Genomic DNA, 56878 nt, shown 5'->3' with positions numbered 1-56878 from the left:
CGCCATCAACCCCCAGCAGCATCCAAGGCAGTAGACCCCGTGCTGCAGCCCCATGACAAGCGCACCGCCCAAGCCGTCGCGCCAGTTCTGCGACAGAAAGGCGATCGGACTTCGACAGTGTTCCAGGCAAGCCTTCTTCAGAGGGGTCATTTGGTAGAGCCCAGCAAGAACGAGGATGCTGCCTGCAAACAGGGCATTCGTACTGTTGAGCATCATCGGAGAAAGGATTCCCAAGGCTTCAAATGCGCGCTGAAGAGCCACCGCGACGATGCTGAACGCCGCCCAGCAAAGCAGATAGCCAAGAGTGAATGCGGCGGTGTTCCAGTGTGCAGTCGACACATTGATCCCCGCAGAGGGACTGCGGGCAATCTTGGCGAAGAGCAGGACCATCGGTGCAGCGCTTGGCAGCATCATGGCAATCATCATGATCCACCACATGAAGAACATGAGTATCGCGTAACCCCCGGTCCAAGCGACGGGCATCGCCATTCGAGACATGGCGTTGCTCATCGCCACGATCTCACCGCCTGTGCCGCTCTTCGAAGGATCTGACCGACCCAGCGCCATATCGACCGATGACATCGCAAACGCCGACATATCCATGCCCGCGCCCGTTAGAACATAAATCCAACTGGCAAGAAGGACTAATGCCAAGGCCGCCGCAACAATCGCACGATCCCGGTTCAGGGCACGCTCAAGCGCCGTCTCTTTCATGTCGCGCCTTCGATGCACCGATCAGGAGGCGAGTTTGAACTTCCGACGGCTTTCATCAAGATCGTAGGTCAGTCCGTTGGGACCCCAAGCGATATATGCCATCGAGCTGTGCGTGCCTTTGAGGTCAAACTTGAGATCCGACATGCTCTTAGTTGTGCCCGAGACATTCTCTGCTTCGTGGAAAACCCAACCGTCGGGCAATACTGTTAGCATCCGGTGCTCTGTGTCTGTCACCGGGTTCCGGATCGGTTCGCTGCTTGCCCGCAAGCTGTCAGGAACATCGATATTGGCAGTCCGTGCATGTACATCGATGTTGAAATCCAGATCAGTCATGATCGGATCATGTAGGGTTTCCACGATCACGCTAAAGATCTGAAACATGGTTCCGATCTTTTGATCCGCGCCCGAAAGAATGTAGAATACCGCATCGCGCTGCTCGTCAGAAAGCGAGCTCGGCAGAATAGGTTGCATATGCCCTCCGCCATGATGGATCGCTCGTGGGAAATAGAAGGTGGCGATAACTTTCACGCCGTCCAGCGACACGCCGTCACAATGTCCCTTATCGATAATGAAGCCCACAGCGCCGGTGCAATACTCCTCAGTCGGTTGTCCCATAGCTTCACATGGGCACCCAAAATCACAGCTGCAATACTCGACATAACGCCCTTCAATTGACCAGTCTTTCGACATCTTCAATTCCCCCTGCTAAAATTTAAAAATATAAAATGTAGCGATCTGATACACGAAAACCGCAATAAAGTCGAGGTTTTCGCCCAAACCATATGGCCAAGGTGCCTTTGGAAAGTCTTTTCAAGATCCAAAGTTCGATGCTCGTGCACTTGCAACTGCGAGCAAGGCAAAGACATCAATGTGCCCAATCTGACCACCATTGCGCCGATTGAAACTACTTTGTGATCACCTGATGGAAGCCAGCGTCTAAAAGAATAACGCGTCGAATTCGCACGCGAAGCGACCTTCAGCTTTCAACCGTTATCGGCAAAATGTGGACGCCGCAGCAGAATGGGCAAATGGACTCAAACACCGTCATTCATCTCATCTGGTAACAATAGCTTCTCTTCGGTCAAAGCGCCCAAAGGGGGTTTATTGGCAATAGGCTGCTGACCGTGCCGAACAGCATTCAACAGATACAGATTCAAATAAGGTGCCGCACCGTTCAGGTCTTATATTGTGAGAAGCTCTTTTTGTTCTGCCCTGAAATATGCTGACCTGCAGTCACCGGTTCGTATTTACTAGTCAGCTTTGAAACGCCGAGATCCAAAGGATCAATTACCGTATCCGTATGCGGGTCAAAAAACACCGGGATAGAATAACGCGCATTTTCTGATCGATTGATCACTCTGTGCAACGTTGAGGAGAAACGATTGTTGCTCCATCTTGCGAGAAGATCGCCAATGTTGCAAACAAGCGCCCCTGCAATAGGCGGTGCCTCGATCCATTCACCCGACTTACTTTGCACCTGTAAACCGCCGCTGTCGTCTTGAAGCAATAGCGTTAAAACACCGAAATCAGTATGCGGGGCAACGCCGAACCTCTGCTCAGCCTCGTCTTCTGCAGTCGACGACGGATAATAAACCAGCTGCCCACGTGCCAATGGCTTTTCATAGCACGCGTCAAAAAAGTCAGCCTTTTGATCGAGACTGACGGCAATTGCAGCCATAACATGACGAGCCACGTTGCAAACCGCATTGTAGTAAGGAAGCAGCTCTTTTTGAAGTCGCGGAAAAGTATCTGAAGGCCACTGATTCACCGCGACCATTGGTTTTCTTGCTTGCACATCCGGATCGTCAGCGTCGGTTTCGGCACCCCAAAAAAACACCTCTTTCAGGTCGTGTGTCGCCGCCCCTGAAAGATGTGACATACCTTGTGCCATCCACCCCCTTTGATGCGTATCAACTGCAACCGTTTGTTTGCTAGCTGCTGGAAGTGCAAAGAAATCCTTGGATACCGCGAAGGCCTGTTCAAAGATATTTTGCGGTATCCCATGACCGGAAATATAAAAGAATCCATGATCTGTCGCAGCCATGTAGATCGCATTGGCGACGCTCTGGATATCAGTGCCGCTCACAGCGCCAGAAACATCAATAACAGGGATCATTGAAGCATCAGTGGACTTAGCGTTCGCGAATTCTGATTGAGTCATTTCGATTGCCCTCACTAAATCGACGTTGGAACAGAGTGAAACGCAGAGATGTCGCTGGTACAAGAAAAATTACGAGTACCAGCAAAAACTCATCGATTGGATCAAAGCGGACACCGCGCCCAACCCCAACATTTAGACCTTCGGGCTCAATGCGGTCACTCACTGGACCTAGGATCATGGCTCACTTTTCTCTCTGCGCCCCGTGATACCCGCTGACGCATACAGAGGTGCCACCGTTCTCAGGAGGTTTCGCATTGCACGGCCCATGGAATGCAACCGAAGGCGGAAGGTAACAGACGATGTTTGATCGTGCGCCTGAACGAGAGGCCGCAAACCCGTGGAATTTTGCAAGTTATCAGCAAGAGCCGCGACCACAAAAAGCCGGTTTTCGAAGCAATTCACGATAATGCACCACGCCTTTTACTTATCTGTCCATGGCAAATGAGAAATGGGCACAAATCACTATTCCAGCACATGAAGGCTTCTTTGCAAAATACGGCACGCTTCTAGGCAACTTCCGATTTACGATACCAAGTCAGCATTTTTCCGATCGACTGCGGAGCGAAGGGCTACCCATCTAGAGGAAAGTGCCAATGACCAACTTTATCAAAACCGCGAGGTCAATCGTGTAGCGATGGCTGGGAAATATAGTACGCGCAGCTTGCCTGTCGTGCTCCTGATTAGTTGCGGAAGAAGGAGTTGGGCTTATCCAAGGGTTTGCAGCGCAAGCGATGATCGCTGTTCGAAAGGTCTAGCTGGCTGCTCTGCCTAAGCAGTCCGAGCGCTAAATACTGGCCAAGAAGAGCGAGTTGAAGCCAGGTCTGAGACATTGAACGGATCGGCCGGCTCAAGCACTTCTTCTCACCACAAGTTACCAGTGCGATTGTCTCGGTCGGGAATGATCAAATTTTGAATAATCACCGTGACCTACAGGGCGTTCCATTCTGCGAAATACGAGGTTTCACCGCATTTTGTGAAACAGCGGATCCTGGGGAAACCATCGAAGTCTTGCAATCATATCAAACGGCGATGAATTGCGTATCGAACCATACGACGCCGGCGTAGTTACGCGTGTAGGTAACGGCATTCTGCGCCCGTTCAATGATCCATCAACTTGTAATGGTCCAGCAGGTAACGCCTTACGTATGAGAAAAGCGATGCGGTCGCGAGCGTAGGTGCTTGGTAAGAGCTGGAGACGACTTAGCCCTTCAAATCGTCATATATCTGCATGGTAAACCTCACTAGGATCACTCGACAGATGATGGTTTATCTCCCGCAGAGCTGGTCATTTTCGGTGAAAATAACTTGTTTTGTTCGAATTTTTATCCAATTATTAGTCACTACCCATTAATTCGAGGAGAAATAGATTGAAAAAAATTGTATCAATAGCCTTAGTTACTTTAGCACTTACTGCCTGTCAGGCGACCACAGATAGCGCAGCCGTACCGCAGGGAGGGTCTAAACAAATCGCGACACAAAGTGATATGAATGCTCTTGTCGGCCGCACGATCTCGCTTGATCAAGGGCAGTCATTTATAATTTCTGAAAATGGAACTTTGGACGGTTCTTGGGATGGAAAGCCTCTCGTCGGCACATACGAAATGCGTGATGGCTTTTTCTGTAGAACACTAAGTCAGGGACCAAGAGGCCCTTCACCAGAAGATTGCCAACTTCTTGTACTGGACGGGAATAGCCTGACGGGGTCTCGTGATCGCGGAAATGGCGACTCCTTCACTTATACCGTTTCCTAAATTTTGCATAATTGGCCTACTTAACGCACCCAAATGCTGCGTTTAGTAGGCTCTTTTTTCGGCATTGATCGGTCTGTGCAGCCAAGACTTGGCTGTGCTCGGAGCTCTGCGTGCTGGCGCAAGACCTAAATCTGATTGCATAGTTGTTCGTCCGCACGCTCTAGTTCCCTGCGCCCATTCCTCATCCTCCGCATTGGATCCTTGGCAAATTTTTGTTTTGGAATTATGGCTCAGTCACCCGGAGTAGAAATATATGCACAGCTTGCCCAAGCTAACCGCGCGCCATACTGATCCAGGAACCTACCCTCCCGGCATCGCCTTTATGGACGGTCAGTATCTGCCAATTAGCGAGGCGAAAATATCGGTTTTAGACAACGGTTTTCTTCACTCCGATGCGACCTATGATGTTGCGCATGTTTGGAAGGGGGCGTTCTTCAGGCTTGATGACCATCTCAACCGTTTTTTCAGCGGCATGGAAAAACTACACATGTCGATCCCCTTCGATCAAGCACAAGTTACTGAAATACTGCACAATTGCGTGGCGCTCTCTGGATTGCAGAATGCATATGTTGAATTCATCTGCACCCGCGGCACATCGCCAACATTCAGCCGCGATCCGCGCGATGCCGTTAACCGCTTTATCGCTTTTGCCATTCCATTCGGATCGGTCGCCAATCCTGAACAGATGCGGCGTGGCCTACATTTGGCCCTCACCGATCTTATCCGCATCCCACCCAGTTCGGTTGATCCAACAGTGAAAAACTATCACTGGCTGGATTTAGTCAAAGGTCTCTATGCCGCCTACGAGCAAGGAGCAGAGACTGGCATTCTTTTGGATGCGCATGGGAATATCGCGGAAGGGCCGGGTTTCAACATCTTCGCCATTAAAGATGGCAAAATCTCAACCCCAGCATTCGGCGTGTTGATGGGCATAACCCGCCAAACGATCTTTGACCTTGCTGGTGAAATGCAAATCGACTGCGGAGCTGGCGACATCCCTCCCGGTGATCTAAAGGCTGCTGACGAAGTGTTTGTGACTTCAACGGCAGGGGGTGTCATGCCGGTCACCAAGATCGATGGAGCACCAATTGGGTTAGGTGATGTTGGACCGGTTACCCATCAAATTACCAAAGCATATTGGCGCATGCACGAGGATGGCCGGTTTCGGACACCAATTGCCTACCCTTAGCTATGGGCCCTGAAAGGCAGCTTTGTATGGTGTTTGCCAAAGGCAAAATTGGCTCCACAACCTCCGAAGTCATAATATCACAACAAATCAGCAGCACTCTGGGGGTATGGATGAGTAAAAGTTCGATAAATTCAAGTATCGAGCTTTAGAATCGCTCTAAAAGTTGAAATTTTTAATCAAATTCCCTGCCGGACCCAGTTACACATTATCTAACAAATCAAACAGTTACCGACCCAAGCTCATGTACCTCAGTTAGACTGCCCGCGCAGGTATTCCATCACAGCACCGCGCACAGATTGCTCGCCACGGGCGCGCGCATCGTCGATAACCAAGCGGACTTCATCAATGTTCGTGCGGCGGATCAGGTTCTTGACCGGCCCAATGGATGCCGGCCGCATCGATAGCGTTCGAAAACCAATCGCAGCAAAGCAGAGCGCTTCAACCGGTCGCCCAGCATCTTCACCACAAAACGAAAGCGGTGTCGAAGTTTCGGCACAACGCTCTACCACGTTCTGTAAATAGCTCAGAAAGCTCACGTTCAACGTGTCATAGCGCCGACGTACCCGCTCATTCTCGCGGTCGGCCGCAAAGAAGAACTGCTTTAGATCATTGCCCCCTACCGACAGAAAATCGACCTCCTCAAAGAACTGACGCGGCGCAAATCCAAGGCTTGGCGTCTCAAGCATTGCCCCGACTTCAATGCTTGAAGGCAGGACATGGCCCAGCCGTTCCTCTCGCGCCAACGTCTTGTCGACCTCTTTGCGAGCGGCACGGTATTCTTCAAACTGCGCCACAAATGGGAACATCACCGTCAAAGGCCGCCCATTGGCCGCCCGAAAGAGCGCCTGCAACTGCATCCGCATGATGCCGGGCTTGTCCAAACCCACCCGGATCGCACGCCAGCCCAGCGCCGGGTTCGGCTCATCGTTCGGCTTCATATAAGGCAGCACCTTGTCTGACCCGATATCAAGCGTCCGGAACACAACCCGCTTGCCCTGCGACGCATCCAGCACCCGAGCATAGAGTGCCGCCAATTCTGTCCGTTTCGGCATCTGGTTGCGCACTAGAAATTGCAACTCTGTGCGGAACAGCCCGACACCTTCAGCCCCAGAATTCACCAAGGACGGCAAATCCGCCATCAAACCAGCGTTCATCTGCAATGAAATCGTAACGCCCGACGTATCCGTTGCCGGCTTTTCGCGGATCGATGCGTAGCGTTCTTGCGCCGCTGCCTGCATCGCGATCTTATCACGAAATGCGCTGGCTACGCTGTCTTCGGGCCGCAGGTGCACGACACCTTGTTCACCATCAACCATGATGTGATCGCCATTTAGCGCCTCATTCGTGATCCGCCCAGTATGCACCAGCAATGGTATCGCAAGCGCCCGCGCGACAATCGCCGCGTGGCTGCCAACCGATCCGTTTTCCAGAACGATCCCGCGGAGGCCCCGCCCGTATTCCAACAGCTCAGCTGGGCCAATGTTGCGCGCCACTAAAATCGGATCAGACGGCATCTCGGCACCTGTATCACTGCCCTGCCCAGTCAAAATACGCAGCAGACGGTTCGACAGATCATCTAGATCACTGAGCCGCTCGCGCAGATATGCGTCTGCTGCTTGGCCCATACGGGCCCGCGCCAGCGATTGTTCTTTCTCCACCGCCGCTTCTGCCGATAAGCCGCGCGAGATGTCTTCTTGCATCCGCCGCATCCAGCCTTTGGAGTTCGCAAACATCCGGTAGGCTTCAAACACCTGCTGCTGGTCCTTGTCACCAGCGGCCATCGACAACATCTGATCGACACCGACACGTAAATGATCGACCGCCTCTTCAAGGCGCACTGCCTCGCGCACCGGATCGTCTGCAACAAGGTTGGACACAACAACGCGCGGTTCATGCAGCCAAACATGGCCTTCTGCCACGCCTTCTTGCCCAACCGTTCCGCGCAGCAAAACAGGTTGGGAATGGCGCGCCGACATCGCGGCCCCTTCGCCAACAAATGCCCCTAGTTCGGTCATTTCAGCCAGCACCATCGCCACGACTTCGATCGCATAAACCTCATCGGCGGTAAATTCGCGCACGGCCTTGGACTGCACAACCAGCACGCCCAGCGCTTCGCCCAAACGCTGCACCGGAATGCCAAGGAAGCTGGAAAAGCTCTCTTCTCCGGTTTCAGGCATATAGCGGAAGCCTGCCGCCTGCGGCGCATTGGGCGTGTTTATTACCTGACGCCGTTTGGCCACACGGCCCACAAGACCTTCGCCCATTTTCATGCGCGTTTGGTGAACTGAATCCTTGTTCAGGCCCTCAGTTGCACACAGCTCCAGCGTCTCGTCATCGCGGAATAGATAGATTGAGCAAACTTCGCAAGCCATTGAAGTTGCGATTAAATGTGTAATTTTATCAAGCCGCGTCTGGCCGGGATCATCGCCAGCCATCGTGTCACGTAACCGTCCGAGCAGCTTTCGGCTTTCTGTCTCTGAACTATCGGTCATGCTGGTCGTCCCTACCGTTTCAAATCCCGGTATAGCGCAGCAAACCCAGAGGCGCGACTGCCCAATTCACGCAGCGCGCGAAAGCCCTCAAGCTGCTTTGTGCAGCTCAAACGCATCATGTAGCGCCTGTACGGCCAACTCCATGTATTTGCGGTCGATCAAGACTGAGATCTTGATCTCAGACGTTGTGATCACCTTGATGTTGATGCCTTCGTCCGACAGCACCTTAAACATCTTGGCAGCAACGCCCGTGTGGCTGCGCATGCCAATACCCACAACACTGATTTTGGCCACATCCGTGTCAGCAATCAGTTCCTGGTAGTTGATGACATCATCCGCATCGGCCTTTTCCATCGCCTTTTGCGCACGCTCGACCTGATCCACAGGACATGACCAGGTCATATCGGTGCGGCCCTCTTCGGCGATGTTCTGAACGATCATGTCAACGTTCACGCCGCCCTCACTGAGCGCGCCAAAGATCGTTGCGGCAATGCCCGGACGGTCCGCAACCGACACCAGCGTCATCTTCGCCTCATCGCGGCTAAACGCGACCCCTGCGACTACATTGCTTTCCATGATTTCCTCCTCATCACAAACGAGCGTTCCGGCATCGTCTGATTGTTCCTCGAAACTCGACAGCACCCGCAACTTGACCTTATAGCGCATCGCCAGCTCAACCGAGCGTGTTTGCAGCACTTTGGCACCCAGTGACGCCAGTTCCAACATTTCTTCAAACGCGATCCGGTCCAACTTGCGCGCCCGCGCCTCAACGCGAGGATCAGTGGTATAAACCCCGTCCACATCCGTGTAGATATCGCAACGCTCAGCTTTGAATGCAGCGGCAAATGCGACCGCCGTGGTGTCTGAACCGCCGCGCCCAAGCGTGGTGATGCGGCCTTCAGGGCTGACGCCTTGGAACCCTGCGACCACAGCCACCTTCATGCCATCCGCAAACTTCGCGGTGATATTTTCTGGCGGAATTTCTTCGATCCGGGCTGATGAATGTGCGCTGGTGGTTTTGACCGGCACTTGCCAGCCTTGCCAGCTGCGCGCAGGCACATCCATCTCTTGCAACGTTAACGCCATCAGCCCTGCTGTGACATTCTCGCCCGATGACACAACCGCATCATATTCACGCGCGTCATGCAGGGGCGACGTCTCATTAACCCAACCGACTAACTCGTTGGTTTTACCCGACATTGCAGAGACGATGACGATCACGTCATAGCCTTTTGCCACCTCGACCCCCACGCGCTTTGCAGCGCGCCGGATCCGGTCCAACGTGGCCACAGACGTGCCACCAAATTTCATCACCAGAACAGGCATAATTTCCTCGCCCCATGGGTTCGGGCGCGGTTTACGCCAGCACCCCGCTCTGTGCAAGACCAAGGGAAGTCTTCATCACCCCGGACAGACAGTTTCAGGTCGGGTCACCTTCGCGCATCACTCCAACGACAAAACCTCAATAGGCATGCGGGCGGCCGTCCCAAGTCTCGAAACACCCGGTCGTTTCCATGCCTAGCGCATCAAACCGGGCGGCCAACCCGCCAACGGCCTCATCCACACTGATATCGGCCGCATCACTGCCCATATCCGTACGCACCCAACCGGGATGGTAAATCCCCACAGCGATACCCTCACCGCGTAAATCAGCCGCCAAATTGCGCCCAAGGTTCAATGCCGCCGCTTTGGACGCCCGATAGATATAGCTGCCCCCCGGCGCACGCTCACTTGATGCCATCTGAGACGAGATGATCGCGATTTTACCCGCCCTGGCGCGCCGCAGATGCGGCAGAAGCGATTGAACAGTCAAGAACACACCTGTCACGTTGGTGGCAAAGCTCTGCGCCCACATCTCCTCAGGGTACCCCCCGTCCAGGTTTTCGCCCTTATCAAAGTAAACGCCAGCGTTGCAGACCAACAAGTCAATCGCGCGATCGCCCAAGGTTTCCGCCATCGCGGCATGGCTGTTGGGGTCCGTCACATCCAGTTGAAAGGGTGCCGCATCAGATCGCCCCGTCCCAATAACGTCTTGGCCTAGCGCTTCGTAATGCGCCGCAAGCCCTGCTCCAATGCCCCGGCTTGCGCCCGTGATCACCACTGTCATGTCATGTCCTTACTGTAGCTTGCGTTTGGGCCGGAATGGCAACGGGGCCACCGGCACACCGTCCTCGATTAACTTGCGGGCCTCATCGCCGCGCACCTCGCCGTAAATTGCACGCTCTGGCAGCTCACCCTCGTGCATCGCGCGCGCATCACTTGCAAAGCTATCTCCAACATAGTCCGCATTCGCCTCAATTTTGCTGCGCAACGCGGCCAGCGCTTCTGCTGTTCTGCCTTCAGGTATGCTGAGACTCGGATCGGGCGTATCAGCTGTGCGCTCTGCATTCACCCGCGGTGCCATCAGCGATTTTTGCACCCCGCTTGCTCCACAAACCGCACAGCTCAGATGCCCTGAGGCCTCCAACAAATCAAAAGCTGCCGCTGACTTGAACCAGCTCTCAAACCGGTGCCCTTCGCCACATTGAAGCGTAAAACTGATCATGGCTTCTTGAGCTTCTTTGCGCCGACAACCGGCGGACTAAAATCTAGAATCAGCCGCGCCAATTCGCGTTCCTGGACCACCCGCGCCGCTTTCTTGCGCGACATCCACATCCGACGGCGTTGACGTTTTTCAGGGAAATTCTTGGACAGTGATTTCACCTGCATCGGATAAAGCATCGCCAGACAGGGCGTCATCTCTCCATCGGCCACCTCTTTGGCGTAGGAATAGACCCCCAAGCAACTATCTGATGCGCGCCCCGTGACGCCCGCCTCTTCCCAAGCTTCTTGCTGAGCCGACGCAGCAGGCGTTTTGCCTTCCATGGGCCAGCCTTTGGGCACAATCCAGCGCCCGCGCCGGCGCGACGTTACCAACAACACCTGCAGTTTGCCTTTGCGCATGCGGTAGCACAGCGCCGCAAATTGCGTACGCGCCTGTCCCTTAGCGCCGCCATGCAGCGAAATCGGCAGTTGTTTAACCATTTCATGTCCCTAAAAAGGATCTTACCTCAACATAGGCTGCTCTTGCCGCCTTTTCCAGATCACACCTGACCTTGTACCGACGCGTTGCTTGACGGATACTCTGCCACGATGAAACGCCTGCTCATACCCCAAGCTTTGATGCTATTGACCGCCCTGCCCGCAGGCGCGCAAGGCATCACTGTTTTTGCCGCCGCCAGCCTGCGTGGCGCTTTGGAAGAAATCGCGACGAATTATGCTTCTGACGTCACCCTATCCTTTGGCGGATCAGGTACTATTGCCCGTCAAATTGCCGCCGGAGCCCCCGCAGATGCCGTCATCCTAGCCAGCGCCGAATGGGCCGATTGGCTGGAGGCCAACGCTCTGCTGCGCGCGGATACACGCCGTGATGTGGCCGGAAATACCCTCGTCGTTATTGGCCCTGCAGGAACAGCATCCGCCACAGCACAATCTGCCCTCGCCCAGCGCCCTATCGCAATGGGCCAACGCGATGCCGTGCCCGCAGGCAGCTACGCCCGCGAATGGCTGCAAACCATAGATCTTTGGACCACGATCGAGCCACATCTGGCCGAAACTGACAATGTTCGCGCGGCCCTCGCCCTTGTGGCCCAAGGGGCAGCACCCGTTGGCATCGTCTATGCCTCAGACGCAGTCGCAGAACCGCGCGTCGCCGTTACCTATTCAGTCCCGCTAGATCAGCACGCCCCAATCCGCTATCCGGCTGCGTCCCTAACCCCCGTTGGCGACGCCTTTGCCGCATATCTCGCCGGCCCCGAAGCCACTGCTGTATTTACAGCACATGGCTTTGTTGGTGCCGCTCCATGACCCTCGACGCCGCCGCTTGGGAGGCTTTGCGCCTGTCGCTATGGGTCGCGGTTTGGGCCACTAGCCTCGCGGTGCCGTTGGCACTTGGGGTGGCTTGGATCCTCGCGCGGCTCACCTTCCCCGGCAAATCGCTTTTGAATGCCGCCGTCCACTTGCCGCTGGTCTTGCCTCCAGTGGTCACAGGCTATGTCTTGTTGCTCATTTTCAGCCCTTCAGCCCCCTTGGGACGTATGCTTGAGGCGACGGTCGGCCTCACCTTCGCCTTTCGCTGGACCGGCGCGGTGCTCGCCGCTGTTGTAATGGGTTTTCCACTGATGGTGCGCGCCATGCGCCTTGCTATTGAGGCCGTCGATCCCAAATTAGAAGACGCCGCCTCCACGCTTGGGGCGTCCCGCATTGCCGTCTTTACCCGGGTGACGCTGCCCTTGATCGCACCGGGAATCCTCGCTGGGGCCGTCATGGGTTTTGCCAAGGCGATGGGTGAATTCGGCGCAACCATCACCTTTGTCGCCAACATACCCGGCCAGACCCAAACCTTGCCGCTTGCCATCTGGACCGCGCTTCAGATCCCCGGCGGTGAAGGATCTGCCGCGGCTATGGCTGGCCTCGCCTGCATTGTCGCATTGGGCGCTGTGCTGCTGTCAGAATGGCTCGCCCGCCGTGTCGCCGCCCGGATTTCTGGCGTATGAGCCTTCAGCTTTCCCTCTCGCACAATTTCGCAGGCTTTTCGCTTGATATCGCGCTGGAAGCCGGCCCTGGCATCACCGCCCTTTTTGGCCGCTCGGGTGCGGGGAAAACTACTGTCATCAACGCCGTCGCGGGCCTGCTCCGCCCGGATGTGGGCCGCATATCATTTGATGATACGATCTTATTGGACACGCAAAACTCCATAAACGTCCCGCCGCATCGGCGCCGCTTTGGCACCGTGTTCCAAGATGCGCGGCTCTTTCCACATCTCACCGTGGCGCAGAACCTCGATTTTGGCACGCGGTATGCGCCTAAAGGGGAAAATGTCCCCCGCGACGATATTGTCAATCTGTTGGGCCTCGCGCCGCTGCTGTCGCGCGCGCCCATGACCCTTTCGGGCGGTGAACGCCAACGCGTGGCCTTGGGCCGTGCGCTGCTCAGCCGGCCGCGCATGCTTCTGATGGACGAACCCCTCGCAAGCCTTGATGGTCCGCGCAAACAAGACATCTTGCCCTATCTGGAACAACTTCGCGATGGTCCCTTAGGGCTGCCGATCCTCTACGTTAGCCACGCGGTCGATGAAATCGCGCGCCTCGCGGATACGCTGGTGTTGCTCCAAGACGGCCGTGTCGCGGCACAAGGGCCGCTGATGCAAGTCATGGCCGACCCCGCCGCAGTACCACTCCTGGGCGTGCGCGAAGCGGGTGCTGTGATCGAGGCCCAAGTCACCGCCCATGCCGAGGACGGCCTCAGCACTCTAACCCTAAGCGCCGGCCAGCTTGAATTGCCCGGCGTGCAGGCCCCCATCGGCACGCGGGTGCGCCTGCGCGTGTTGGCCCAAGATGTGATTTTGTCGCTGACCCGTCCCGAAGGCTTAAGTTCCGTGAACATTCTGCCCGTTGAGATTGAGGCTGTTCACCCCGGCGGCGGCCCCGGTGCGGCAATCGTGCTCAAGGCTGGAAATGATCGTCTTTTGGCCCGTGTCACAGCGCGTGCAGTCACAGAAATGCAGCTCAAAGCGGGCAAGCCCTGTTACGCGATTCTCAAAGCCACCACCGTGGCCCCCGGCAGTATCGGACGCTGATCTCAGCTCACGAACTTTGGACCCATCTTTATGCGCAACCGCTCTGTTAGCTCTTCTGAAGTTACGTCCGAATCTATCGCAAGCTTACGCATCCCGAAATGCACATGCGCCATGTCCTCATAATAGCTGGTATAGGCGTAATTTGTCGCGGCCCCCGCAACAGCCCCCAGCACAGGCACCGCCTGCGCCGCCAGCTTTTGGCCCAACACGACCGCGAGGCGAGGTGCCACTTTGGCGATTACTGCCTGCATCGCCCGGCCCGACAACGCCATGCGCGCCGACAGAAACCCCAGATCAGCCCCATCATCACCTGACAAAGGCCCTGCGGCAGAAAACACCTGAATACAGTCGAATTGCACGTTTTCAGCATCCGCATCGAACCCATGCTCGACCGCGACACCCTGAATAACCCGCAACAGCAAGGTTGTTGTCACCGGCAGCTCTGCCAGTGCCGTTGGAAGTCCGCCTGCACCTCCCGCAGCCCCCATGGCGGCGCTCACCGCCGTGTTCAGCCATGACGCCTGATCTGGCACAACACCGCGGCTGGTATGCGCCGCCTTCATCGCTTGGGTCAGCGCCTTGACCGTCGCGACTTCCAAATTGCGCCGTACCGGGCCGGGCAGCCTGTCCAGCAAACCATCCGCTTGGCCCCCAATGACATTAAGCACATTGATCCCAACACCCCCGGCTTCTCTATAACGCTTAGCGATAGCGTTCAGGCGCGCCTCGACATCGACCGTTGCGGGCAGGTTTGTCTCAAGTTTCATGTCTTTAGGCTTCATGCACCGCGCTCCTTGGTTCATCTTTATGTGGGCAGGCCCGCGAAAAATTCAATGCGCAACCGGGCGCACATCCCCTGCAACCGCGTCCCATGCGCCGCTGATCAGTGCCCGGCCTAGCACCCGCTCGGGGTTCGTTGGGGGTGGCATTACGACCGCCTGCAACGGCATAAACCCAAAGCGCGCATAATAAGGTGCATCGCCCACCAGCATGACCCGTTCCCAGCCCAAATGGACTGCCTGCTCCAACGACCCTTCGATCAAGAGCCCGCCCAGACCTTCGCCCTGATGCGTCGGGTGCACGGCAACCGGACCTAACAATAACGCCTGCACTGATCCGACCTGAACCGGCCAATAGCGGATCGCACCGCCAATCAGCCCGCTTGCGTCAACCGCCACATGGCTGAGCCCTACAACCGGCGGCGCACCGTCACGCAACCGATAAGACGACAACGCAGTACGTCCCGGCGCAAAGCAGGTGTCATACAGCGCCTCGACCTCCCAATGGTCGTCTGTCGTTTCTGATCGTAGACTATACAAAAGGCGCGGCCCAACTTGCAAACGCGTGTGGTTTCTGGTGGCAAACGCCCTAACATGCCGCTAGGTCCATGGGCAAACGAGATCGGAGTGCTCATCCATGTTTTACCGCCCCACCGACGGCCACGGCTTGCCGCATAATCCCTTCAATGCTGTCGTGACACCGCGCCCGATCGGCTGGATCTCCACCCGCGACGGACAAGGTCGCGACAACCTCGCGCCCTATTCATTCTTCAACGGCGTGGCTTACGTCCCGCCGCAGGTTATGTTCGCCTCAACCGGCACAAAAGACGACGTCGACGGCACCAAAGACAGCGTTACTAACATCCGTGAAACCGGGGTTTTCTGCGTAAACATCGTGGAATACGTGGCCCGCGATGCCATGAATGCCTCCTCTGCATCTCTGCCCCACGGTACGGATGAATTTGCCCATGCTGGCGTTGAAAAAGCCGAATGCGAGGCAATTGCTTGCTCCCGCGTCGGCGGCGGGCCTGCGTCCCTTGAATGCCGCATGACCCAGATTGTAAAAATTGAAGGCGAGGCGAATTTTGTGGTCTTTGGCGAGGTTATCGGCGTCCATCTTCGCGATGATTGCATCGTTGAGGGCCGCTTTGACGTGACCCGCTACTCCCCGCTCAGCCGGCTTGGTTACCGTGATTACGCCGCTGTCCGCGACGTATTCGAACTGATCCGGCCGGACGACTAGAACGGATTGCGCGCTCCACCGCCGCCCAAGTTGCGAGAATTGTGTTACGCTGACACAACCCAGCCGCGACAAGAGGTACGTTATGGCCCAGTTCAACCACTCCATCATCCGCGCCGCTGTCTGGAATTTAGCCGGCTTTACGCTCCCCGGCCAACGCGTCGGCATTTCGCAACGATCGGTAAAAGCGACAAGTCAGGCGCGAGGGCTGGCGCTTTTGGATGCGGAATTTGTCACATTGGTCGAAGTGTCACCGCTCAGCCATATTGACACGCTGATCGAAAAGCTCCGCGGCTTTGGCGTCGAATACGAAAAAACCATCCTTCCGCAGCCCCATGGCAATATCCATATTGGGTTTCTGCATAAGCCCGGCATTGAGGTGTCCAATCCCCGCTTCATCCCTGGTTCTGAGGGCGATTATGCCCGCGGTCGCCAGGCCATTGCAGTGGATATGAAGGTGGGGAAGTTGGCTGCCACTGTGATCGGCGTGCACTTCAAATCGGGCCGCGACCGGGCAGAACAAAAAATGCGCGACAGCCAGTGTCGTGTCATTGGTGAGTATATCACGACGCTCCAACAGACACCTGGCCACAAACGCCGAGGCGTGTTCTTGATGGGGGACTTCAACATGATCCCCGGCCAAGACGTATCGAATTTTCACCTGCTGGGCGGCGATGACGTAATGGATTTTGTTTCGAGCTGGGATTTACAGGACCGGTTCTCGCATATCCTCAAGAAAGGCCGCGCCAACTTGCTTGACGGTTTCGCAGTCAGTCGCACGTTTTCAAACGACTATATCAAGGGCAGTTTACGCCTGTTTCCAATGCATTGGACGATGGACATGGGCCGCGAAGAATTTCGCCGCTCAGTCTCAGATCATTTGCCCTTCGTCGCCAGCTTTCGCATCTTCTAACGCATCAGCACAGCGGCCCTAGTGTCCACCTAAAATGCCGGTGCGCACCTGATAGTTAACTGCCAGCTCGTAATCAGGGTCGTCATCGCTATCGACCACAAGGTGCCCTGCCCGCGTCAGCAAAGCGTGACAGTCAGGGCTGAGGTGACGCAGTTGCAACCGCTTGCCCGCATCCTCATATTTTCCAGCAATCGCTTCGATCGCCTGCAACGCAGATTGATCTACCACCCGGCTGTCAGCAAAATCTACGATCACTTCTGCGGGGTCCCCCTGCACATCAAACAGTTCAGCAAATCCTTCGGAGGATCCGAAAAACAGCGGCCCTTGTACCTGATACACCCGCGCGCCTTCTGGCGTGCTGTATATCTTGGCGTGAATGCGTCGCGCGTTGTTCCACGCATAGGCCAGCGCAGAGACGATCACGCCGACAACCACTGCCACAGCGAGGTCTTCGTATACCGTCACAACAGTAACAAGCAGGATCACAAACGCATCGGTCAGCGGCACTTTGCGCAAGATCGTAAGCGAGTTCCACGCGAACGTACCGATCACCACCATGAACATCACACCGACGAGCGCAGCCAGTGGAATAAGCTCGATCAGGCTTGATCCAACAACAATGAACAGCAGCAAGAATACGGCTGCCGCAATGCCGGCAACCCGCGTACGACCGCCCGATTTCACGTTGATCATCGACTGACCAATCATCGCACAACCGCCCATACCGGCGAAGAACCCTGTAACCGTGTTAGCCACGCCTTGCGCGATACATTCTTGGCTCGCACCGCCGCGCTTGTTGGTCATGTCACCCACAAGGTTCAACGTCAGTAAGCTTTCGATCAGGCCAATCGCGGCAAGGATCACAGCATAAGGCGCGATAATATAAAGGGTCTCAAGAGTGAACGGAGCCAGCGCCGTTCCATAGAGCCCAACACCATCCCCAAAAGGATTGTGCGGCATAGGAAAGCCACCTTGGATTGACGCCAGATCACCGACCCGTGGCACATCCATGCCCGTAACAATCACCACCAAAGCCACGATACCAATACCGGCAAGCGGTGCCGGAATGGTCCTGGTCAGACGCGGCATCACCCAGATGATCGCCATTGTCGCGGCCACCAGCGCCAGCATCATAATCAGCGGCATGCCCGACAACCATTCACCACCCGACATGCCATGGCCCGTATCCACCATGGTACCCGGCACCTTGAATTGGGTCATTTGCGCTAGGAAAATAACAATCGCCAGCCCGTTCACAAACCCAAGCATCACCGGATGCGGCACAAGGCGGATAAACTTGCCCCATTGCATCACGCCCGCAAATATCTGGATGAACCCCATCAAAACCACGGTGGCAAAGAGGTATTCAACGCCGTGCTGCGCAACCAAGGCGACCATCACCACCGCCAGAGCACCCGTGGCACCCGAGATCATGCCCGGACGTCCACCGATCAGCGCCGTAATAAGCCCGACAATGAATGCCGCATAAAGTCCGACCAGCGGATGCACCCCGGCCACAAAGGCAAAAGCCACCGCTTCGGGTACCAGCGCCAATGCAACCGTCAGGCCCGACAGCAACTCGATCCGCACCCGCGCCACGCTGAACCCATCCTCATGCATCCACCGCAGATCGGTGATGTCCATGTTCTTGGAAGTCAGGTTCTGGGTAAAGCTATGAAATATGCTGCGCACCATGGGGCTTCTTTCGGGTCAATTTTGTGAGGATGTAGCCGGCTCCTTACCTCGGATGACTAGGGATGGAAAGGCACCGGCCTGCTCGCCTAACCTGGGTGCTCTGGGCGCAACGCCGCGTTGTTGCTGTGCACAGGACGGTGCACACTCGGTGTACGCGCTGTGCACGGGGTGTGCCGCTGTGTCGCTGGGCCCTTTCCCCTCTTGGCCTCGCCGCTAGGATCGCTAATCTGCACCCAAATAAACCAAAGGCTTTCCCCCATGACCCACACAAAAATTGCCGTCATCGGCGGCTCCGGCATCTATGACATTGATGGACTAGAAGACGCGACATGGACGACCGTGGACAGCCCTTGGGGGGCGCCGTCTGACGCCATTTTAACCGGCACGCTGGACGGTGTCGCAATGGCGTTTTTGCCCCGCCACGGGCGCGGTCATATCCACTCTCCAACCACGGTACCCTACCGCGCCAACATCGATGCGCTCAAGCGTTTGGGGTGTACAGATGTTATCTCAATCTCCGCATGCGGATCCTTCCGAGATGAAATGGCACCGGGTGATTTTGTCATTGTAGATCAGTTCATTGACCGAACTTTTGCACGTGAAAAATCCTTCTTTGGGACCGGCTGCGTCGCCCACGTGAGCGTCGCTCACCCCACCTGCCCTCGGCTCGGCGCGGCCTGCCTTTCCGCGGCCACAGACGCAGGCATAACTGTGCACAAGGGCGGGACGTATCTAGCCATGGAAGGGCCGCAATTTAGCACCCTCGCAGAGAGCCGAATGTACCGCGAAGTCTGGGGTGCGGATGTGATCGGCATGACCAACATGCCCGAGGCCAAACTCGCCCGCGAGGCCGAGCTTTGCTATGCATCTGTGGCGATGATCACCGATTACGACAGCTGGCATCCCGATCACGGCGAAGTGGATGTGACTGGAATCATTAAAACTTTGACCGGAAACGCCGACAAAGGCCGCGATCTGGTTCGCCGCCTGCCTGCCTTGCTAGGAGCGGATCGCACACCTTGCGAACATGGATGTGACCGCGCATTGGAATACGCGATCCTCACCCAACCCGGCGCACGCGACCCTGCCCTAATGGCCAAGCTCGACGCGGTCGCTGGTCGATTGCTTTAACTCGAACAACCCGACCAATTTAATCGTTGCGCTACGCAGGTGCTGCAACCCGATCAATCAACTCAAGCCATCGCCGGACTTTCGCAGACAAGGGCAAAGGACTTCCTTCGCAAGGTTGGCCATTGGCGATTTGTGCTTGTTCGTTATAGTCAATATTGCCCTTCACAAATGTACTCTCGCCAACGAAATTGGAATGCTCGGCAAAAGCAACCGCCACGGTCCGGATCCGAATGGTTCCGTCATTTCCCAATACCGCTTTATTCAGCGATTTTCGAACAGTGCACACCTTGTATCCGTTACTCAGATGCCAAGCCATCCGGGTTTCGCAATCAGGTTCTGCGAATTGATTGGCTTCCGCGAGGTTTTTGATGACCAATTCGCTGCCACGGAACTCCCGGCCACTTGCTGGCAGTTGGTTGGGGGCAAACGACAATTGAGGCGTCGTGCTTTCCTGCCCAGTATCACCAAAGGCCCAAGCCACAAACTTTATGGATTTAACATATGACGGGAAGTCCTCTCGCAAAACGTTATAGTAAAGTGACGTATGGACACCATTCTCAACTAACCCACCGGCTTTGAGCGAGCATATTTCACTGATATTACCTTTCGGCGAAACAGCCGCTATGCTCCCAGGGGCCATCTGCCGGTCCCCCGTCTCATAATCTGCACGATGATAGGCATAGATATCTCTGTCCGATATCCCAGTCAGCCAAACGTAAATAAATAAACCAAAGCTCAACAAAACAGCTGTTGCGACAATTCTTTTATTGTAGGGCATGATATCGCTCCTCAGCGTGAACAGCAGCTATCTTCGCCACAAGGATAGTGCGTGTCCGGGCAAAGCGGTCTGTTGGAAGTGTTCTCAACGGCCCCAGCGCTTTGTGCCAACACCAGAAATACGGCGTACATTACGATGCGTTGCATGATATTTCTCCTAAAATTTCGAATCAAATAAAAATGGTATAATTCAACCACAATACCACAATAGCGGGAATTTTTGGAGTCCCCGCGCCACAAAGCATCGCCTTGCAGTTTGTGCTGACCTTTGAGATTACTAGGCGCGGTTCGAAGGCAACCGCCGAAATTCAAGGCTTTAGGGGCATCTCTGCCCTTTACGCAAACCCTCCCTCAAACGGGCCCAAAACCAAAACCCAGCCCTCAAAGAAAGCCCCCATGAAACAGATCCAGGACTACATCCGCACCATCGTCGACTTCCCTCACGAGGGGATCATGTTCCGCGATGTGACCACGCTTTTTGCTGACCCCCGCGGTTTTCGCATGGCAATCGACCAGATGCTGCATCCCTATGCGGGCATCAACATCGACAAGGTCGTTGGATTGGAAGCGCGGGGGTTTATCCTTGGCGGCGCGATTGCTCACCAGCTGAGCGTTGGATTTGTACCGATCCGAAAAAAGGGCAAGTTGCCCGGTCGGACAATCAGTCAGGACTACACGCTGGAATATGGTGAGGCGATTGTAGAAATCCACGACGACGCGATCCAACCGGGTGAGAAAATCCTTGTGGTTGATGATCTGTTGGCCACTGGCGGCACGGCGGAGGCAGGTATCAAATTGATCGAGCGTCTGGGCGGAGAGATCGTCTCAACGGCCTTTATCATAGACCTGCCAGAACTTGGTGGGCGGGCAAAGCTCGAGGCCATGGGGATGGAAGTCAACGCGCTGTGTGCCTTTGACGGACTCTGACACCCGTCCCATATCCGCGGAAAATCAGGGGCTGCGAGGAGGCATAGCGCCTCCTCCGCGCTTATCCCCGCAAAACTGCGCCGGGGTTCATGATACCCGCAGGGTCCAGCGCCGCTTTAATCGCGCGCATCGCTGACATCTTGGCCAGGTCGCCGTATTTCTCGAGATCATCGACCTTAAGCCGTCCTATCCCATGCTCAGCGCTGATTGATCCGCCCATGCTGTGGACAAGATCGTGTACCAGCGCCTTGATCGCGGCGCGCTGGTTGGTGTGATCGTCACGGCTTTGCCCCGGCATTGGGAACACGTTGTAATGCAGGTTTCCATCCCCGACATGACCAAAACAATTGATCCGGAACGTGCCCATTAGCGCCAGTTGCGCACCTGCTTCTTCAATGAATGCCGGGATTGCACTGAGGGGCACCGAAATATCGTGGCTAGATATCGACCCTACCCGCCGGTTGGCCTCAGGTATACTCTCGCGAATGGCCCAAAGCGCCTCCGCCTGTGCCGCACTTTGGGCAATCACCCCGTCTGACACCAGCCCAGCCTCATCGCCGGAGGTAAACACCTGCTCTAGCGCAGTCTGTGGGTCCAAATCACCCGACAGGCCGAGCTCTATCAGCACGCACCATTCGGGTGCTGCCTCAAAAGGCATGCGAACATCGGGCCCCACCTCGGCCAGAAAATCAAACCCCTGCCGGTGGATCAACTCAAAGGCGCTGATCATTTCGCCCAACTGACCGCGTGCGAGGCTCAACAGTGACAAGGCCGCAGCGGGGTTTTCCACCACCAACATCGCCGTCCCAGTTTGGGCAGGCCGTGCAAACAGCTTTAGCGCGGCTGCCGTGATCACACCCAACGTCCCTTCGGCCCCAATCAAAAGATGGCGCAAGTCATAGCCCGTATTGTTCTTGCGCAGCCGCGTCAGCCCGTTCCAGATTTGACCGTCCGGCAGCACGGCCTCCAGCCCTAAACATAGATCACGGGCATTGCCGTAGCGCAGCACCCCTGTGCCGCCCGCGTTCGTTGCAAGGTTTCCGCCAATCCGCGCTGACCCCTGCGCCGCAAGCGTCAGCGGGAACAAACGGTCCACATTCTGGGCTGCGGTCTGCACATCGGCCAGCACAGCACCGGCTTCAGCCACCAACACATTCTCGTCTGCATAAACGTCGCGGATCGCGGTCATCCGTTCTAGCGACAAAATCAGGGGCGTAGGGCCGTCTGGCGCAACCTGCCCGCCAACCAATCCTGTTCCACCGCCATAAGGCACAACACCCACGCGCGCAGCACCAGCAAGACGGATCAATGTCGCGACCTCTTCGACGTTTCGTGGCAAAGCAACCAAGCCCGCCTGCCCTGCGTAGCGCCCGCGTGGTTCAGTCAAATATCGATCTGTCACCTCGCGCACGGTGTCATCGGGAAGTGCTGCACGCAAGGTTTCAGCGAAAGTGGTGTCGGCGGGATTCAAGGATATGGCCATAGGGCTTGATCAAACGCGCACGCGCAGGATGCAACCCTATTGCGCATCAAGAAGCCACTCAGGGCGCAGCACCATAACCTGCGGGCGCGAGGATAGCCGATCAAGCGACATAACAAGCGACGGACCACCGACCTCAATCACGGTGAATTCATCCGCCATGCCGCGCAAGAAATCCCTTAGGGCCACTTCGGAAAACCAATGCATCGGGATCACAACGCTGGATTTCAACCGTTTGAGCACGCGGATCATCGTCGGTAAATCCAATGTCAGCCCGCCATCAACCGGGGCCATCACCACATCAAGCCGACCAAGAACTGCATATTGCTCTGCGTCTGGCTCGTGGTGCAGATGCCCCAGATGACCAATACAAAGCCCAGCCGCCTCAAAGACAAAGATCGAATTACCATTGATCTCGATGCCACTGAATTGCGATCGGATATCGGTCGACACATTGCGGATCAGCACTTCACCCAGATCAAGCTTGTGCTCTACCCCTTCGCCAAATTTTCCCCAGCCTTGCAGCACATGTGCAATGGCCGGATCAGGGAACGCAGTCCAATGGCTGTCGTGGGCATGGTTCATCGTCACTACATCGGGGATCATACCAGTGGTTCCAATAAAGCCGGTGAAGTCCGTCACGCTTTGGATGCGCCCAGTGTCGATCAAGAACGATGCATGACCGATGTAATGCAGGCCCACGCTGTCAGGAGGCAGGTCTTCAAAGGCGACGTAATGCAGCGCGGGATCAGCCTGCGCCAGCGCGATACAATGGCTTGGTACCCGATCTTGGGCAACTGCAGTGCCTGCAAGGCAGAGGAATGAAAATGCGTATCGCCACATCATATCCCAAGGTTAGCATAAGGATTTAGTTTCTTGGCACAGTTTTTGGATTAAGTGGCGACAGGTCAGCCAGCGTCAGTTTTGCCACGTCTGTCGTTGCGCAGGCTGGCATACAGCACATGAGTCCGCCAGCGTCCGCAAATCTGAAGATAGCTTTGTGCGACACCCTCGTACTTAAATCCTGACTTTTCCAAAAGCCCACGCGACGCCGCGTTCTCAGGCAAGCAGGCCGCCTCAAGTCGGCTCAGGTCAAGTTGGGTGCGGGCATAATGCACCACCGTCGCAATCGCCTCGGCCATATATCCGCGGCGCGAAAACTGCTCGCCAGTCCAATAGCCCAGCGTGCCTGCCTGCGCAGGACCGCGCCGGATATTGTCGAGCGTGATCGCCCCCAAAAGCGCTTGGTCTTCACGTCGGATCAAAAAAAGCGGCAGCGCAGTGCCGCCCGTGACAGAGCGTTGCGCCCAATAGACCCGGTTCGAGAACGATTTGCGCGACAAGTGATCTTCTGCCCAAGACGGTTCCCACGGCGTCAGAAAATCCATGCTGGCCACGCGCAGGGCGGTCCAGTTGCGGAAATCCGAATGCACCGGAGGGCGCAGGGTCAACCGCTCCGTCTCAATCCTTAATTTACGCCTAAGCAGCATCAGGCCGCGCGACGTCCCTGTAATTCTTCTAGGCTGGGTGCCCCGTCAACCGGGCCATAAAGCGCCAATGCAGCAGGGGCCGCCGCTGCCATGGTTTCCGCAAACGCGCGCACGTCGCCGGTTGTGACGGCATCAATCTGCGCAATGGTTTCCTCCAATGGCGGAATGCGGTCCCAAATTTGGATCAGCCGCGCCAAACGTTCTGCGCGGTTCGAAGGGCTCTCTAGTCCCATCAGCAAGCCTGCTTTCATCTGCGCACGTGCCCGCGCAACTTCGGCGGGGGTCATGTCGCTGGCAGCGCGCTTCATCTCGTCGATGGTGATATGGGCGAGCTCGGGCAACTGCTCTCCGGAAGTGCCTGCGTAAACGGTCATCATCCCGGTGTCGGCATAGGCTCCGGCCTGCGCAAAAATCGTATAGCACAGCCCCCGATTTTCGCGGATTTCTTGGAACAGACGGCTAGACATGCCACCCCCCAAAGCAGAGGCATAGATTTGCGCCACATAGATATTGTCCGCGCGGTAGCCGGGGCTCTCAAACCCCAGCGCAAAATGCGCCTGCTCCAGCGGCTTGGCCTGACGGAACTCACCACCAACAAATTTGGCCGCGTTCACATCGAACATCGGCTTGGGTTCCATATCGCCAAACAGCTTTTCGGCTAGCGCCACGATGGCATCATGATCCACGGCACCAGCAGCAGATAGGATCATCTGTTCTGGACCGTAATGGTTGCCAATAAAGCCCTGCAGATCAGAGCGGCTGAAATTGGATACACGCTCGGTAGGGCCCAAAATAGTGCGCCCCAGTGGCTGATCTGGATAGGCCTGCTCCTGCAACCAATCAAAGATCACATCATCTGGCGTATCCAAAGCTTGGCCGATCTCTTGCAAGATAACGCCGCGCTCAACCTCAATCTCGCTCTCCTCCAGTACCGGATTGCGCAGAATGTCCGCGATCACGTCCAGACCCAACGGCACATCGTTTTCCAGCACCCGCACGTAATAGGCGGTCACTTCGCGTGAGGTATAGGCATTGATATAGCCACCAACGTCCTCGATCGCTTCTGCGATCTGCAGCGCAGAACGTTTGGTGGTGCCCTTAAAGGCCATGTGTTCAAGAAAATGCGCAATGCCGTTTTGCTGAGGCGTCTCGTTGCGCCCCCCTGCGGCAACCCAGACACCAATGGACGCCGAGGCAAGCCCCTCCATCCGTTCTGTCACGATGCGAAAGCCGTTGGGCAGGCGATGAGTTTGCAATGTCACGCGCGGATGTTTCCTTTGATATGGGTCATAAGCGTCTCAACGTCGTTTGGCACACGTGTCAAACGTTCAGAGCGGTCATAAAGGTCTGCCATGCGCGCTGGCAAGGGGGGACGAATGCCCGTTGCTGCTTCAACCGCATCGGGGAACTTGGCTGGATGCGCGGTAGCGAGTGTCACCATCGGAACCTTTGGATCCCGCAGGTCATTTGCAACCTTCACACCGATGGCCGAATGCGGGCACAAAAGCTCGCCTGTGCGCGCCAGCATATCGGTAATCGTAGCGGAGGTTTCCGCCTCAGACGCACGCCCCGAGCGGTAGAGACCTTGCAAGGCCTGCATGGCACCTTGGCTGACCTCGAACCCCCCCTGCCCCAGTTCGTTCATCAGTTGCGCAACCGCACCGCCATCGCGACCATATGCGTCGAAGAGCGCGCGTTCAAAATTCGAGGAAACCTGAATATCCATCGACGGGCTAATGGAGGGATGCACAGTACCTTTGTGATAGCCCTCACCAGATAGACAGCGGTGCAAAATGTCGTTTTGATTGGTCGCCACCACCAGATCGGCAATCGGCAGGCCCATGCGTTTAGCGATGTAGCCAGCAAAGATATCGCCGAAATTTCCCGTTGGCACGGTAAAGCTGATCTCGCGTCCCGGCGCACCAAGGCTTACAGCGGACGTGAAATAATAGACGACCTGCGCCAGCACCCGCCCCCAATTGATCGAATTTACCCCAGCAAGGCGCACGCCGTCGCGGAATTCAAAATCGTTGAACATATCCTTGAGGCGCGCCTGACAGTCGTCAAAATCGCCATCAACAGCCAACGCATGCACGTTGTCTTCGGGCGGCGTGGTCATTTGGCGGCGCTGCACTTCGGACACGCGACCATGTGGGTAAAGGATAAAGACGTCGACGTTGTCCAAACCTTTGAAAGCTTCAATCGCAGCCGAGCCGGTATCCCCCGACGTCGCCCCCACAATTGTGACGCGCTCATTCTTGCGACCCAAAGCCAGTTGGAACATCTGGCCAATAAGCTGTATGGCAAAATCTTTAAACGCAAGCGTTGGCCCGTGAAATAGCTCAAGCAAAAAGTGGTTCGGGGCCAGCTCTACCAACGGGGCACGAGCATCGTGACCGATGCTGGCGTAGGCCTGCGCAATCAACTGACGGAATTCGGCGTCGGTAAACGTATCCCCAATAAAGGGGCGCATGACGGTAAAGGCGACCTCTTCGTAGGATTGCCCGGACATCGCCGCGATGTCTTGGCGCGACAACGTCGGAATTGTCTCTGGCACATATAACCCGCCGTCACGGGCAAGCCCGGTCAGCATCGCTTCTTCAAAGCTTAGGATCGGGGCGGTGCCACGGGTGGAGATATAACGCATGGGTCAGACCTTTGGGGTTGGGCTGCGGCGACGCCGCATAAAGAAGAAAGACATCGCCAGCCAGATGGCCGCCAGCGAAAACCAAGTTATGGCGTATTGTAGATGATCGTTCGGAATGCGCGCAGTCTCAACCGGCAAAGGTCGCACGGTTTTATCTGGCATCGAGCCCACGCGCGTCACCAGCAAAACAGGGTCCGTCCCAAGCGCGCGCGCCATGGCAGGCACATCACGCGCAAACCATATATTGGCGGTCAGATCAGGATCAGGCGTGAAGCCATCAACCTCTTGGGGCCATTGCAAATTGCCGGTCAGATCAGCGGGGCCTGCGGTCTTCAACGTCTCTTTGTTACTCGAGACTACAAAACCGAGATCTGCCAAGATGATGCGGCCATCCTCAAGCGTCAGGGGGGAAATCACCCGATACCCGGCACCAACCTCTTTTTGAGAGACCAGAACATGCAGTTGAGCCTGCCCCAGCGTGCCTGTTGCTCGCACGGGCAGATAGGCATCACGCGCAGGGTCGGGGTTTGCAGGCAAGGCGACCGGATCAGCAAGGATGCGGCTCTCAATATCCGCGATCACGCCTTCTTTCCAATTCAGTCGCTGCACTTGCCATACGCCAAGCGAGATGAGGATGGCAGCGCCACCCAGACCGATAATTGCAAGAAACAGCGCGCGGCGCATAAAGGCTCTCTGGCTTTAAAGAAAAACGCGCGAAGCGTGATGCTCCGCGCGTTTGGTTTTAGTCGTCAGACCAGCAGGTGCAACCCCTCAGGTCTAGCCCGGGACGCCCCACATGTAGACGGCGAAGAAGAGGAACAGCCACACCACATCCACGAAGTGCCAGTACCAAGCAGCAGCCTCGAACCCGACATGGTTTTGCGGATCAAAGTGACCGCGCATGGCGCGCATCATGCAGACGAACAAAAAGATCGTGCCGATTATCACGTGGAAGCCATGGAAGCCTGTGGCCATAAAGAAGCTGGAAAAGAACATGTCGCCGCCAAAGGTCCAATCCTCGTGGGCAAGCAGTTCGTAATATTCAAAGGCCTGAAGTGCCGTGAAAAACAGGCCGAGCACGATGGAAATCGCGAGACCAGTGACCAGATCCTTACGGTTATTTTCATGCACCAGCGCGTGGTGTGCCCATGTAACAGCACAACCCGACAACAGCAGCACAAGCGTGTTCATAAGCGGCAGGTGAAACGGATCAACAGCATGAATTTCTGGCTTGAGGTATTCAGTCCCGAAATAGTCGTACATCGGGTAGAGAGCCTGTTTGAAGAACGTCCAGAACCAAGCAACAAAGAACATTACTTCGGACATAATAAACAGGATAAACCCATACCGCAGGCCGATCTGAACAACCGGAGTATGATCGCCAACCTTACTTTCCTCAACGACCTCGGACCACCATGCGAACATGGTGTAAAGTGTACCTACGAGCCCGATCAGGAAGATAAACGGCGTGATTTCGTGCATCCAGGCAACAGCGCCTGAGAGCATGACAAAACCGAAAAGCGCGCCAAGCAGCGGCCAGATCGAGGGGCTTAGGATATGGTAGTCGTGGTTCTTGGCATGGGCCATGCGGGGTCCCTCAGTTTGTTATTTAATTCAGGTCTTGCGTTGTCTCAGTTTCAAGGGCGGCGTAGCCCTCGGGGATATCGATTTCGTAGAATGTATAGGACAGCGTGATGGTATGTACAAACTTCCCGTCGCGGTCCGCAACAATTTCAGGATCGACATAAAAGCTTACGGGCATCTGAACGCGCTCGCCGGGGGCCAGCACCTGCTCCGTGAAGCAAAAGCAGTCGATCTTTTCAAAGAAAGCACCAGCAGAATAGGGCGTCACATTATAGGACGCTTGGCCCGCGATTGGTCTGTTGGTCGGATTATAGGCTTCATAGAACGCAAGGCCTGTCTCACCGATGCGCAACTCCATCTCGCGGACAACAGGTTTGAATTCCCAAGCCATGCCTTGATTGAGCGACGCATCAAAGCGAATCTTGATGGTCTGGTCCAACACGTCGTCCGAAGCGGTTTCGACCTGACCAGGTACACCGCCAAATCCAGTGACCCGGCAGAACCAATCGTAAAACGGCACCGACGCCCACGCCATACTGCCCATGAAAATCACCAGACTCACGGTCTGTGCGACAGTTTTTTGGGGGCCAGTCATTGCCATCAGTTATCCACACTTTGCTGGTTCGCAGGCAGTTCAAAATCAGTCTGAGTGATCTTCACGTACGTCAGCACCATGATCAGAAGGACAAACCCACCCAACATCAGCCCAACACCAACATTGCGGCCGCGACGACGAGTGTGGATTTCATGTTCGCGATTTAAACTCATGACCAGCCTCCCCATCCCAACGGACGCAACGATGCCTCAGCAAGGATCGCGCCGAAATGCAGGAACAAATACCACAATGATAGCCGGAAGAACTTACGCTCAACCGCGTAATTGTCTGCTTCGCTATCGTCTTCATCGCGTTGCCAGATACGATATGCGCCCAGCAAGAACAATGCGTTCAGAACCAAAGCTGTGACCAGATAAATCGGCCCGCCAATTGCAGTGAATGCGGTGCCAATCGCAAGGATCACCAGCAAAATAGTGTAGGCTAGGATATGGCGGCGCGTTGAAGGACGGCCATGCGTGACCGTAAGCATCGGCACACCTGCATCGTCGTAGTCACCGCGCATGAACAGAGCCAGCGCCCAGAAGTGCGGCGGCGTCCACATGAAAATCAGTGCAAACATCAACCATGGCTCAAATGAAAAACTTCCCGTGGCGATGATCCATCCAATGACCGGCGGAAAGGCACCCGCCGCACCACCAATAACGATGTTCTGCGGGGTGCTCCGCTTGAGCCACATCGAATAGAAAACCGCGTAAAACAGTATCGTAAAGAGCAACATGCCCGCGGCCAGCAGATTTGCAGACAACGCCAACATCATCACCGACAGGCCCGAAAGTGCGACGCCAAGTGCGAGCGCTTCGCCCGGCTGCACTTTGCCTGCTGGAATGGGGCGATTGGCCGTCCGACGCATCACGGCATCGATATCCGCGTCCCACCACATGTTAAGCGCACCCGAGGCCCCAGCCCCGATGGCAACAAACAAGATCGACGCAAACCCCACGACAGGGTGCACTGCTGTCGGCGCGGCAAGCATGCCAACCAGCGCTGTAAAAACAACAAGCTGCATCACACGGGGCTTTAGCAGGGCGAAATAGTCGCCCAACTGCGCCTCGTATTCAAAGCTTTGTGTACCAGTGGTGTTGGCCATGTCGACCTTTCTCGGAATACCTTGAGGCGCGGAATATCCGCGCGCTCTGGGTTCAGGACGGGCTTTAGTTCGCCGCGAGCGTCAGCGGCTGAGGGATACCTGCGTATTCTTCTTTGGCTCGGTTCAGCCAATCGGCATAAGCCTCTTCTGAGACAACTTTGACCGTGATCGGCATATAAGCGTGCGCATTGCCGCACAGCTCAGAACACTGACCAAAGTAAATGCCTTCTTTTTCAGCAGCAAACCAAAGTTCCGCCAAACGGCCCGGCACCGCGTCTTGCTTGACCCCAAAGGCCGGGATCGTCCAAGCGTGGATCACATCAGAGCCAGTCACCTGCATCACGATGGTTTTGCCAACAGGGATCACAACGGCTGAATCTGTGGCCAGCAGCCACTCATCGCGGCTGTAGCCAGCCTGTTCCAACTTAGCGACCATTTGATCACTCAGAACGTGGGCAACCGCACCGGCTTCCTCGTCCTCAGCGCTCAACGAGGCGGGCGAGCCAATCATGTAGCTGTCAAAACCAAAACCTTCGTCGACATATTCATAAGACCAGTACCACTGGTTTCCCGTGGCTTTGATCGTCACATCCGCGACAGGGATTTCCTGCTGGCGGAACAGAATCGGCAGCGAATACGCACCAATTGCTACCAAGATCACGATCGGGACAACCGTCCATGCGACTTCAACCGGTGTATGATGGGTAAAGCTCGACGGCGTGGGGTTGCGCGATTTGTTGTAGCGAAAGGCGACCCAAAGCAACAAGGCAGTCACAAAAACCGAGATAACCGTGATGATCACCAGAATCATCCCGTCAAGCCAATGCAGTTCTCGCGCAACAAGCGTTGCCGCGGGCTGAAACCCCATCTCGCCGTCCACAGGCCGCCCGATAATTTCGAGGCCGTCAATTTGTAGATTTTCCTGCGCCAATGCGGGCAGAGCGGCTAAACTGGCCATTAGGCCACTAAGAGAGAGAAGATGTTTCATATGTCGTCCTGATCTGGTGACCCTGAGGAGGATGCCCGTGCCAAAAGAACTAGCCTTGGGTCGGTGCATTGTAATCTGGCATCTTACAATCATATTCTATCGACGAGATAAAGCCACATGCTTGCGGCAGAAAGACGCGAAATGCGTTTTTCGCCCGTGATAGGAGCCCGACCGATGTCTGACACCCCCTTTTCGCCCTTTGAAGGCGGCGTCGACCGCGAGACTTCCTTGCGTATCCTGCGCGATGCCGTCGCTGGGGCAGATGACGGAGAACTTTTCTTTGAACGCCGTCGCTCTGAGGCACTGGTGTTCGACGATGGCCGCCTCAAAACAGCAAGTTATGACGCAGCCGAAGGGTTCGGCCTGCGAGCAGTGCGCGGCGAAGTGGCTGGATACGCCCATTCCACCGAGATTTCCGAGGCCGCCCTGCGCCGTGCCGCTGAAACGGCGCGTCTGGCTGTCGGTCAAGGCGGCGGCACTTGGGCCGATGCGCCAGAAGGCACAAATCAACGACTATATACCGATGCGGACCCAATTGCCGGTGCCTCCTTTCCAGTAAAGGTCGAGACCCTGCGTGCTATCGATGACTTTGCCCGAGCTCTGGATAAACGCGTTGTCCAAGTCAGCGCGACCATCGCAGCCTCCATTCAAGAAGTTGAGATTTTGCGCCCCGAAGGCACCTCAGTGCGCGACGTGCGCCCGATGACCCGCGTGAATGTCTCAATCATCGTTGAACAAGATGGCAGGCGCGAAAGCGGCACGGCAGGCGGCGGTGGGCGCATTGGTTTGGACGGATTGCTGGACCCCAGCGGCTGGCAAGCCAAAGCCCGCGAGGCGCTACGTATCGCTGCAGTTAATCTAGAAGCGGTCCCTGCCCCGGCGGGTGTCATGGATGTGGTGCTTGGCCCCGGCTGGCCTGGTATTTTGCTGCATGAAGCAATCGGCCATGGGCTTGAGGGCGATTTTAACCGCAAAGGCAGCTCGGCATTTGCAGGCCTGATGGGTCAGCAGATCGCCTCCAAAGGGGTGACGGTGTTGGATGATGGCACCATCCCCGATCGGCGCGGCAGTATTTCTGTCGACGACGAAGGAACACCCTCGGCCAAAAACGTCCTGATCGAAGACGGCAAGCTGGTGGGCTACATGCAAGACCGTCAAAATGCACGACTTATGGGGGTTCAATCCACCGGCAATGGCCGTCGCGAGAGCTTTGCCCATATTCCAATGCCGCGCATGACAAACACCCATATGCTCGGGGGCGATGCAGCCCCGGGTGATATTGTCGCCGATCTAAAGGACGGTATTTACGCTGTGGGCTTTGGCGGCGGTCAGGTCGACATCACCAACGGCAAGTTCGTGTTTTCATGCACCGAAGCCTACAGCGTGCAAAACGGCGTCGTCGGAGCACCTGTCAAAGGGGCCACGTTAATCGGCGACGGGGCCACGGCGCTGAAACAAATCCGCGCTATTGGCAACGATCCCGCCCTCGACCCCGGCATGGGTAACTGCGGCAAGCAGGGCCAGTGGGTGCCCGTGGGTGTCGGTCAGCCAACGCTGATGATCGGCGGGCTAACGGTTGGTGGCTCTGCGTCTTAAACGAACCTATCTGTTTAAAGTTCGTGGTCCAATTGTTCCAAATCGACCTCAATCGATTCATGCGCTGTTAACCAGGTCGATCTATACCTGATTCTAGCAACAAACGGAGCACGGGATGACTGACAGGGACCACAATCCTTCTTCCACTCACCCCCCACTCCCACACACCCAGGAAGTTGAGCAGTTTGCCCGCCTCCGTTTGTTGCGCTCGCGCCGGGTCGGCATTTCTACGTATAAACGACTGCTGGCTGAACACGGTACTGCGCAAAACGCGTTGGCCGCGCTGCCTGAGGTAGCGCGCGCCGCGGGCGTTTCAGGATATGAAATTTGCCCCGAAGGCGTTGTGCATGCAGAGCTTAAAGCCGCGCGTGCGGCCGGCGCAAAGCTCTTGATCGAAGGCGACGCGCCCTACCCCAGTTTACTCTCTGAGATCAGCGACGCGCCGCCCTTCCTTTGGGCCGTCGGCAACACGGATTTACTGACGCGCCCGATGATTTCGCTGGTCGGGGCGCGCAACGCCTCATCTTTGGGTACGCGCATGGCGCGCGCGCTGGCCACCGATCTCGGGGCCGCTGGATATGTTGTGGTCTCAGGCCTCGCACGCGGCGTGGACGCCGCCGTGCATCTGGCGGCCCTCAAACGCGGCACAATTGCTGTGCAGGCAGGCGGCGTCGATGTGATGTACCCAGCAGAGAACACCGATCTTGCGCTCGACATTGCTCAACAAGGTCTCAGGCTCAGCGAACAGCCTATGGGCCTGCAACCGATGGCCCGCCATTTCCCAAGTAGAAATCGAATCATTTCCGGATTGTCAGCCGCCACCGTGGTCATCGAGGCCGCCGCAAAATCCGGCAGCCTGATCACCGCCCGCGATGCGCTTGATCAAGGGCGCGACATTTTCGCCGTCCCCGGTAGCCCGATGGATGCCCGCGCAGCAGGCTGCAACATGCTGATCCGAGACGGGGCGACACTAATACGCTCCGCCGCTGATATAATTGAGGCGCTTGGATCCCCACAAGGAGGCGAAACCCCGATGCTTCCCCTTGATCCACCACCTGCGCGACCTGAGCGCAAACACGGCTTGCGCAGCAGTGTTGTGGAGTTGCACAAGCAAATCCTCGAACGCCTCGGCCCCTCCCCCGTCGCCGAGGATCAGCTGATCCGCGACCTACGCGCCCAACCAAGGATCATCGCCCCGGCGTTGGTTGATCTGGAGCTTGACGGGCAAATCTTGCGCAGTCCCGGCGGCCTGCTCTCGCGCCCCAGTTAGGCCTAGAAAAACTGAATAACGATGGGCGTTCCGCAGAAATTCCATCCGCCAAGAACACACGCCGCATTGACAATGCCCCCTTGCATCCCACATGTCACAGGCCACTGGCTACCCCGTGTTTCTCGTCTAAGGTGTTAAAATCTATGCCCGTTGTTGTCGTCGAATCGCCCGCCAAGGCTAAAACCATCAATAAGTATCTTGGCGACAACTTCACTGTTCTGGCGTCTTACGGCCACGTACGGGACCTTCCGCCCAAGGATGGATCGGTCGATACAGACAACGATTTTGACATGCTGTGGGAAATCGCGAGCGAGAGCAAAAAACACGTAAAAGCAATTGCAGACGCGTTAAAAGACGACAACGAACTGATCCTCGCGACGGACCCCGACCGCGAAGGCGAAGCCATCAGCTGGCACTTGCAAGAGGCGTTGACCGCCCGCAAATCGATCAAAAAAGACACACCCGTCAGTCGCGTCGTCTTTAACCAAATCACAAAAAAGGCCGTGACAGAGGCGATGGCGAACCCACGTCAGGTCGATATGCCGCTTGTGCAGGCCTATCTTGCCCGCCGCGCGTTGGACTATTTGGTCGGCTTTAATCTTTCGCCTGTCCTATGGCGCAAGCTGCCGGGTGCCAAATCAGCCGGTCGCGTGCAATCCGTTACTTTGCGCATCATTGTCGAGCGCGAAATGGAGATCGAGGCATTTCGCAATCGCGAATACTGGAGCGTAAAGACGCTGCTTGCCACGCCGCGGGGCCAAGAATTCGAAGCACGCCTGACGATGCTGGCTGGAAAAAAGCTCGATAAATTTGACCTGGAAAACGACACACAGGCCGAAATGGCTGTGCAAGCCATCACCAGCCGTGATCTGCACGTCGCCAGCGTTGAAGCAAAACCGGCCAGCCGCAACCCTTCGGCCCCCTTCATGACCTCTACCTTGCAGCAAGAAGCCAGCCGCAAATTTGGCATGGGCGCGCGCCAGACCATGAGCACTGCGCAACGCCTATATGAAGCCGGTCACATTACTTATATGCGGACCGATGGCATCGACATGGCTCCAGAGGCCGTTGTCATGGCGCGTGATGCAATCAAGGACCGGTACGGCGCTGAATATGTTCCAGACAGCCCGCGCGTCTACAAGAACAAAGCTAAGAACGCCCAAGAAGCTCACGAATGCGTGCGTCCCACCGACATGACCAAGGACGCCGAGGCGCTCAAGTTGATGGACGGCGATCAGCGCAAGCTGTATGATCTGATCTGGAAACGGACCCTTGCGTGCCAGATGGAAAGCGCGCGCCTAGAGCGTACGACTGTCGACATCGGCAGCAAAGACCAGCAAGTGATGCTGCGCGCGACTGGCCAAGTTGTCCTCTTTGACGGCTTTCTCAAGATTTACGAAGAAGGCCGCGATGACGTCGTGGATGATGATGACAAACGTCTGCCTCAGATCACCCAAGGCGAGGCGATGGACAAACGCGCCGTCACTCCAGAGCAGCATTTCACGCAGCCCCCACCCCGATATACCGAAGCGACGCTGGTCAAGCGCATGGAAGAGCTCGGCATTGGCCGCCCATCAACTTACGCCAGCATCGTCACGACCATTCAAGACCGCGACTATGTCCGCAAGGAAGGCAACCGCCTGATCCCCGAGGACAAAGGCCGGTTGGTCACTGCGTTCCTTGAAAATTACTTCCGCAAATATGTGGGCTATGATTTCACGGCGGATCTCGAAAACCAGCTTGATAAAGTCAGCGCCGGCGACGCCGAGTATAAAGAAGTGCTACGCCGCTTTTGGCGCGATTTCTCTGCCGCGATCGCCGAGACGTCCGAGCTGCGGATCACCGAAGTGCTTGAGAAAATCAACGACGTGCTTGAGCCGCATCTGTTTCCACCAACCGAAGACGGTGGCGATCCGCGCCTGTGCCCCAATTGCGGCAAAGGACGCCTGTCGATGCGCACTGCGCGTTCGGGCGGGGCGTTTATCGGCTGCTCAAGCTATCCTGAATGCCGCTATACCCGCGCCTTTGGCCCACCCGACCCCGAAGCGGAAGCATCAGCCATTCCGCCAGAAGGCAAACTGTTGGGCACCGACGCAGGCGAAGAAATCCGCGTATTCAAAGGCCGTTTCGGACCATACGTCCAGCGCGGCGAAATGACCGAAGAGAATAAGAAGCCGCCGCGCCAAGGTGTGCCAAAAGAGTGGCCACCAGAAGATCTGGAGATGGAGCGCGCGCTGATGTTGCTGTCACTCCCACGCGAACTCGGGCCACACCCCGAAGACGGCGTGATGGTTTGGGCAAATATTGGGCGCTACGGTCCCTATCTGAAACATGCCGCCTCAACATCTGAGCGTGGCGGGACCAATGCCAACCTTGAAGGCATCGACGAAGTCTTTACCGTCGGGATGAACCGCGCCGTACAACTGCTGGCCGAGAAAATCGCCAGCCGTGGTGCACGTGGCCAGGCCGCCGTCCCTCTGCGCGAATTGGGCGAACACCCCGACGCTGGTGGCCCTGTAAACATAATGAAGGGCAAATACGGTCCTTATGTGAAATGGGAGAAGGTCAATGCGACAATCCCTGACACCATCGAGCCAGAAGATTTGACGATGGATCAGGCGGTCATCTTGATCGACGAACGCGCGGCAAAAGCAGGTAAAAAGCGCCCTGCTGCCAAGAAGAAAGCAGCGCCCAAGAAAAAGGCAGCGAAAAAACCCGCCGCTAAAAAGCCGGCGGCCAAAAAACCGGCCGCTGCCAAACAAGAGTAATGTCGCGGCGCTAGTTTGTTCTGCGCAACGTCCCCAGCATCTCACGGCTGGGGACGTTGTGCAGCGCGAAATTAGTATAGTGAACTGTTTGCATTCTCGAGATCGAATGGGATGCCGGATAGATCCAAGCTCCGCATACATCTTGTAGCTCGAACATGTCTTAAAATCTGGCAACAACCCAACGCCCGCAATGCTAGTTTGATGCGTTTCCTTTGCACGACCCGTCGCGCGCCGATCAAACAGAAGTGATTTGTCTCGATGCCGCGCCTTTGACAGACTCTCCTAAAAAAGCAGAGCAGAAAAAGGCAAATCAAATGGCACATTCCCCTCTCTCCCGCAGGCGCTTGCTTGTCTGCGGCACAGCGACACTCTTTACGCCGGCAATTCTGCAGGCGCAGTCCGTCAGCCCCACGCCCAATCGCCGCAACACATCAAGCTTTGTCACGCAAGACTGGCGTGATCATTTTGATACCCTGGGAAAGGCTGCGATTGTGGCCGATACAACGTCGCGCGCGCTGCATTTCTGGAGCGGAGATGGCCAGACATATAAAATGTACCCAACTTCCGTTCCGCGCAGCGATGAGTTGACCAAACGCGGCTACACTCAGATCGTGCGCAAACGCGTTGGTCCAGATTGGACCCCAACGCAGTCAATGATCGAACGCAATCCCGAACTGAAATACATGCCCCCCGGCCCCGGCAACCCATTGGGCACACATGCGATGTACCTCACGTGGCCCGCCTATTTGATCCACGGCACCCACGATACGCGCAAGATCGGGCGGCTGTCCTCTGACGGGTGTATCGGGCTTTATAACCACATGATCGAAGCCCTGTTCGAGATCGCTCCAATCGGGACACAGGTGCGTATCCTCTGAGCGTTTGACTCTGCACAACGCCAAGGGCAAAACTCCCGAAATTGATCCAGCAGCAGGGAACCTGAACGATGAACAAGATCTACGGGAGTGCGTCTTCGGCACTTGAAGGGCTTTTGCACGACGGGATGTTTATCGCGGCTGGTGGATTTGGGTTGTGCGGCATTCCTGAGTTGCTGTTGTCGGCGATCCGGGATGCGGGGACCAAGGATTTAACGTTTGCGTCCAACAATGCGGGGGTTGATGATTTTGGCATTGGGATCTTGCTGCAGACGCGTCAGGTCAAGAAAATGATCAGCTCTTATGTGGGCGAGAACGCGGAATTTATGCGCCAGTATCTCTCGGGCGAGCTCGAGTTGGAGTTCAACCCACAAGGCACGCTGGCTGAGCGGATGCGCGCGGGCGGCTGCGGCATTCCGGGGTTCTACACCAAGACCGGCGTCGGCACCGTGATCGCGGATGGCAAGGAAGTGAAGAACTGGGACGGCCAGGATTACATCCTCGAAGAGGGCATCTTTGCGGATCTGAGCATCATCAAGGCGTGGAAAGCCGACGCCACTGGCAACCTGATCTTTCGCAAGACGGCGCGCAACTTTAACCCGCCAGCGGCCATGTGCGGCAAGGTCTGTGTTGTTGAGGTCGAAGAGATTGTGCCCACCGGCACCTTTGACCCCGACCATATCCACCTGCCCGGCATCTATGTGCACCGCATCATTCAGGGGACACATGAAAAGCGCATTGAACAGCGCACCACCAGACCCAAGGGGGAGGACGTATAATGGCCGATGCACTCAAGGGCTGGGACCGCAACCAGATGGCGGCCCGCGCCGCCGAAGAGCTGAGCGATGGCATGTATGTGAACCTCGGGATCGGCATCCCGACGCTGGTGGCCAATTACGTCGGCGACAAGGACATCACGCTGCAGTCAGAGAACGGGATGCTTGGCATGGGCCCGTTCCCGATCGAGGGTGACGAAGACGCCGATCTGATCAATGCCGGCAAGCAGACCATCACCGAGCTGGACCGCACCGCTTATTTTGACAGCGCGACCAGCTTTGGCATGATCCGCGGCGGCAAGATCGCAGCGGCCATTCTGGGTGCAATGGAAGTGGCAGAAAATGGCGACCTCGCCAACTGGATGATCCCCGGCAAGCTGGTCAAAGGCATGGGCGGTGCGATGGATCTGGTCGCAGGCGTTGGCCGTGTGATCGTGGTGATGGACCACGCCAACAAGCACGGCGACAGCAAGGTCCTTAAGGCATGCACCCTGCCGCTGACCGGCGCGGGAGTTGTGGACCGGATCATCACAAACCTAGGCGTGCTCGACGTGGTGGAAGGCGGCCTGCGCATTGTGGAATGCGCCCAAGGCGTCACCGAAGCAGACCTGCGCGCCGCGACAGACGCGACACTGGTCTGAACACAACAAAACGGAACGCAGGGCCCAAAGACGGGGCCTGCGTTAGTTAGGTTGGGGAAACTGACACTCTTTTAAGATTAGTTCATCGCCGCAAACACGCAGCCATCGCTAATCAGTTCAGGTGGGGTTTTGCACAACCCCTTGGCCACCTGGAACGCGGCCAAGACTTTGGGAACGTAGTCGCGCGTTTCGGCAAAGGGCGGCACTCCCGCATATTTGCGCACCGATCCCTCACCAGAATTGTAGCCTGCGAGCACGAGGATAGGGTCATTCTCAAATTCCCCCATCAGCCAATCTAGGTATTTCACGCCGCCAGCGATATTTTGTGCAGGCACTGAGCTGTCGGTCACACCAAAGCGGTCGGCCGTCGCTGGCATCAATTGCATCAGACCTTCTGCCCCGGCTCCGCTGACCGCATCCGGCTTGCCTGCAGATTCCACTGTGATTACCGCAAGCGCCAACGCGGGCGATACATTCGTCCCAATAGTAGAGCGCAAAATATCGATGCCATGGGCGCGCGCGATGTCTTGCATGTGCTGTAGCCGTGGGGCTGGAACTGTCGATGTTGATCCTGCCAGCGTCGTCATCGCCATTTCTAACCGCCCGGGCCCCGATTGCGCAGCCTCAGGCGACACCTTGGCCCAGAACCAATCATATTGCCCCGCTACTGTCCGCTCTATCGAACCCGACGAAGTGGCAACCACATCTGGGGTGCGCTTTGGAGCCGGAGCAGCTTTCTGTTCAATTTGAATGTTAATCCTCTTGCCGCCAGCTTTCGGCGGTTTGACCCGCTTTGCACTGAATTCCGGGAAGGGAGCGGGTTTGTCTGCCTGCGCCCCTGTAGTAGCCACCACAATAGCAAGCACCGAAATACCTAATATTCGAAACATGTCTGCCTGCTCTCTTTGTTTTAGGACTGCTTTTTTCCTCAACATCGCAAAAAACAGCCCCCCAAGCCAGAAAATCAGGCCTCAAACATGGCAATTTCGCCCCAATTCGATCTTTTGGTCACGGAATTTTAACGCTTCAAATAAATTATCAAGTATAAAATAGTTTAATATCAATATCTTATAGAGAAAATCACCCTTGAGAACGTTAAGATCGCAAATGTCTCAATTGCCGTCAAATTCATGCCCCAATCAGACGGCTATATAGCGTCATACCAAGTCGGACAGGCCCAACTGAGAGAGCGGGCCACGAGACGGACGGCGAGGTTGAAAACTTAAAACACTACTGATCCTTTGGAGGGACACTACAATGATGAAATTTATCAAAAACTTCCGCAACGACGAAGATGGTGCCGTGACTGTTGACTGGGTTGTTCTTACAGCCGCAGTTGTTGGCCTGGCCGTTGCTGCTTACTCTTCAATCGAGTCTGGCGCAGAAGACCTGACAAGCTCGACTTCCACGTTCCTGGGCACCCAGGACCCTAACCTGTAATATACGGTTAGAGTTGGCCTAACAGCCATTGGCCGCGCTCTGTGAAGCAGAGCGCGGCTTTTTGTTTTTGTACCCCTAATTTAAATAGTTCGGATTAGTTATGATCAAATTTTTCAAATCTTTCCTTTTCAATGAAGAAGGTGCCGTCACCGTCGATTGGGTGGTCATTTGCGCAGGTATTGTCGCCATGTGCGTGGTCGTCGTTGCAGTGATGCAAGCTGGCACCCTTGGGCTGACAGACGGAATTGCCAACTATTTGGGCGGATTTCTCTGAACATCCGCCAAACCGCAAGGATGCCACCCTGCGGCCGAAGATTAGCCATAATCGCCGCCTAATCCTTTGGGCGAGCAAATGAGCGCCGGACAGATCCAGCGCCGATAGTAAAAGAGGTAACGACTATGCGTATGGTATTTGGATTGGTTCTACTGGTGGGTATCGCCCTAGCCGGAGGTGCTGTGTATCTCGCCAAGGGACAGATTGGCCAATACAAATCCGCCATTGAACGTGCTGAGGCGGCTAAGGCAAAACTTGTGCCTACCGAAACAGTCTACGTTGCGGAACGGGGTCTGAAGTATGGCGAAAAGCTTACGCGAGAAGATGTGCGCGCTGTCGACTTTCCGATCACGGCCATTCCAGAGGGCGCATTCATGGAAGAAGCATTGCTCTTTCCTGAGAACACCCAGGAGCTGCGGGTTATCTTGCGCCAAATGGAAAAGAACGAAGTCATCCTTGCCGTCAAGATCACCGAACCAGGTGAAGATACGGGCCTCACATCGCGTCTTGAACGAGGGATGCGCGCCTTTACGATCAAAGTTGACGTGTCCAGCGGTGTGTCAGGCTTCCTGCGCCCCGGTGACAAAGTTGATGTGTACTGGACAGGTCGCGTAAATGTTGGTGGCAAGAACAGCCGCTCTGACGTGACCAAACTGATCGAAGCTGGCGTCAAACTGATCGCCATCGACCAAAGCGCTGGTGGCACGGTAAGCGAAGCCGTCATCGCACGGACAGTAACTGTTGCAGTTGATCCCAACCAAGTGGCCGCACTCGCCCAAGCTCAGTCGACAGGCAACTTGTCGCTGTCGTTGGTAGGTGCCGGTGATGACACGATTGCAAGCGCCATCGAGGTGGATCAACGCTCGCTTCTTGGGATTGCCGATGAAGCAGTACAAGCCGAAGCAGCGAAAGAACGGGTTTGTACGATCCGGACGCGCCGCGGAGCCGAAGTGCTGGAGATCCCGATCCCCTGCACCAATTGACCTACAAACCAAGCAATTCCAGAATCTTAGCACAGCGCCGCACCCCCCTGCGGCGCTGCAGTTTTGCCTGCTGTTGCCATTTATCCACATAAGCAATGCCCCCGAACGCATTGATTCTTGCAAAAAAACCAAAATTGCCTCAGGGTGATCGAAACGACGGGCAAAAAGACCCTACCTTGAGGCGTGATCAAAAAGGCAGGTCACATGAAAATCGATAGATTTATGAAAGCAGCCCTTCTGGGGTTGTGTATAAGTGCAGCACCTGTGGCCATTACTGGCCCCATCAATGCGCAGGCTGAGGGCCTGCGTGTGGTGAAAAGCGGGACCAGCTCAATCTTAAGCGTGCCCATGAACCGCGCGGTGGTTGTCGAAAGTGACGTCCCCTTCGCGGAGCTCAGCATTGCAAACCCCGGCATCGCGGATATTTCATCCCTGTCGGACCGCACCATTTATGTCTTGGGCAAATCGCCAGGTCGCACCACGCTGACTTTGCTTGATGCATCTGGTCAACTGATCACCAACGTAGATGTTCAAGTGAACGCGGATGTCTCCGAGTTCAAGGAACGCCTACGCCAGATCTTGCCCGGTGAGAAGATCGAAGTGCGCACCGCCAATGACGGCATCGTGCTGTCAGGCGTGGTGACCTCGACCCAGAAACTGCAGCGGGCTCTTGATCTGGCGGAACGTTATGCGCCAGAACGGGTCTCGAATTTGATGAGCGTTGGCGGCATCCAGCAAGTGATGATGAAGGTGCGCTTTGCTGAAATGTCGCGCTCTGTGTCTAAATCGCTCAGCTCGTCGATCTCTCTCGGCGGCGGACTTGGAAGCGACGTAGGTATTTCGGGCGGGACCGGGACTACAAACACAGCACTTGGCGTGGCTGGCGCACTTGGCGGCAACATTCCCCTCAACAATGAAAACGCAGGGGCCGTACTTTTCGGCTTTAATGCAGGTTCAACGCAAGTCGGTATCCTGCTCGAGGCGCTTGAGCAAAAAGGCGCTGTACGCTTCCTAGCGGAACCAAACCTTGTCGCCCTTTCCGGACAAGAGGCCAAGTTCCTTGCAGGCGGCGAATACCCTGTCCCTGTTGCGCAAGATAACGACCAGATTTCGGTAGAGTTCAAACCGTTTGGCGTGGAAATGTCCTTTATCCCCCGTGTGGTTGATGAAGATCTGATCAACATCGAAATGAATGCAGCTGTTTCGGCGATTGACCCGACCAATGGCTTTTCCTTTGATGGTGGACTTACCATTGCGGCCTTCACCCGGCGCGAAACATCAACCACAATTGAGCTTCGTGACGGCGAGAGCTTCGCGGTCGCAGGGCTTTTGGAAGACGATTTCACGGACAACTCAAGCCAATTGCCGTGGATCGGTGATGTACCGGTTTTGGGCGCGCTTTTCCGCAGTGCGGAATACCAGCGGAGCCAGACAGAATTGGTGATTATCGTAACAGCGCACCTTGTGAGCCCTACTCGTGGTGATGCGTTGTCCCTACCAACCGACCGTATCAAACCCCCCACCGAAAGTGATCTGTTCCTCAATGGACGCACCTCTGCCGGGACACGGACACCTAAAACGGGTGCCGCCGGCGAAGTGGCAAAGCAGGATTTCGGCGGCTCCTATGGCTACGTACTGGATTAAGACAATGAACAGCACTCTCGCCAAAAAACGCACACAGTTCGCCCTGATTGCAGTCCTTACTGCATCCGGGTGCGCCACAAGCTCCGACGGGCTCTATACCCAGTTCTTTTCTGAGGCCGGAGCAATAACCAACACGGATGCGGCTGATAGCTCGAACCTCAACAATCGTTTGGTGCAAACCGGCGAACGCGATGTGACCTTCAATTTGGCCAAACGCTTTGAAGGCGAAGTCAGCCCAATGATCAATTTTGCCTTTAACTCTTCACAGTTAGACGCCGGGGCTCAGGCTACGCTGTTGGAACAGGTGAACTGGATTAAGCAATTCCCTGAAATCCGCTTTCGCGTCTACGGACATACGGATGCAGTTGGGTCTACCCGTGCAAACAAAGCACTTGGATTGCGTCGCGCCCGCGCTGTTGTGAAGTTTTTCAACCAGCAAGGTATCAGCAGCAGCCGACTTGAGGCCGTCGCATCATTTGGGGAAACCCAACCGGTCGTACTGACACAACAGCCAGAGCGCGCCAACCGACGGACTGTGACCCAGGTCAGCGGATTTGTGGAACGCCATCCGACCGTTCTGGATGGCAAATATGCCCAAGTTATCGGCCGCGAATATATCGCAAGCGCTACGGCAGTCAGCGAAGTTGGCGACGACGCGCTTACGGCGATCGGCAACTAACCACTCCGAAAACTAACGAATCTTTAAGGCCAGCCCCACCCCGGGCTGGCCTTTTTCGTTGGCCCTGTCCCATGGGTCAATCAAACGCTCAGGTCATGATCGTTTCAACATATCCAACAATCGAAGCTTTTTAGCCCCAATCTCGCCCAGATTAGCTGTGATATTCACATCAATGGGACAAATCTATCCGGCAATAGCGCCGGACTTGGGCATCCACAGACGAACGACAGAACACAAATTTTGCATTCTGCCTTCACTGTTTGGCCCTTGGTAAAAGGAAGATAAGGCAATGAGCAGCATCACGCCACAACCCGAAGCCGGCAGTATTGTCGCCTGTACAGTCAGCCGCGACGTACAAAATTTCGACCTCCTGATCGAGGATATGGAAAGCGCGTTGGGCGAAAGCTGGGGTGATCTTGGTTTTGCCGAAGCGCTGGCCTTTTTTGGACAACCCGAAGCCCAAGAAATGCAATTTGTCGCGCTTGCGATGGATGAGGCAGATGAAGAGAACCTTGTTTTGATGGGTGAAATCATTGCGCAAGCCAAGAAACGCGACATCCGTGTGATCCTTATTGCCGAGGATGTCACGCCAGGAGCGCTACATTCCTTGCTGCGCCAAGGCGCTGACGAATTTGTACCCTACCCTCTTCCTGAGGGAGAATTGGCATTGGCGATTGAACGTGTCCGCACACCAATCGCCGTTGCGCCGCCCGTCGCAGAAGCACCCGCTGCACCACAATTGCGCGCTGGCACTAAAAAAGATGGCGCATTAATCGTTGTACACGGGCTTGCTGGCGGCACCGGATCCACGACCATGGCCGTAAACCTTGCTTGGGAACTTGCGAATGCTGAAAAAACCGGCGGGCCTTCGGTCTGCCTGATCGATTTGGATCTGCAATACGGCTCCGTATCGACATTCCTTGATCTGCCGCGCCGCGAGAACGTCTATGAGATGCTCTCTGATACGGAAACCATGGATGAAGAGATCTTTGGCCAAGCACTTTTGACCTTCGAGGAAAAGCTGCATGTCCTGACCGCCCCGTCCGAGATGTTACCGTTGGACATCATCTCTTCTGAGGATGTGGACCGCATCATCGGGTTGGCGCGGGATCAGTTCGACTATGTCATCATCGACATGCCATCGACGCTGGTTCAGTGGTCCGAGACGGTCTTGAACCAAGCGCATGTCTATTTTGCGATGCTTGAACTCGACATGCGCTCAGCCCAGAACACGCTGCGTTTCAAACGCGCTTTGCAATCCGAAGAGCTCCCGGTCGAAAAGCTGCGCTATGTGATGAACCGTGCGCCCAAGTTCACCGATTTGAACGGCAAAGGCCGGGTAAAGCGGATGGCTGAAAGCCTGAGCATTTCTATTGATGTGAGCCTGCCAGATGGCGGGAAACCGATCACACAAGCCAACGACCACGGCTTGCCGCTGGCTTCTTCGGCACCCAAAAGCCCGCTGCGCCGTGAAATCGCCAAGCTGGCCCTATCGATCCATACCCTCAAAGACGACGCGGCCCAAGCGGCCTAACCGTCATAGAAAGAAGAGCGCATGTTTTCCAAATATAAGAAATCAGCCAGCGAGGTACCTGCATCCTCGGGTAAGGCGGTAAACGTCACGCCCATCGAGGAAGCAAAGCCAGCAGCGAATGCGCCTGCAAGCATACGCAAGGCGGCCCCGGCCGTTGCGGCAGCGCCGATTGATAAGGAAGTCAAACGCAAGCAGCGGATGAGTGACATCAAGCTTGAATTGCACCGCGCGTTATTGGACAGCCTAAACTTGTCCGCGCTTGAGCATGCCACTGAGCAAGATTTGCGCCAAGAGATCAACTCCATTGCCACCGAAGTGCTGACAGATCGCAATATCGTCTTGAACCGCGAAGATCGGTTGCAGCTCAACTCAGAGCTTTATGACGAAGTGACCGGCCTTGGCCCACTTGAGACGCTTTTGAAAGACGAAACCGTCAACGATATTCTTGTGAACGGACCGCAGCAGATTTTTGTTGAACGCTCGGGTAAACTCGAACTGACGGATGTGACGTTCAAAGACGAACGCCACCTGCTGCGCATCATTGATAAAATCGTTTCGGCCGTTGGCCGCCGCGTCGATGAAAGCAACCCATACGTCGATGCGCGCCTTAAAGACGGCTCACGTTTTAACGCTATGGTGCCTCCTGTTGCCGTTGACGGCAGCTTGGTCTCCATTCGTAAATTCAAGAAAGATAAACTTGGCATTGATGATCTGGTGCAATTCGGTGCGTTTACTGAAGAGATGGCGGCATATTTGCAGGCCGCTGTGGCAACACGCCTAAACATCATCGTTTCAGGCGGTACTGGGTCGGGTAAGACCACCACGCTGAACGCACTTTCATCCTTTATCGATAATGCTGAACGCATCCTGACCATTGAGGATACGGCGGAACTTCAGCTGCAACAGACCCATGTGGGCCGGATGGAAAGCCGCCCGCCCAATGTTGAAGGCAAAGGCGAGGTTTCCCCCCGCGACTGCTTGAAAAACGCTCTGCGGATGCGCCCTGACCGGATCATCGTGGGTGAAACACGTGGCGAAGAAGTCATCGACATGCTCCAGGCCATGAACACAGGTCACGACGGATCAATGACAACAATCCACGCAAACTCTGCGCGAGATGGTGTGTCACGTCTGGAAAACATGATCGCAATGGCCGGTATCGAGATGCCGCTCAAAGCGGTACGTAGCCAAGTCTCTTCGGCTGTGAACCTCATTGTTCAGGCCTCGCGTCTGCAAGACGGCTCGCGCCGCATGACATCCATCACCGAAATTACCGGCATGGAAGGCGACGTGATCTCTATGCAGGAAATCTTTCGCTACCAGCGCGTTGGCCTCACACCCGAAAACAAGATCATCGGTCACTTCACAGCTACCGGTGTGCGCAGCCACTTTGCGGAACGCTTCCGCATGTGGGGCTATGACTTGCCATCGTCCATCTACGAACCAATCGCAGCCCAGTAAGGATCAATCCAATGAGTGCTGAACCAATTATTTACGGCCTGATCTTTATCGGTGTGCTGGTACTTGTCGAAGGCCTGTACCTTGTTGCCTTTGGCAAATCGATCAGCCTCAACAGTCGCGTAAACCGCCGGCTTGAGATGCTCGAAAAAGGTGCGCGCCGCGAAGAGGTCCTGGACAAGCTGCGCAAGGAAATGCAGCAGCATATGAGCGCCAAATCGATCCCGCTCTATTCCTTGCTGGCTGAAAAAGCACAAAAGGCCGCGATTGCCTTCACGCCCAAGCAACTCTTGTTGGTTATGGTAGGCGTCGCAGTCTTTGCCTTTCTGGGTTTGACGATCGGCACCGCAACAGAGCCGCCGGTGCGTGTTCTGATGTCCATCGGCATCGGTGTTGGTGGGGTCTATTTCTGGGTGTCATCCAAAGCCAACAAGCGCATGAGCCTGATCGAAGAACAACTGCCCGACGCCGTTGAATTGATGGTGCGAAGCCTGCGTGTTGGTCACCCTTTCAACAACGCAATTTCGATCGTCTCCAAAGAAATCCAAGATCCGCTGGCTTCTGAATTTGGGGTGATTTCCGACGAAAGCGCTTATGGCCGGGACGTTGGTGAGGCGCTTAAAGACATGGCCGAACGCCTAGACATGCAAGATTTGCGCTTCCTCGCTGTTGCTGTGACGATTCAGCAGCAATCGGGCGGTAACCTTGCAGAAATCCTTGCTGGCTTGGCTAAGGTGATCCGCGCCCGTTTCCGCCTGTTCCGCCGTGTCAAAGCGATCACGGCTGAGGCGAAATGGTCTGGCAAGTTCCTATCTGCCTTCCCCATCATGGCCTTGATCGTGATTAACGTTGGCGACCCGACCTATTACGATGAGGTCCGCACGCACGAGATGTTCATTCCCGCCTGTTTCGCGGTGGGTATTTTCCTCGCAGTCAACCTTGTGGTGATGCGCGTCCTCACCGACATCAAAGTTTAAGGGGCCGACATGTTCATCCTTACTAGTATCAATGACAAGATTACGGAGCTTTTGGGCCCTCTTGGCCTAATCATCATCGTAGGTGTGCTGGGACTTGGCTTGGTTGCTGTTACCGTCACAATGATGATGCGCCAGCCTGAAGATCCGCTTGAAAAACTGAAGCGGTCTGCGACATCTAACACTGGCAAGGACGCCAAAACTCAGTTGCGCGACAAAGATGGCAATGCCCAGCTACAGAAATTCGCAACATTCCTTGAACCCAAGGATGTCGCAGAACTGAGTGCCAAGCAGCTTGAGCTGCGTCAGGCGGGCTACCAGTCGCGCGATGCGGTGCGGGTATTCTACTTTGCTCAGATGATACTTGGCATCATCGGCCTAATTGCTGGCGTTGTTTATGTGAACTTTCTGGGTGGCGGCGAAGGCTTAAGCACTCAAAAGATGATGATGTATTCTGTCGGACCTGGCGCAGTTGGATATTACCTACCCAAATACTGGGTCACCCGCCGCGTGGCTGAACGCAAGGAACAGATCGAACGCGGTTTTCCCGATGCATTGGATATGATGCTGGTCTGCGTCGAAGCTGGCCAATCAATGGACCAATGTATCGTGCGTGTTGCCCGTGAATTGCGCGCCTCATACAGGGCACTTGCCGATGAATTCGAAGTGGTTGCGTATGAAATGAAGGCCGGTAAAGACAAAGTCACCGTGCTGAATGACATGGGCACCCGTTGCGGCGTGCAGGATGTATCGTCTTTTGTGACGGTGCTGGTTCAATCAGCAGCCTTTGGTACATCAATCGCCGACGCTCTGCGTGTCTATGCTGCCGAGATGCGGGATAAACGTGTGATGCGCGCCGAAGAAGCCGCAAACAAGTTGCCAACTAAGATGACGCTTGCCACTATGATGCTGACCGTACCGCCGTTGCTGATCATTCTGGTTGGCCCATCGGTGCACGGCATCACGCAATTGGGCAACATGGGCGGACCGGGACAATAACGAAACCACTGCCGGTGCGGGCCACGGCCCGCGCCATATCATTTATGGGCCTCGCCCTCGCTTTAACCGCCTGCTCGCCGGGCGGTTTTGGCACGCCTGGCTTTAAAGACGAACCTGACAATCCTTTTGCACCCGGCGTAGATCTAAACGCTGAAGCCGAAAATGGGGTCGAAGTTGGCCACCGGTTGATCGCTGCCGGCCAGTTTGAGCTGGCAATCAGGTCTTTCAACCGTGCAGCGCTGGATCAGGGCATAGATGCGGAAATTCTGTCAGGATTAGGCAATGCAAATTTGGGTTTAGGGCGGCTTGGCCAAGCTGAAACCTTGATGCGCCGCGCAGTAGCGCGCGACGAAACACAGCCCGAAATTTGGAACAATCTAGGCGTTGTCTTGATGGAGCGTGGCAAAAATGCCGAAGCTCAGCAAGTATTTCGCAAGGCCTATGCACTCGACAATGGCCAAAGCGATGCAATTCGGGACAATCTTCGCTTAGCACTCGCAAAATCACAGAATTCTGTTATTCTTGAGGGACAAAGCGAAAACTATAAATTGGTGCGCCGCGGGTCAGCCGACTATCTGATCCGCCCGACTCTATAAAGAGCGGCACGCCAGACCGAGGCAAGAGCAGTAAAAGGACGCAAAACATGCGCCACCCCATCCTTTTTTCCGCCGTTCTGGCGGGTGTTACCGCGTTGGCGGCTTGTGGTGAGAAAACCGCAGACGAAACCGTCGAGCGTGCTTTTCAGGACGTAAACGTTGTTGATGAAAACAACCTGTCAGATGTGATGCTGACGGTTGGTGACCCCAACGAGGCGGTTACATTCTTTCAACGAACCTTAAAAGAAAAGCCCGACAGCATCGAACATCAACGCGGCCTTTCGCTGTCTTTGGTCCGCGCCAAACGCTACGATGAAGGGGCCGCCGCATGGGCCCGCACAACAACTTTGGTAGGCGCGACACCAGACGACAGTATTGAACTGGCCGATGCGCTTATCCGGGCTGGCAATTGGGACCGCGCCGAAAAGGTACTCGATAGCGTTCCGCCAACCCATGAGACGTTCAAGCGCTACCGGCTTGAGGCGATCGTCGCCGACAGCCAGCAAGAGTGGAAGAAGGCAGATAGCTTTTATGAAATAGCGATTGGCCTAACAACCGCCCCTGCCCCGGTGCTGAACAATTGGGGTTATTCCAAGCTGACACGCGGCGACTATTCGGATGCAGAGCGGCTCTTTACTGCTGCAATCAATCAAGACAGCAGCTTGTTTACGGCTAAAAACAACTTGATCTTGGCCCGGGGTGCACAGCGAGAGTACACCCTGCCTGTGATCCCAATGGACCAGGTAGAACGTGCACAACTGCTGCACACTCTCGCCTTATCCGCAATCAAACAAGGCGACGTAGAGACCGGCAAAGGACTGCTGCGCGAAGCCATCGACACCCATCCCCAACATTTTGAAGCTGCCGTACGCTCCTTGCGGGCGCTCGAAAACGCCGCAGGCTAGAGCCATGACCCTTACGACCTATGAGGCGATGTGGTTCTTGCCCTTCGTTTTGCCCATCTGTTTTTATGTCGCCTTTACCGACATGAAAGAAATGCGCATCACCAATCAGGCGGTGATCGCATTGGCTATGGTTTTTGTGGTTATCGGCCTGATTGCTCTGCCATTTGATCTTTATCTGTGGCGTCTTCTGAGTATGGCAATCGTTCTGGTTGTCGGCATCGTGTTGAATGCCGCAGGTGTCATGGGGGCCGGCGACAGTAAATTCGCCGCCGCCGCTGCACCTTTCATTGCCATCGGTGATCTACGCTTGTTGATGGCACTCTTCACGGCAACTTTATTGGCCGCAGCCCTGACTCACCGCGCCGCAAAATACTCGCCCCTGCGCCGCCTCGCGCCAAATTGGCAAAGCTGGAATCAAGGTAAGAAATTCCCCATGGGGCTCGCTCTTGGCACAACATTGGCACTCTATTTGATACTTGGATTTTCTCACGGGGCCTGAATTTGGCCATTTTCCCCCACTAATCTGCGTTCAACGCAGCACCTACCCCGATCATTGAACACGAAAGAGGGTTTTTAGATGAATATGCAGTCCAGCGCAGTCGTCGCACCACCGCCCCCGCGCACGATTGAGGATATGAAACTTCCCATCGTTATGATGCGCGACATCCTCCTCAAAACAATCTTTCGCAAGAACGTGGATTTGGTCAGTGAACTGAGCGCAGCAATTTGTCTGCCCATTCAAGTGACGCAGGAACTGGTCGACATGGCCCGTACCCAGCGTTTGCTCGAAGCGACGGGCACGCTGAATGCACAAAACGGCAACGAAATGGGCTACCAGCTCACCGATGCTGGCAAGGCGCGCGCGCTTGATGCCCTTGCACAATCCGAATATTTTGGTGCCATGCCGGTTCCGCTCGAAGTTTACCGCGAACAGGTCAAACGCCAATCCGTGCGCAATATGCAAATCACGCGCGCGCAACTCACTGGTGCCATGGGTCATCTTGTGTTGCCTGACATGCTGCTTGATCAATTAGGCCCAGCTGTTTCGGCCGGACGTTCGATCCTCATGTACGGCCCACCCGGAAACGGGAAATCCAGTATTTCCAATGGGATACGAGACGCTCTTGGCGATCAAGTCTACGTTCCGCGCGCGATCGAATACGCTTCGCAAGTCATCACTGTTTATGATCCAATCGTCCACAGCGAGGTTGCACAAACCGAACAAGATCCAAACTCACTGCGCCGCGTCACCCGATTTGACGCGCGCTATGTCTGCTGTGAGCGCCCTACCGTGATCACCGGCGGTGAACTCTCGCTGTCGATGCTTGATCTGGTGTACAATCCGACCGCGCGGACCTACCAGGCACCGCTACAACTGAAATCCACTGGTGGTATCTTTATCGTGGACGACCTTGGCCGTCAGGCTGAGCCTCCACAGAGCCTTGTGAACCGTTGGATCGTTCCGCTTGAAGAATCCAAGGATATCCTCTCGCTGCAATCAGGTGAAAAGTTCGAGGTCCCTTTTGACACGCTTGTCATCTTCTCTACCAACTTTCACCCCAACGAGATTTTTGACCAAGCGGCTCTGCGCCGGATTTTCTTCAAGATCAAGATCGACGGTCCGAACCAAGCTAACTTCCTCAAGATTTTTGCCATGGTCGCTAAAAAACGCAAAATGGCACTGGATGAAGCGACGCTGGTGCATCTTTTGAAGGTAAAATACCCGACCATCGACAATTTTTACGCAAACTATCAGCCGATATTCCTGATCGATCAGATGATTTCGATCTGTGATTTTGAGGGCATTCCTTATCAGATGTCTCCCGCCTTGGTGGACCGGGCTTGGGCTAACATGTTCGTCAAAGACGAAGTTATCATCAAGTGAGCTATCCAACGCATCGCCTGACCGGCGTTGGCGTAGCAGGCTGTGGGCGCATGGGTGGACCAATGCTTGCCGCTTTGCGCGCTGCTAACATCCATGCGATGGGCTATGACATTGCACCTGGAGACCAGCCGCATGTCACACATGACGCCACGGCCTTTGCCCAGCCGTTGGAGACACTGATCTCCGTCGTGCGCGACATTCCTCAAACCGAAGATGTGCTGTTTGGCGTCCAAAATTTTGCGACCGCCCCCAAGCTCAGCACGGTGATCATCTGCTCCACCCTGTCCCCGGTTTACGTTCGCGATCTGCGCGACCGCATGCCGAAACACATCAGCCTCATCGACGCGCCGATGTCCGGCGCACAGATCGCTGCCCAAGAGGCGCGCCTCAGCTTTATGCTGGGCGGAGACGAACTCTCGATCGACGCGGCCCAGCCGCTCTTTGATGCGATGGGCAAACATTTCCACCGCATGGGGAAATACGGCAATGGCATGCAAGCGAAGGTGCTCAATAACCTACTTGCTGCGTCCCACACGGCAATGACGCGACTTGTCCTTGATTGGGCTGATGAGGCTGAACTGGATTCGGAAAAACTTCTGGACCTGATCCATACGTCATCGGGTCAAAACTGGCTGGCCTCGGGCTTTGATAACATCGAATTTGCCCGTGACGGCTTTGCGGATGAAAACACGATCGCCATCCTCGTCAAAGATGTCGCCAGCGCCCTTGATGCAGCACCAGGCAGCGCAGATTTATCCCTGCCTAAAACGATCATGAACAATCTTGCCGCGCTGAAACCACGGAAATAAGAGCCTCCGGGTAAAAATGGCAAAGGGCGTGACAACCCGATCTGCAATCGAGGCTGGCCCCGCTGCGTGTACGCGCTACACTCCGCTTCATGCACGACCTGCCCCCCAAATTTACGGAATGGTTCGCCACCAAAGGCTGGTCCATCCACCCCCATCAGCGAACCATGCTGGATCGGGCAGATGCCCCGGCCCTACTGCTGATTGCGCCAACCGGCGGCGGCAAGACGTTGTCTGGGTTTCTGCCGACCCTGATTGATCTGGCCGATGGCAATCACAAAGGCATGCACACGCTCTACATCTCTCCGCTCAAGGCGCTTGCTGCGGATATCAAACGCAATCTGACCACCCCTGTCACGGAAATGTCCCTGCCGATCACGATTGATGAACGAACCGGCGACACACCTCAATCGCGACGCAAACGCCAGCGCGCTGACCCACCAAACATCTTCCTAACCACCCCAGAAAGCCTTGCTTTGTTGGTCAGCTATCCAGACGCCGCGCATATGTTTAAGGGTCTCAAGCGCGTTGTGATTGATGAAATCCATGCCCTCGCGGACTCCAAACGCGGCGATCAAATGATGCTGGCGTTGACGCGGCTTCAGACCTTGTGCCCCGCCCTCAAGCGCGTCGGCCTGAGCGCCACGGTTGAAGACCCCGACGCCATTGCACATTTCATGGCCCGCCACCCCGATCCGTGCGAAATCCTGCGCGCTGATCCCGGCCCTGCTCCGGATATCCAAATGCTGACAACGCCCGAGGCACCGCCGTGGTCGGGCGGTGGGGCGGCCTATGCGATCCCGGCGGTGCTTGATCATGTGCGTCAACACAACACCACGCTGATTTTCCACAACACCCGCGCGCAGGCCGAAATCTTTTTCCACAAACTCTGGCTCGCCAACGAAGACAGCCTGCCGATCGGCATCCACCACGGTAGTCTCGACAAGGTCCAACGCGCGCGGGTCGAGGCCGCGATGGTGCGCGGTGATTTGCGCGCAATTGTCTGCACCGGCTCACTTGATCTGGGGATCGACTGGGGTGATGTCGACCTCGTCATCCAAATTGGCGCGCCCAAAAACGTCAAACGTTTGGTGCAACGGATCGGGCGCGCCAATCATCGCTACAATGCCCCATCCAAAGCTCTCTTGGTGCCCGCAAACCGATTTGAAGTGGTCGAATGTGTCGCCGCCCTCGACGCTGTATTAGCCGGAGACTTGGACGGCGATCCACGCGGACCCGGCCCGCGGGATGTCTTGTGCCAGCATATCCTCATCGCAGCCTGCGCCGGGCCCTTCGTTGCAGACGAGTTGTTTGCCGAAGTCACATCAGCGGGTGCCTACTGCGCCCTGTCTCGCGCTGAATTTGACGCCTGTCTCGATTTTTGTGCCACCGGTGGCTACTCTCTGCGTGCTTATGATCGCTGGCAAAAATTGGTTGAGCAGGATGGCCTCTGGCACCTCCGGGACCCGCGTTCCACGCAGCGCATTCGTATGAACATCGGCACCATTCAGGACACTGACACACTCAAAGTTCGTATGCGGCGAAGCCGCGGTGGCAAGCCCCTGGGCGAAATCGAAGAAAGCTTTGCCGCGTCACTCACCCCTGGTGATACGTTTCTGATCGGCGGGCGGGTTGTGAAGTACGAAGGCCTGCGCGAGATGACTGTTGAAGTTTCGCGCGATGCGGCCAAAAAGCCCAAGATCGCCACCTTCATGGGCACAAAATTCGCCACTTCCACCCAATTGTCGGCGCGCGTGCAACGAATATTCGCCCAAGATAATTGGCCCGAATTACCCGACCACACAGCCCAGTGGCTGCAGCTTCAGCGCGACGTCAGTCAGCTGCCGCAACCGGGTCGCTTGCTGATTGAGAGCTTCCCCCATGAAGGGCGCGAACAGACCGTGATTTATGGCTTTGCAGGGCGCAACGGGCAACAAACCTTAGGGTTGCTCCTCACGAAACGGATGGAAGAAATTGGGCTGAACCCATTGGGTTTTGTCGCGACCGACTATGCCACGTTGATCTGGGGGTTGGACGCTGTCACCGATCCTACCCCTCTGTTCGATCTGGATGCGCTGCAAGACGGGTTGGAGACATGGCTGGCGGGCAACGCGGTGATGAAACGCACCTTTCGCGCCTCGGCAACCATAGCTGGCCTGATTGAGAGAAACGCGCCACAAGCGCGGAAATCGGGGCGGCAGGCGACGTTCAGCTCTGACATACTTTACGACACACTTTTCCGCTATGATCCAGAGCATCTAATGCTGGATATAACCCGCGAAGAAGCGCTTCGGGGCCTCATTGATTTTGGCCGCATCGAAGAAATGATCACTCGCATTGGCGACCGCATCGATCATCGCACGCTGGCGCATGTAACGCCTTTAGCCGCCCCGCTGTTTTTGGAAATGGGCCGCGTCCCCGTCAAAGGGGATGCCGAGGAACGCCTGTTGGCCGAAGAATCCGCGCGGCTGATGCAAACATCCGGTCTGGCGCAAATCTCTCCTGCGCCGTCAGACAAGCCGCGCTGGCGTGCCGGTTTCTAACGATCAGATCCTCTTGCAAATAGAAGCCAACCAGCTCATGAACAAAGAATGAACAGCGTCGATCTTTCTCTATGTGGCGCACATTTAAGCGCACTTGGCTCAGGAGCACTATGGTGGCCTGATGAAGCGTTGTTGGTGGTGAGTGACCTGCATCTGGGCAAGTCCGACCGGATTGCACGGCGCGGTGGTGCGACCCTGCCCCCCTACGAGACATACGACACGCTGGACAGGCTAGCCCATGATCTTGAGGTTACTGGAGCCACTCAAGTGATCTGCCTCGGCGACAGTTTCGATGATCTGATGGCTGCAAACACTCTGCCAGAGCACGAAAGGTTGTGGATCATTCGGCTTCAGGCTGGTCGCCGTTGGGTCTGGATTGAAGGAAACCATGATCCCGGCCCCATCAGCTTTGGCGGCACGCATCTGGCGGAATTTGCGCTTGGGCCGCTGACCTTTCGCCATATCGCAGAGGCCGGTGCTACGGGTGAGATATCCGGCCATTACCACCCCAAAGCTAGTGTGAAAGCACGCGGGCGCAGCATCTCCCGGCCCGCATTTTTGATTGATCGCGACCGGCTCATCATGCCCGCATACGGCACATATACCGGGGGCTTGCGCAGCACATCAGACGCACTGTGCAGCTTGATGGCGAAGGATGCCCACGCTATTCTCACGGGACCCAACCCCGTTACAATCCCCATGCCAAGGAACGCCTGATGCAGCCAGATGCAATTGCCCGCATTCACCGCAGTTTCACGGCGCAAAATATGATGGTTACTTTTGGGGCCGAATGTACGCATGTCGAGGCTGGCCTGGTGCGCATCAGCGCCCCCATTCTACCCGGTGCGCTGCAACAACAGGGCTTTGGCCACGCGGGATTAACCTTTTCCATCGGAGATTCCGCGGCCGGTTATGCAGCGCTGACCATGCTGCCCCTTGACCAAGAGGTTGTGA

Annotated in this window: 57 protein-coding genes (2 of these 57 running past the window's edge); 32 read left to right on the top strand and 25 right to left on the bottom strand. The window is 55.9% G+C overall.

Annotated features, from left to right (window positions below; genetic code table 11):
* The 3 genes from C1J03_RS06725 to C1J03_RS06715 all read right to left on the bottom strand — a co-directional run.
* Positions 1-714, bottom strand: the 5' portion of a protein-coding gene (locus C1J03_RS06725) for a DUF2182 domain-containing protein (RefSeq protein ID WP_114884908.1). The gene continues 162 nt to the left of window position 1, outside the view; 714 of the gene's 876 nt are visible here — the first part of the coding sequence; the start codon lies at positions 712-714; the stop codon falls past the left edge of the window.
* Positions 715-735: 21 nt separating this feature from the next.
* On the bottom strand, positions 736-1404 hold the full coding sequence (locus C1J03_RS06720; RefSeq protein WP_114884906.1) for a DUF1326 domain-containing protein: 669 nt from the start codon (positions 1402-1404) through the stop codon (positions 736-738).
* A 484-nt stretch (positions 1405-1888) separates the two neighbouring features.
* The gene (locus C1J03_RS06715) at positions 1889-2875 is read right to left on the bottom strand and encodes an isopenicillin N synthase family dioxygenase (RefSeq protein WP_114884904.1); all 987 of its coding nucleotides are present in this window, start codon (positions 2873-2875) and stop codon (positions 1889-1891) included.
* Between the two features lie 1367 nt (positions 2876-4242).
* On the opposite strand from C1J03_RS06715, the gene C1J03_RS25255 reads away from it, so the two are divergent.
* Positions 4243-4626 (top strand): lipoprotein, encoded by a 384-nt coding sequence (locus C1J03_RS25255; protein WP_162798465.1) that lies wholly within the window; start codon positions 4243-4245, stop codon positions 4624-4626.
* 253 nt (positions 4627-4879) lie between these two features.
* The gene (locus C1J03_RS06710; protein WP_114884902.1) at positions 4880-5815 is read left to right on the top strand and encodes an aminotransferase class IV; all 936 of its coding nucleotides are present in this window, start codon (positions 4880-4882) and stop codon (positions 5813-5815) included.
* 248 nt (positions 5816-6063) lie between these two features.
* Here C1J03_RS06710 and ptsP read toward each other — a convergent pair whose 3' ends face one another.
* From ptsP to C1J03_RS06685, 5 genes are all read right to left on the bottom strand, one after another.
* Positions 6064-8307 carry a phosphoenolpyruvate--protein phosphotransferase gene (ptsP, locus tag C1J03_RS06705; RefSeq protein WP_114884900.1) on the bottom strand — a complete coding sequence of 748 codons (2244 nt, stop codon included), beginning with the start codon at positions 8305-8307 and terminating at the stop codon, positions 6064-6066.
* Positions 8308-8394: 87 nt separating this feature from the next.
* The gene (locus C1J03_RS06700) at positions 8395-9633 is read right to left on the bottom strand and encodes an aspartate kinase (protein WP_114884898.1); all 1239 of its coding nucleotides are present in this window, start codon (positions 9631-9633) and stop codon (positions 8395-8397) included.
* A 136-nt stretch (positions 9634-9769) separates the two neighbouring features.
* Complete coding sequence (locus tag C1J03_RS06695) at positions 9770-10414, bottom strand: SDR family oxidoreductase (RefSeq protein ID WP_114884896.1); 645 nt, start codon at positions 10412-10414, stop codon at positions 9770-9772.
* Between the two features lie 9 nt (positions 10415-10423).
* Complete coding sequence (locus C1J03_RS06690; RefSeq protein WP_114884894.1) at positions 10424-10852, bottom strand: DUF1178 family protein; 429 nt, start codon at positions 10850-10852, stop codon at positions 10424-10426.
* Entirely contained in the window at positions 10849-11331 is a 483-nt protein-coding gene (locus tag C1J03_RS06685; protein ID WP_114884893.1) for an NUDIX hydrolase, read from the bottom strand. Before C1J03_RS06685 ends, C1J03_RS06690 begins: the two co-directional genes overlap by 4 nt.
* Before the next feature lie 108 nt (positions 11332-11439).
* Here C1J03_RS06685 and modA point away from each other — a divergent pair, with 108 nt between their 5' ends.
* Genes modA through modC form a run of 3 tightly spaced genes read left to right on the top strand, consistent with a single transcriptional unit; the run spans position 11440 to position 13924 of the window.
* Positions 11440-12153 carry a molybdate ABC transporter substrate-binding protein gene (modA, locus tag C1J03_RS06680; protein ID WP_114884892.1) on the top strand — a complete coding sequence of 238 codons (714 nt, stop codon included), beginning with the start codon at positions 11440-11442 and terminating at the stop codon, positions 12151-12153.
* Complete coding sequence (gene modB / locus C1J03_RS06675) at positions 12150-12842, top strand: molybdate ABC transporter permease subunit (RefSeq protein ID WP_114884891.1); 693 nt, start codon at positions 12150-12152, stop codon at positions 12840-12842. Before modA ends, modB begins: the two co-directional genes overlap by 4 nt.
* A complete protein-coding gene (gene modC, locus C1J03_RS06670; RefSeq protein ID WP_114884890.1) occupies positions 12839-13924 on the top strand; it encodes a molybdenum ABC transporter ATP-binding protein in 1086 nt (361 codons plus the stop codon). The genes modB and modC overlap by 4 nt, the downstream gene beginning before the upstream one ends.
* Positions 13925-13926: 2 nt before the next feature.
* Here the strand turns inward: modC and C1J03_RS06665 are convergent, their stop codons facing one another.
* Both C1J03_RS06665 and C1J03_RS06660 read right to left on the bottom strand, forming a co-directional pair.
* Positions 13927-14691, bottom strand: a complete 765-nt coding sequence (locus C1J03_RS06665) for an EcsC family protein (protein ID WP_114888888.1) — start codon at positions 14689-14691, stop codon at positions 13927-13929.
* Positions 14692-14754: 63 nt separating this feature from the next.
* On the bottom strand, positions 14755-15243 hold the full coding sequence (locus C1J03_RS06660) for a GNAT family N-acetyltransferase (protein WP_114888887.1): 489 nt from the start codon (positions 15241-15243) through the stop codon (positions 14755-14757).
* Positions 15244-15340: 97 nt separating this feature from the next.
* Here C1J03_RS06660 and C1J03_RS06655 point away from each other — a divergent pair, with 97 nt between their 5' ends.
* Positions 15341-15946, top strand: coding sequence for a flavin reductase family protein (locus tag C1J03_RS06655; RefSeq protein ID WP_114884889.1), 606 nt, complete (start codon positions 15341-15343; stop codon positions 15944-15946).
* Positions 15947-16028: 82 nt separating this feature from the next.
* Positions 16029-16856, top strand: coding sequence for a GMP synthase (locus C1J03_RS06650; RefSeq protein ID WP_114884888.1), 828 nt, complete (start codon positions 16029-16031; stop codon positions 16854-16856).
* Positions 16857-16874: 18 nt separating this feature from the next.
* Here C1J03_RS06650 and C1J03_RS06645 read toward each other — a convergent pair whose 3' ends face one another.
* Positions 16875-18551: a SulP family inorganic anion transporter gene (locus tag C1J03_RS06645; RefSeq protein ID WP_114884886.1), complete on the bottom strand. Its 1677-nt coding sequence runs from the start codon at positions 18549-18551 to the stop codon at positions 16875-16877.
* Between the two features lie 258 nt (positions 18552-18809).
* Between C1J03_RS06645 and C1J03_RS06640 the strand changes: the two genes are divergently transcribed.
* Positions 18810-19682, top strand: coding sequence for an S-methyl-5'-thioadenosine phosphorylase (locus C1J03_RS06640; protein ID WP_114884884.1), 873 nt, complete (start codon positions 18810-18812; stop codon positions 19680-19682).
* 31 nt (positions 19683-19713) lie between these two features.
* Here C1J03_RS06640 and C1J03_RS06635 read toward each other — a convergent pair whose 3' ends face one another.
* Both C1J03_RS06635 and C1J03_RS25945 read right to left on the bottom strand, forming a co-directional pair.
* Positions 19714-20460, bottom strand: coding sequence for a hypothetical protein (locus C1J03_RS06635; RefSeq protein ID WP_114884882.1), 747 nt, complete (start codon positions 20458-20460; stop codon positions 19714-19716).
* 11 nt (positions 20461-20471) lie between these two features.
* Positions 20472-20606 carry a hypothetical protein gene (locus tag C1J03_RS25945; protein ID WP_302661618.1) on the bottom strand — a complete coding sequence of 45 codons (135 nt, stop codon included), beginning with the start codon at positions 20604-20606 and terminating at the stop codon, positions 20472-20474.
* Positions 20607-20855: 249 nt separating this feature from the next.
* Between C1J03_RS25945 and C1J03_RS06630 the strand changes: the two genes are divergently transcribed.
* Positions 20856-21386, top strand: a complete 531-nt coding sequence (locus C1J03_RS06630; protein WP_114884880.1) for an adenine phosphoribosyltransferase — start codon at positions 20856-20858, stop codon at positions 21384-21386.
* 61 nt (positions 21387-21447) lie between these two features.
* Here C1J03_RS06630 and C1J03_RS06625 read toward each other — a convergent pair whose 3' ends face one another.
* The 11 genes from C1J03_RS06625 to coxB form a co-directional block, all read right to left on the bottom strand.
* The gene (locus C1J03_RS06625) at positions 21448-22863 is read right to left on the bottom strand and encodes an FAD-binding oxidoreductase (RefSeq protein ID WP_114888886.1); all 1416 of its coding nucleotides are present in this window, start codon (positions 22861-22863) and stop codon (positions 21448-21450) included.
* A 42-nt stretch (positions 22864-22905) separates the two neighbouring features.
* Positions 22906-23712 carry an MBL fold metallo-hydrolase gene (locus C1J03_RS06620; protein WP_114884878.1) on the bottom strand — a complete coding sequence of 269 codons (807 nt, stop codon included), beginning with the start codon at positions 23710-23712 and terminating at the stop codon, positions 22906-22908.
* A gap of 62 nt (positions 23713-23774) precedes the next feature.
* Positions 23775-24359, bottom strand: coding sequence for a GNAT family N-acetyltransferase (locus C1J03_RS06615; RefSeq protein WP_114884876.1), 585 nt, complete (start codon positions 24357-24359; stop codon positions 23775-23777).
* Positions 24356-25618, bottom strand: coding sequence for a M16 family metallopeptidase (locus C1J03_RS06610; RefSeq protein ID WP_114884874.1), 1263 nt, complete (start codon positions 25616-25618; stop codon positions 24356-24358). The genes C1J03_RS06615 and C1J03_RS06610 overlap by 4 nt, the downstream gene beginning before the upstream one ends.
* A complete protein-coding gene (gene thrC, locus C1J03_RS06605) occupies positions 25615-27003 on the bottom strand; it encodes a threonine synthase (protein ID WP_114884872.1) in 1389 nt (462 codons plus the stop codon). Before thrC ends, C1J03_RS06610 begins: the two co-directional genes overlap by 4 nt.
* A 3-nt stretch (positions 27004-27006) precedes the next feature.
* A complete protein-coding gene (locus C1J03_RS06600) occupies positions 27007-27687 on the bottom strand; it encodes an SURF1 family protein (protein ID WP_114884871.1) in 681 nt (226 codons plus the stop codon).
* Positions 27688-27780: 93 nt separating this feature from the next.
* On the bottom strand, positions 27781-28590 hold the full coding sequence (locus C1J03_RS06595; protein ID WP_114884869.1) for a cytochrome c oxidase subunit 3: 810 nt from the start codon (positions 28588-28590) through the stop codon (positions 27781-27783).
* A 22-nt stretch (positions 28591-28612) separates the two neighbouring features.
* Positions 28613-29188: a cytochrome c oxidase assembly protein gene (locus C1J03_RS06590; protein WP_114884867.1), complete on the bottom strand. Its 576-nt coding sequence runs from the start codon at positions 29186-29188 to the stop codon at positions 28613-28615.
* Complete coding sequence (locus tag C1J03_RS06585) at positions 29188-29355, bottom strand: cytochrome C oxidase assembly protein (RefSeq protein WP_114884865.1); 168 nt, start codon at positions 29353-29355, stop codon at positions 29188-29190. Before C1J03_RS06585 ends, C1J03_RS06590 begins: the two co-directional genes overlap by 1 nt.
* Positions 29352-30290, bottom strand: a complete 939-nt coding sequence (gene cyoE / locus C1J03_RS06580; RefSeq protein WP_114884863.1) for a heme o synthase — start codon at positions 30288-30290, stop codon at positions 29352-29354. The genes C1J03_RS06585 and cyoE overlap by 4 nt, the downstream gene beginning before the upstream one ends.
* 64 nt (positions 30291-30354) lie before the next feature.
* A complete protein-coding gene (gene coxB / locus C1J03_RS06575) occupies positions 30355-31278 on the bottom strand; it encodes a cytochrome c oxidase subunit II (protein WP_114884860.1) in 924 nt (307 codons plus the stop codon).
* Positions 31279-31452: 174 nt separating this feature from the next.
* On the opposite strand from coxB, the gene tldD reads away from it, so the two are divergent.
* The 6 genes from tldD to C1J03_RS06545 all read left to right on the top strand — a co-directional run bounded on the left by tldD (position 31453) and on the right by C1J03_RS06545 (position 39204).
* Complete coding sequence (gene tldD / locus C1J03_RS06570; protein WP_114884858.1) at positions 31453-32874, top strand: metalloprotease TldD; 1422 nt, start codon at positions 31453-31455, stop codon at positions 32872-32874.
* Between the two features lie 115 nt (positions 32875-32989).
* Positions 32990-34144, top strand: a complete 1155-nt coding sequence (gene dprA, locus C1J03_RS06565) for a DNA-processing protein DprA (RefSeq protein ID WP_114884856.1) — start codon at positions 32990-32992, stop codon at positions 34142-34144.
* A 143-nt stretch (positions 34145-34287) separates the two neighbouring features.
* Entirely contained in the window at positions 34288-36912 is a 2625-nt protein-coding gene (topA, locus tag C1J03_RS06560; RefSeq protein ID WP_114884854.1) for a type I DNA topoisomerase, read from the top strand.
* A 314-nt stretch (positions 36913-37226) separates the two neighbouring features.
* Positions 37227-37790, top strand: a complete 564-nt coding sequence (locus tag C1J03_RS06555) for a L,D-transpeptidase (protein ID WP_114888885.1) — start codon at positions 37227-37229, stop codon at positions 37788-37790.
* A 68-nt stretch (positions 37791-37858) separates the two neighbouring features.
* Positions 37859-38566, top strand: a complete 708-nt coding sequence (locus C1J03_RS06550) for a CoA transferase subunit A (protein ID WP_114884852.1) — start codon at positions 37859-37861, stop codon at positions 38564-38566.
* On the top strand, positions 38566-39204 hold the full coding sequence (locus tag C1J03_RS06545) for a 3-oxoacid CoA-transferase subunit B (RefSeq protein WP_114884850.1): 639 nt from the start codon (positions 38566-38568) through the stop codon (positions 39202-39204). Before C1J03_RS06550 ends, C1J03_RS06545 begins: the two co-directional genes overlap by 1 nt.
* 77 nt (positions 39205-39281) lie before the next feature.
* Here C1J03_RS06545 and C1J03_RS06540 read toward each other — a convergent pair whose 3' ends face one another.
* On the bottom strand, positions 39282-40094 hold the full coding sequence (locus tag C1J03_RS06540; protein ID WP_114884848.1) for a lytic transglycosylase domain-containing protein: 813 nt from the start codon (positions 40092-40094) through the stop codon (positions 39282-39284).
* Between the two features lie 367 nt (positions 40095-40461).
* On the opposite strand from C1J03_RS06540, the gene C1J03_RS06535 reads away from it, so the two are divergent.
* From C1J03_RS06535 to C1J03_RS06460, 17 genes are all read left to right on the top strand, one after another.
* Positions 40462-40644 (top strand): Flp family type IVb pilin, encoded by a 183-nt coding sequence (locus C1J03_RS06535; RefSeq protein WP_114884846.1) that lies wholly within the window; start codon positions 40462-40464, stop codon positions 40642-40644.
* A gap of 100 nt (positions 40645-40744) precedes the next feature.
* Positions 40745-40918 carry a hypothetical protein gene (locus C1J03_RS25250; RefSeq protein WP_162798407.1) on the top strand — a complete coding sequence of 58 codons (174 nt, stop codon included), beginning with the start codon at positions 40745-40747 and terminating at the stop codon, positions 40916-40918.
* Between the two features lie 125 nt (positions 40919-41043).
* Positions 41044-41901 carry a Flp pilus assembly protein CpaB gene (gene cpaB / locus C1J03_RS06530; RefSeq protein ID WP_114884844.1) on the top strand — a complete coding sequence of 286 codons (858 nt, stop codon included), beginning with the start codon at positions 41044-41046 and terminating at the stop codon, positions 41899-41901.
* Between the two features lie 204 nt (positions 41902-42105).
* A complete protein-coding gene (locus tag C1J03_RS06525) occupies positions 42106-43545 on the top strand; it encodes a type II and III secretion system protein family protein (protein ID WP_114884842.1) in 1440 nt (479 codons plus the stop codon).
* A 4-nt stretch (positions 43546-43549) separates the two neighbouring features.
* Entirely contained in the window at positions 43550-44224 is a 675-nt protein-coding gene (locus tag C1J03_RS06520) for an OmpA family protein (protein WP_254694201.1), read from the top strand.
* Positions 44225-44513: 289 nt separating this feature from the next.
* On the top strand, positions 44514-45758 hold the full coding sequence (locus C1J03_RS06515) for an AAA family ATPase (RefSeq protein WP_114884839.1): 1245 nt from the start codon (positions 44514-44516) through the stop codon (positions 45756-45758).
* Positions 45759-45779: 21 nt separating this feature from the next.
* On the top strand, positions 45780-47219 hold the full coding sequence (locus tag C1J03_RS06510) for a CpaF family protein (protein WP_114884837.1): 1440 nt from the start codon (positions 45780-45782) through the stop codon (positions 47217-47219).
* An 11-nt stretch (positions 47220-47230) separates the two neighbouring features.
* On the top strand, positions 47231-48193 hold the full coding sequence (locus C1J03_RS06505; RefSeq protein WP_114884835.1) for a type II secretion system F family protein: 963 nt from the start codon (positions 47231-47233) through the stop codon (positions 48191-48193).
* A 9-nt stretch (positions 48194-48202) separates the two neighbouring features.
* Positions 48203-49189: a type II secretion system F family protein gene (locus tag C1J03_RS06500; RefSeq protein ID WP_114884833.1), complete on the top strand. Its 987-nt coding sequence runs from the start codon at positions 48203-48205 to the stop codon at positions 49187-49189.
* A 44-nt stretch (positions 49190-49233) separates the two neighbouring features.
* Positions 49234-49785, top strand: a complete 552-nt coding sequence (locus C1J03_RS06495; RefSeq protein WP_114884831.1) for a tetratricopeptide repeat protein — start codon at positions 49234-49236, stop codon at positions 49783-49785.
* A 47-nt stretch (positions 49786-49832) separates the two neighbouring features.
* A complete protein-coding gene (locus C1J03_RS06490; protein WP_114884829.1) occupies positions 49833-50690 on the top strand; it encodes a tetratricopeptide repeat protein in 858 nt (285 codons plus the stop codon).
* Between the two features lie 4 nt (positions 50691-50694).
* A complete protein-coding gene (locus C1J03_RS06485) occupies positions 50695-51189 on the top strand; it encodes a prepilin peptidase (RefSeq protein ID WP_114884827.1) in 495 nt (164 codons plus the stop codon).
* A 78-nt stretch (positions 51190-51267) separates the two neighbouring features.
* Positions 51268-52575 carry an ATPase gene (locus C1J03_RS06480; RefSeq protein WP_114884825.1) on the top strand — a complete coding sequence of 436 codons (1308 nt, stop codon included), beginning with the start codon at positions 51268-51270 and terminating at the stop codon, positions 52573-52575.
* A complete protein-coding gene (locus C1J03_RS06475) occupies positions 52572-53384 on the top strand; it encodes an NAD(P)-dependent oxidoreductase (RefSeq protein ID WP_254694200.1) in 813 nt (270 codons plus the stop codon). Before C1J03_RS06480 ends, C1J03_RS06475 begins: the two co-directional genes overlap by 4 nt.
* A gap of 89 nt (positions 53385-53473) precedes the next feature.
* Entirely contained in the window at positions 53474-55924 is a 2451-nt protein-coding gene (locus C1J03_RS06470) for a ligase-associated DNA damage response DEXH box helicase (RefSeq protein WP_114884823.1), read from the top strand.
* Between the two features lie 48 nt (positions 55925-55972).
* A complete protein-coding gene (gene pdeM / locus C1J03_RS06465) occupies positions 55973-56641 on the top strand; it encodes a ligase-associated DNA damage response endonuclease PdeM (protein ID WP_114884821.1) in 669 nt (222 codons plus the stop codon).
* A protein-coding gene (locus C1J03_RS06460; RefSeq protein ID WP_114884820.1) for a PaaI family thioesterase crosses the window boundary here: on the top strand, positions 56641-56878 show its 5' portion. The gene runs 182 nt beyond the window's last position; only the first 238 of its 420 coding nucleotides appear in the window; it begins with the start codon at positions 56641-56643; its stop codon lies off the right edge, out of view. The genes pdeM and C1J03_RS06460 overlap by 1 nt, the downstream gene beginning before the upstream one ends.

Source organism: Sulfitobacter sp. SK012, from assembly GCF_003352085.1.
Lineage (GTDB): Bacteria > Pseudomonadota > Alphaproteobacteria > Rhodobacterales > Rhodobacteraceae > Sulfitobacter.
This window is presented reverse-complemented; position numbering and strand designations above follow the sequence as displayed.

Excerpts from the sequence above, each read along its gene's own strand:
- C1J03_RS06720 (WP_114884906.1), bottom strand. The coding sequence starts at position 1,404 with ATGTCGAAAGACTGGTCAATTGAAGGGCGTTATGTCGAGTATTGCAGC.
- C1J03_RS06715 (WP_114884904.1), bottom strand. The coding sequence starts at position 2,875 with ATGACTCAATCAGAATTCGCGAACGCTAAGTCCACTGATGCTTCAATG.
- C1J03_RS06710 (WP_114884902.1), top strand. The coding sequence starts at position 4,880 with ATGCACAGCTTGCCCAAGCTAACCGCGCGCCATACTGATCCAGGAACC.
- ptsP (WP_114884900.1), bottom strand. The coding sequence starts at position 8,307 with ATGACCGATAGTTCAGAGACAGAAAGCCGAAAGCTGCTCGGACGGTTA.
- C1J03_RS06700 (WP_114884898.1), bottom strand. The coding sequence starts at position 9,633 with ATGCCTGTTCTGGTGATGAAATTTGGTGGCACGTCTGTGGCCACGTTG.
- C1J03_RS06695 (WP_114884896.1), bottom strand. The coding sequence starts at position 10,414 with ATGACAGTGGTGATCACGGGCGCAAGCCGGGGCATTGGAGCAGGGCTT.
- C1J03_RS06690 (WP_114884894.1), bottom strand. The coding sequence starts at position 10,852 with ATGATCAGTTTTACGCTTCAATGTGGCGAAGGGCACCGGTTTGAGAGC.
- C1J03_RS06685 (WP_114884893.1), bottom strand. The coding sequence starts at position 11,331 with ATGGTTAAACAACTGCCGATTTCGCTGCATGGCGGCGCTAAGGGACAG.
- modA (WP_114884892.1), top strand. The coding sequence starts at position 11,440 with ATGAAACGCCTGCTCATACCCCAAGCTTTGATGCTATTGACCGCCCTG.
- modB (WP_114884891.1), top strand. The coding sequence starts at position 12,150 with ATGACCCTCGACGCCGCCGCTTGGGAGGCTTTGCGCCTGTCGCTATGG.
- modC (WP_114884890.1), top strand. The coding sequence starts at position 12,839 with ATGAGCCTTCAGCTTTCCCTCTCGCACAATTTCGCAGGCTTTTCGCTT.
- C1J03_RS06665 (WP_114888888.1), bottom strand. The coding sequence starts at position 14,691 with ATGAAACTTGAGACAAACCTGCCCGCAACGGTCGATGTCGAGGCGCGC.
- C1J03_RS06655 (WP_114884889.1), top strand. The coding sequence starts at position 15,341 with ATGTTTTACCGCCCCACCGACGGCCACGGCTTGCCGCATAATCCCTTC.
- C1J03_RS06650 (WP_114884888.1), top strand. The coding sequence starts at position 16,029 with ATGGCCCAGTTCAACCACTCCATCATCCGCGCCGCTGTCTGGAATTTA.
- C1J03_RS06645 (WP_114884886.1), bottom strand. The coding sequence starts at position 18,551 with ATGGTGCGCAGCATATTTCATAGCTTTACCCAGAACCTGACTTCCAAG.
- C1J03_RS06640 (WP_114884884.1), top strand. The coding sequence starts at position 18,810 with ATGACCCACACAAAAATTGCCGTCATCGGCGGCTCCGGCATCTATGAC.
- C1J03_RS06635 (WP_114884882.1), bottom strand. The coding sequence starts at position 20,460 with ATGCCCTACAATAAAAGAATTGTCGCAACAGCTGTTTTGTTGAGCTTT.
- C1J03_RS25945 (WP_302661618.1), bottom strand. The coding sequence starts at position 20,606 with ATGCAACGCATCGTAATGTACGCCGTATTTCTGGTGTTGGCACAAAGC.
- C1J03_RS06630 (WP_114884880.1), top strand. The coding sequence starts at position 20,856 with ATGAAACAGATCCAGGACTACATCCGCACCATCGTCGACTTCCCTCAC.
- C1J03_RS06620 (WP_114884878.1), bottom strand. The coding sequence starts at position 23,712 with ATGATGTGGCGATACGCATTTTCATTCCTCTGCCTTGCAGGCACTGCA.
- thrC (WP_114884872.1), bottom strand. The coding sequence starts at position 27,003 with ATGCGTTATATCTCCACCCGTGGCACCGCCCCGATCCTAAGCTTTGAA.
- C1J03_RS06600 (WP_114884871.1), bottom strand. The coding sequence starts at position 27,687 with ATGCGCCGCGCGCTGTTTCTTGCAATTATCGGTCTGGGTGGCGCTGCC.
- C1J03_RS06595 (WP_114884869.1), bottom strand. The coding sequence starts at position 28,590 with ATGGCCCATGCCAAGAACCACGACTACCATATCCTAAGCCCCTCGATC.
- C1J03_RS06590 (WP_114884867.1), bottom strand. The coding sequence starts at position 29,188 with ATGGCAATGACTGGCCCCCAAAAAACTGTCGCACAGACCGTGAGTCTG.
- C1J03_RS06585 (WP_114884865.1), bottom strand. The coding sequence starts at position 29,355 with ATGAGTTTAAATCGCGAACATGAAATCCACACTCGTCGTCGCGGCCGC.
- cyoE (WP_114884863.1), bottom strand. The coding sequence starts at position 30,290 with ATGGCCAACACCACTGGTACACAAAGCTTTGAATACGAGGCGCAGTTG.
- coxB (WP_114884860.1), bottom strand. The coding sequence starts at position 31,278 with ATGAAACATCTTCTCTCTCTTAGTGGCCTAATGGCCAGTTTAGCCGCT.
- tldD (WP_114884858.1), top strand. The coding sequence starts at position 31,453 with ATGTCTGACACCCCCTTTTCGCCCTTTGAAGGCGGCGTCGACCGCGAG.
- dprA (WP_114884856.1), top strand. The coding sequence starts at position 32,990 with ATGACTGACAGGGACCACAATCCTTCTTCCACTCACCCCCCACTCCCA.
- topA (WP_114884854.1), top strand. The coding sequence starts at position 34,288 with ATGCCCGTTGTTGTCGTCGAATCGCCCGCCAAGGCTAAAACCATCAAT.
- C1J03_RS06555 (WP_114888885.1), top strand. The coding sequence starts at position 37,227 with ATGGCACATTCCCCTCTCTCCCGCAGGCGCTTGCTTGTCTGCGGCACA.
- C1J03_RS06550 (WP_114884852.1), top strand. The coding sequence starts at position 37,859 with ATGAACAAGATCTACGGGAGTGCGTCTTCGGCACTTGAAGGGCTTTTG.
- C1J03_RS06545 (WP_114884850.1), top strand. The coding sequence starts at position 38,566 with ATGGCCGATGCACTCAAGGGCTGGGACCGCAACCAGATGGCGGCCCGC.
- C1J03_RS06540 (WP_114884848.1), bottom strand. The coding sequence starts at position 40,094 with ATGTTTCGAATATTAGGTATTTCGGTGCTTGCTATTGTGGTGGCTACT.
- C1J03_RS06535 (WP_114884846.1), top strand. The coding sequence starts at position 40,462 with ATGATGAAATTTATCAAAAACTTCCGCAACGACGAAGATGGTGCCGTG.
- C1J03_RS25250 (WP_162798407.1), top strand. The coding sequence starts at position 40,745 with ATGATCAAATTTTTCAAATCTTTCCTTTTCAATGAAGAAGGTGCCGTC.
- cpaB (WP_114884844.1), top strand. The coding sequence starts at position 41,044 with ATGCGTATGGTATTTGGATTGGTTCTACTGGTGGGTATCGCCCTAGCC.
- C1J03_RS06525 (WP_114884842.1), top strand. The coding sequence starts at position 42,106 with ATGAAAATCGATAGATTTATGAAAGCAGCCCTTCTGGGGTTGTGTATA.
- C1J03_RS06520 (WP_254694201.1), top strand. The coding sequence starts at position 43,550 with ATGAACAGCACTCTCGCCAAAAAACGCACACAGTTCGCCCTGATTGCA.
- C1J03_RS06515 (WP_114884839.1), top strand. The coding sequence starts at position 44,514 with ATGAGCAGCATCACGCCACAACCCGAAGCCGGCAGTATTGTCGCCTGT.
- C1J03_RS06510 (WP_114884837.1), top strand. The coding sequence starts at position 45,780 with ATGTTTTCCAAATATAAGAAATCAGCCAGCGAGGTACCTGCATCCTCG.
- C1J03_RS06505 (WP_114884835.1), top strand. The coding sequence starts at position 47,231 with ATGAGTGCTGAACCAATTATTTACGGCCTGATCTTTATCGGTGTGCTG.
- C1J03_RS06500 (WP_114884833.1), top strand. The coding sequence starts at position 48,203 with ATGTTCATCCTTACTAGTATCAATGACAAGATTACGGAGCTTTTGGGC.
- C1J03_RS06495 (WP_114884831.1), top strand. The coding sequence starts at position 49,234 with ATGGGCCTCGCCCTCGCTTTAACCGCCTGCTCGCCGGGCGGTTTTGGC.
- C1J03_RS06490 (WP_114884829.1), top strand. The coding sequence starts at position 49,833 with ATGCGCCACCCCATCCTTTTTTCCGCCGTTCTGGCGGGTGTTACCGCG.
- C1J03_RS06485 (WP_114884827.1), top strand. The coding sequence starts at position 50,695 with ATGACCCTTACGACCTATGAGGCGATGTGGTTCTTGCCCTTCGTTTTG.
- C1J03_RS06480 (WP_114884825.1), top strand. The coding sequence starts at position 51,268 with ATGAATATGCAGTCCAGCGCAGTCGTCGCACCACCGCCCCCGCGCACG.
- C1J03_RS06470 (WP_114884823.1), top strand. The coding sequence starts at position 53,474 with ATGCACGACCTGCCCCCCAAATTTACGGAATGGTTCGCCACCAAAGGC.
- pdeM (WP_114884821.1), top strand. The coding sequence starts at position 55,973 with ATGAACAGCGTCGATCTTTCTCTATGTGGCGCACATTTAAGCGCACTT.